General features: G+C 68.2%; 54 protein-coding genes and 1 tRNA gene (2 of these 55 running past the window's edge). 23 read left to right on the top strand and 32 right to left on the bottom strand.

The genetic code is table 11. The annotated features are described in order from the left end of the window. Both VMT65_RS02870 and VMT65_RS02865 read left to right on the top strand, forming a co-directional pair. Positions 1-772, top strand: partial view of a putative PEP-binding protein gene (locus tag VMT65_RS02870; RefSeq protein ID WP_326306331.1) — the 3' end only. Its footprint begins 914 nt before the window's first position; only the last 772 of its 1,686 coding nucleotides appear in the window; the start codon falls outside the window, past its left edge; it ends in the stop codon at positions 770-772. An 86-nt stretch (positions 773-858) separates the two neighbouring features. Continuing rightward, on the top strand, positions 859-1,197 hold the full coding sequence (locus tag VMT65_RS02865; RefSeq protein WP_326306330.1) for a DUF1330 domain-containing protein: 339 nt from the start codon (positions 859-861) through the stop codon (positions 1,195-1,197). 93 nt (positions 1,198-1,290) lie between these two features. Here VMT65_RS02865 and VMT65_RS02860 read toward each other — a convergent pair whose 3' ends face one another. From VMT65_RS02860 to VMT65_RS02845, 4 genes are all read right to left on the bottom strand, one after another. Then, positions 1,291-2,154 (bottom strand): Bax inhibitor-1/YccA family protein, encoded by an 864-nt coding sequence (locus tag VMT65_RS02860; protein WP_326306329.1) that lies wholly within the window; start codon positions 2,152-2,154, stop codon positions 1,291-1,293. 158 nt (positions 2,155-2,312) lie between these two features. After that, on the bottom strand, positions 2,313-3,248 hold the full coding sequence (locus tag VMT65_RS02855) for an LLM class F420-dependent oxidoreductase (RefSeq protein ID WP_326306328.1): 936 nt from the start codon (positions 3,246-3,248) through the stop codon (positions 2,313-2,315). Between the two features lie 5 nt (positions 3,249-3,253). Then, positions 3,254-4,402 (bottom strand): class I SAM-dependent methyltransferase, encoded by a 1,149-nt coding sequence (locus VMT65_RS02850; protein ID WP_326306327.1) that lies wholly within the window; start codon positions 4,400-4,402, stop codon positions 3,254-3,256. Between the two features lie 17 nt (positions 4,403-4,419). Continuing rightward, a complete protein-coding gene (locus VMT65_RS02845; protein ID WP_326306326.1) occupies positions 4,420-5,883 on the bottom strand; it encodes an MDR family MFS transporter in 1,464 nt (487 codons plus the stop codon). Positions 5,884-6,153: 270 nt separating this feature from the next. Between VMT65_RS02845 and VMT65_RS02840 the strand changes: the two genes are divergently transcribed. From VMT65_RS02840 to VMT65_RS02830, 3 genes are all read left to right on the top strand, one after another. Then, complete coding sequence (locus tag VMT65_RS02840; RefSeq protein WP_326306325.1) at positions 6,154-6,918, top strand: GNAT family N-acetyltransferase; 765 nt, start codon at positions 6,154-6,156, stop codon at positions 6,916-6,918. Continuing rightward, a complete protein-coding gene (gene infA, locus VMT65_RS02835) occupies positions 6,915-7,139 on the top strand; it encodes a translation initiation factor IF-1 (protein ID WP_326306324.1) in 225 nt (74 codons plus the stop codon). Before VMT65_RS02840 ends, infA begins: the two co-directional genes overlap by 4 nt. A 95-nt stretch (positions 7,140-7,234) precedes the next feature. After that, positions 7,235-8,041, top strand: a complete 807-nt coding sequence (locus VMT65_RS02830; RefSeq protein WP_326306323.1) for an LLM class flavin-dependent oxidoreductase — start codon at positions 7,235-7,237, stop codon at positions 8,039-8,041. Positions 8,042-8,056: 15 nt separating this feature from the next. Here VMT65_RS02830 and VMT65_RS02825 read toward each other — a convergent pair whose 3' ends face one another. Then, positions 8,057-9,052, bottom strand: a complete 996-nt coding sequence (locus VMT65_RS02825) for a hypothetical protein (protein ID WP_326306322.1) — start codon at positions 9,050-9,052, stop codon at positions 8,057-8,059. Positions 9,053-9,267: 215 nt separating this feature from the next. Between VMT65_RS02825 and VMT65_RS02820 the strand changes: the two genes are divergently transcribed. Next, entirely contained in the window at positions 9,268-9,585 is a 318-nt protein-coding gene (locus VMT65_RS02820; protein WP_326306321.1) for a DUF222 domain-containing protein, read from the top strand. Positions 9,586-9,597: 12 nt separating this feature from the next. Here VMT65_RS02820 and VMT65_RS02815 read toward each other — a convergent pair whose 3' ends face one another. Both VMT65_RS02815 and VMT65_RS02810 read right to left on the bottom strand, forming a co-directional pair. After that, the gene (locus VMT65_RS02815; RefSeq protein WP_326306320.1) at positions 9,598-11,274 is read right to left on the bottom strand and encodes a DUF885 domain-containing protein; all 1,677 of its coding nucleotides are present in this window, start codon (positions 11,272-11,274) and stop codon (positions 9,598-9,600) included. 40 nt (positions 11,275-11,314) lie between these two features. After that, complete coding sequence (locus VMT65_RS02810) at positions 11,315-12,232, bottom strand: ribonuclease Z (RefSeq protein WP_326306319.1); 918 nt, start codon at positions 12,230-12,232, stop codon at positions 11,315-11,317. Between the two features lie 120 nt (positions 12,233-12,352). On the opposite strand from VMT65_RS02810, the gene VMT65_RS02805 reads away from it, so the two are divergent. Then, a complete protein-coding gene (locus tag VMT65_RS02805) occupies positions 12,353-12,772 on the top strand; it encodes a DUF6153 family protein (protein ID WP_326306318.1) in 420 nt (139 codons plus the stop codon). Positions 12,773-12,819: 47 nt separating this feature from the next. Continuing rightward, positions 12,820-13,470 (top strand): DUF305 domain-containing protein, encoded by a 651-nt coding sequence (locus tag VMT65_RS02800; RefSeq protein ID WP_326306317.1) that lies wholly within the window; start codon positions 12,820-12,822, stop codon positions 13,468-13,470. Between the two features lie 99 nt (positions 13,471-13,569). Here the strand turns inward: VMT65_RS02800 and VMT65_RS02795 are convergent, their stop codons facing one another. Both VMT65_RS02795 and VMT65_RS02790 read right to left on the bottom strand, forming a co-directional pair. Beyond that, the gene (locus VMT65_RS02795) at positions 13,570-13,857 is read right to left on the bottom strand and encodes a hypothetical protein (protein WP_187703184.1); all 288 of its coding nucleotides are present in this window, start codon (positions 13,855-13,857) and stop codon (positions 13,570-13,572) included. Between the two features lie 168 nt (positions 13,858-14,025). Next, the gene (locus tag VMT65_RS02790) at positions 14,026-15,534 is read right to left on the bottom strand and encodes an amino acid permease (protein ID WP_326306316.1); all 1,509 of its coding nucleotides are present in this window, start codon (positions 15,532-15,534) and stop codon (positions 14,026-14,028) included. A 284-nt stretch (positions 15,535-15,818) separates the two neighbouring features. On the opposite strand from VMT65_RS02790, the gene VMT65_RS02785 reads away from it, so the two are divergent. After that, the gene (locus VMT65_RS02785; protein ID WP_326306315.1) at positions 15,819-16,691 is read left to right on the top strand and encodes a hypothetical protein; all 873 of its coding nucleotides are present in this window, start codon (positions 15,819-15,821) and stop codon (positions 16,689-16,691) included. Positions 16,692-16,716: 25 nt separating this feature from the next. Here the strand turns inward: VMT65_RS02785 and VMT65_RS02780 are convergent, their stop codons facing one another. Both VMT65_RS02780 and VMT65_RS02775 read right to left on the bottom strand, forming a co-directional pair. After that, positions 16,717-17,445, bottom strand: a complete 729-nt coding sequence (locus VMT65_RS02780; protein ID WP_326306314.1) for a hypothetical protein — start codon at positions 17,443-17,445, stop codon at positions 16,717-16,719. Positions 17,446-17,506: 61 nt separating this feature from the next. Next, positions 17,507-18,547: an NAD(P)-dependent alcohol dehydrogenase gene (locus tag VMT65_RS02775; RefSeq protein WP_326306313.1), complete on the bottom strand. Its 1,041-nt coding sequence runs from the start codon at positions 18,545-18,547 to the stop codon at positions 17,507-17,509. 172 nt (positions 18,548-18,719) lie between these two features. On the opposite strand from VMT65_RS02775, the gene VMT65_RS02770 reads away from it, so the two are divergent. Next, positions 18,720-20,183, top strand: a complete 1,464-nt coding sequence (locus VMT65_RS02770) for a flavin-containing monooxygenase (RefSeq protein WP_326306312.1) — start codon at positions 18,720-18,722, stop codon at positions 20,181-20,183. 28 nt (positions 20,184-20,211) lie between these two features. On the opposite strand, the gene VMT65_RS02765 is transcribed toward VMT65_RS02770, so the two are convergent. The 7 genes from VMT65_RS02765 to VMT65_RS02735 form a co-directional block, all read right to left on the bottom strand. Beyond that, positions 20,212-20,781 carry a TetR/AcrR family transcriptional regulator gene (locus tag VMT65_RS02765; protein ID WP_326306311.1) on the bottom strand — a complete coding sequence of 190 codons (570 nt, stop codon included), beginning with the start codon at positions 20,779-20,781 and terminating at the stop codon, positions 20,212-20,214. 51 nt (positions 20,782-20,832) lie between these two features. After that, on the bottom strand, positions 20,833-22,068 hold the full coding sequence (locus VMT65_RS02760) for a cytochrome P450 (RefSeq protein ID WP_326306310.1): 1,236 nt from the start codon (positions 22,066-22,068) through the stop codon (positions 20,833-20,835). 42 nt (positions 22,069-22,110) lie between these two features. Beyond that, positions 22,111-24,705 carry an alkaline phosphatase family protein gene (locus tag VMT65_RS02755; protein ID WP_326306309.1) on the bottom strand — a complete coding sequence of 865 codons (2,595 nt, stop codon included), beginning with the start codon at positions 24,703-24,705 and terminating at the stop codon, positions 22,111-22,113. Positions 24,706-24,853: 148 nt separating this feature from the next. Beyond that, on the bottom strand, positions 24,854-25,993 hold the full coding sequence (locus VMT65_RS02750; protein ID WP_326306308.1) for a BTAD domain-containing putative transcriptional regulator: 1,140 nt from the start codon (positions 25,991-25,993) through the stop codon (positions 24,854-24,856). Between the two features lie 135 nt (positions 25,994-26,128). Further along, positions 26,129-28,327, bottom strand: coding sequence for an ArnT family glycosyltransferase (locus VMT65_RS02745; protein WP_326306307.1), 2,199 nt, complete (start codon positions 28,325-28,327; stop codon positions 26,129-26,131). Positions 28,328-28,538: 211 nt separating this feature from the next. Continuing rightward, positions 28,539-29,843, bottom strand: a complete 1,305-nt coding sequence (locus VMT65_RS02740) for an MFS transporter (RefSeq protein WP_326306306.1) — start codon at positions 29,841-29,843, stop codon at positions 28,539-28,541. Between the two features lie 88 nt (positions 29,844-29,931). Next, positions 29,932-30,798: a hypothetical protein gene (locus tag VMT65_RS02735; RefSeq protein ID WP_326306305.1), complete on the bottom strand. Its 867-nt coding sequence runs from the start codon at positions 30,796-30,798 to the stop codon at positions 29,932-29,934. Positions 30,799-30,968: 170 nt separating this feature from the next. Here VMT65_RS02735 and VMT65_RS02730 point away from each other — a divergent pair, with 170 nt between their 5' ends. Next, positions 30,969-31,940 carry an LLM class flavin-dependent oxidoreductase gene (locus tag VMT65_RS02730; RefSeq protein WP_326306304.1) on the top strand — a complete coding sequence of 324 codons (972 nt, stop codon included), beginning with the start codon at positions 30,969-30,971 and terminating at the stop codon, positions 31,938-31,940. After that, positions 31,937-33,253: an NtaA/DmoA family FMN-dependent monooxygenase gene (locus tag VMT65_RS02725; RefSeq protein WP_326306303.1), complete on the top strand. Its 1,317-nt coding sequence runs from the start codon at positions 31,937-31,939 to the stop codon at positions 33,251-33,253. The genes VMT65_RS02730 and VMT65_RS02725 overlap by 4 nt, the downstream gene beginning before the upstream one ends. Positions 33,254-33,284: 31 nt before the next feature. Here VMT65_RS02725 and VMT65_RS02720 read toward each other — a convergent pair whose 3' ends face one another. Beyond that, positions 33,285-33,626 carry a hypothetical protein gene (locus VMT65_RS02720; RefSeq protein WP_326306302.1) on the bottom strand — a complete coding sequence of 114 codons (342 nt, stop codon included), beginning with the start codon at positions 33,624-33,626 and terminating at the stop codon, positions 33,285-33,287. Between the two features lie 179 nt (positions 33,627-33,805). On the opposite strand from VMT65_RS02720, the gene VMT65_RS02715 reads away from it, so the two are divergent. Together VMT65_RS02715 and VMT65_RS02710 are read left to right on the top strand one after the other, a co-directional pair. Further along, positions 33,806-35,053 (top strand): hypothetical protein, encoded by a 1,248-nt coding sequence (locus VMT65_RS02715; protein ID WP_326306301.1) that lies wholly within the window; start codon positions 33,806-33,808, stop codon positions 35,051-35,053. Continuing rightward, positions 35,050-35,556 carry a hypothetical protein gene (locus VMT65_RS02710; RefSeq protein ID WP_326306300.1) on the top strand — a complete coding sequence of 169 codons (507 nt, stop codon included), beginning with the start codon at positions 35,050-35,052 and terminating at the stop codon, positions 35,554-35,556. The genes VMT65_RS02715 and VMT65_RS02710 overlap by 4 nt, the downstream gene beginning before the upstream one ends. A 130-nt stretch (positions 35,557-35,686) precedes the next feature. Here the strand turns inward: VMT65_RS02710 and VMT65_RS02705 are convergent, their stop codons facing one another. After that, positions 35,687-36,724, bottom strand: a complete 1,038-nt coding sequence (locus VMT65_RS02705) for an RNA-guided endonuclease TnpB family protein (protein ID WP_326307421.1) — start codon at positions 36,722-36,724, stop codon at positions 35,687-35,689. Continuing rightward, complete coding sequence (locus VMT65_RS02700) at positions 36,619-37,104, bottom strand: helix-turn-helix domain-containing protein (protein WP_326306299.1); 486 nt, start codon at positions 37,102-37,104, stop codon at positions 36,619-36,621. Before VMT65_RS02700 ends, VMT65_RS02705 begins: the two co-directional genes overlap by 106 nt. Positions 37,105-37,357: 253 nt before the next feature. Between VMT65_RS02700 and VMT65_RS02695 the strand changes: the two genes are divergently transcribed. The 3 genes from VMT65_RS02695 (at position 37,358) to VMT65_RS02685 (ending at position 40,017) form a co-directional block, all read left to right on the top strand. After that, positions 37,358-38,203, top strand: coding sequence for a universal stress protein (locus VMT65_RS02695; protein WP_326306298.1), 846 nt, complete (start codon positions 37,358-37,360; stop codon positions 38,201-38,203). 57 nt (positions 38,204-38,260) lie between these two features. After that, positions 38,261-38,334: transfer RNA gene (locus tag VMT65_RS02690), tRNA-Leu, on the top strand. 228 nt (positions 38,335-38,562) lie between these two features. Continuing rightward, positions 38,563-40,017 (top strand): aminotransferase class I/II-fold pyridoxal phosphate-dependent enzyme, encoded by a 1,455-nt coding sequence (locus VMT65_RS02685; protein ID WP_326307420.1) that lies wholly within the window; start codon positions 38,563-38,565, stop codon positions 40,015-40,017. A gap of 29 nt (positions 40,018-40,046) precedes the next feature. Here the strand turns inward: VMT65_RS02685 and VMT65_RS02680 are convergent, their stop codons facing one another. Beyond that, entirely contained in the window at positions 40,047-40,217 is a 171-nt protein-coding gene (locus VMT65_RS02680; RefSeq protein ID WP_326306297.1) for a hypothetical protein, read from the bottom strand. 192 nt (positions 40,218-40,409) lie between these two features. Here VMT65_RS02680 and VMT65_RS02675 point away from each other — a divergent pair, with 192 nt between their 5' ends. Both VMT65_RS02675 and VMT65_RS02670 read left to right on the top strand, forming a co-directional pair. Next, positions 40,410-40,838: a hypothetical protein gene (locus VMT65_RS02675; protein WP_326306296.1), complete on the top strand. Its 429-nt coding sequence runs from the start codon at positions 40,410-40,412 to the stop codon at positions 40,836-40,838. 105 nt (positions 40,839-40,943) lie between these two features. After that, positions 40,944-41,816, top strand: a complete 873-nt coding sequence (locus tag VMT65_RS02670; RefSeq protein ID WP_326306295.1) for an NAD-dependent epimerase/dehydratase family protein — start codon at positions 40,944-40,946, stop codon at positions 41,814-41,816. A 7-nt stretch (positions 41,817-41,823) separates the two neighbouring features. Here the strand turns inward: VMT65_RS02670 and VMT65_RS02665 are convergent, their stop codons facing one another. Further along, entirely contained in the window at positions 41,824-42,240 is a 417-nt protein-coding gene (locus VMT65_RS02665) for a nuclear transport factor 2 family protein (RefSeq protein WP_326306294.1), read from the bottom strand. A gap of 161 nt (positions 42,241-42,401) precedes the next feature. Here VMT65_RS02665 and VMT65_RS02660 point away from each other — a divergent pair, with 161 nt between their 5' ends. Beyond that, complete coding sequence (locus VMT65_RS02660; RefSeq protein WP_326306293.1) at positions 42,402-43,157, top strand: sulfite exporter TauE/SafE family protein; 756 nt, start codon at positions 42,402-42,404, stop codon at positions 43,155-43,157. A 70-nt stretch (positions 43,158-43,227) separates the two neighbouring features. Here VMT65_RS02660 and VMT65_RS02655 read toward each other — a convergent pair whose 3' ends face one another. After that, the gene (locus VMT65_RS02655) at positions 43,228-44,751 is read right to left on the bottom strand and encodes an MDR family MFS transporter (RefSeq protein WP_326306292.1); all 1,524 of its coding nucleotides are present in this window, start codon (positions 44,749-44,751) and stop codon (positions 43,228-43,230) included. Between the two features lie 292 nt (positions 44,752-45,043). Here VMT65_RS02655 and VMT65_RS02650 point away from each other — a divergent pair, with 292 nt between their 5' ends. Then, positions 45,044-47,971, top strand: a complete 2,928-nt coding sequence (locus VMT65_RS02650) for a helix-turn-helix transcriptional regulator (RefSeq protein WP_326306291.1) — start codon at positions 45,044-45,046, stop codon at positions 47,969-47,971. 3 nt (positions 47,972-47,974) lie between these two features. Here the strand turns inward: VMT65_RS02650 and VMT65_RS02645 are convergent, their stop codons facing one another. Both VMT65_RS02645 and VMT65_RS02640 read right to left on the bottom strand, forming a co-directional pair. Continuing rightward, on the bottom strand, positions 47,975-48,793 hold the full coding sequence (locus tag VMT65_RS02645) for an alpha/beta fold hydrolase (protein ID WP_326306290.1): 819 nt from the start codon (positions 48,791-48,793) through the stop codon (positions 47,975-47,977). 40 nt (positions 48,794-48,833) lie between these two features. After that, entirely contained in the window at positions 48,834-49,202 is a 369-nt protein-coding gene (locus tag VMT65_RS02640) for a nuclear transport factor 2 family protein (protein WP_326306289.1), read from the bottom strand. Positions 49,203-49,372: 170 nt separating this feature from the next. Here VMT65_RS02640 and VMT65_RS02635 point away from each other — a divergent pair, with 170 nt between their 5' ends. After that, on the top strand, positions 49,373-49,684 hold the full coding sequence (locus VMT65_RS02635; protein WP_326306288.1) for a hypothetical protein: 312 nt from the start codon (positions 49,373-49,375) through the stop codon (positions 49,682-49,684). A 7-nt stretch (positions 49,685-49,691) separates the two neighbouring features. Here the strand turns inward: VMT65_RS02635 and VMT65_RS02630 are convergent, their stop codons facing one another. From VMT65_RS02630 to VMT65_RS02605, 6 genes are all read right to left on the bottom strand, one after another. Further along, positions 49,692-51,158, bottom strand: a complete 1,467-nt coding sequence (locus VMT65_RS02630) for a peptide MFS transporter (protein ID WP_326306287.1) — start codon at positions 51,156-51,158, stop codon at positions 49,692-49,694. Between the two features lie 133 nt (positions 51,159-51,291). After that, positions 51,292-52,302 carry a Ppx/GppA phosphatase family protein gene (locus tag VMT65_RS02625; RefSeq protein ID WP_326306286.1) on the bottom strand — a complete coding sequence of 337 codons (1,011 nt, stop codon included), beginning with the start codon at positions 52,300-52,302 and terminating at the stop codon, positions 51,292-51,294. 48 nt (positions 52,303-52,350) lie between these two features. Continuing rightward, positions 52,351-52,890 (bottom strand): DUF501 domain-containing protein, encoded by a 540-nt coding sequence (locus tag VMT65_RS02620; RefSeq protein ID WP_326306285.1) that lies wholly within the window; start codon positions 52,888-52,890, stop codon positions 52,351-52,353. Then, positions 52,887-53,534, bottom strand: a complete 648-nt coding sequence (locus VMT65_RS02615; protein WP_326306284.1) for an FtsB family cell division protein — start codon at positions 53,532-53,534, stop codon at positions 52,887-52,889. Before VMT65_RS02615 ends, VMT65_RS02620 begins: the two co-directional genes overlap by 4 nt. Positions 53,535-53,592: 58 nt before the next feature. Next, on the bottom strand, positions 53,593-54,879 hold the full coding sequence (gene eno, locus VMT65_RS02610) for a phosphopyruvate hydratase (protein WP_326306283.1): 1,287 nt from the start codon (positions 54,877-54,879) through the stop codon (positions 53,593-53,595). 165 nt (positions 54,880-55,044) lie between these two features. Then, a complete protein-coding gene (locus VMT65_RS02605; protein WP_326306282.1) occupies positions 55,045-55,776 on the bottom strand; it encodes a lytic transglycosylase domain-containing protein in 732 nt (243 codons plus the stop codon). Between the two features lie 244 nt (positions 55,777-56,020). On the opposite strand from VMT65_RS02605, the gene VMT65_RS02600 reads away from it, so the two are divergent. After that, positions 56,021-56,636, top strand: partial view of a TauD/TfdA family dioxygenase gene (locus tag VMT65_RS02600; RefSeq protein WP_326306281.1) — the 5' portion only. It continues 482 nt past the right edge of the window; the window shows 616 of its 1,098 coding nt (coding positions 1-616); its start codon is at positions 56,021-56,023; the stop codon falls past the right edge of the window.

Here is a 56,636-nt window from a genome sequence, read left to right as displayed (position 1 = left end):
CCGCGAATCCGAGCCGACGATCGCCGAGCAGGCCGCCGTCTACGGCGCGGTCCTGGACGCCTTCCCGGCGGACAAGGTCGTCATCCGCACCCTCGACGCCGGTTCCGACAAGCCGCTGCGTTTCGCGCCGCACGACGACGAGCCCAATCCCGCGCTGGGTGTGCGCGGCATCAGGATCACCGAGCAGGACAGCGGAATCCTGGACCGCCAGCTCGACGCGATCGTGGCGGCGGCGCAGGGCCGCGGCTACACACCGTGGGTGATGGCACCCATGATTTCCACTGTGGCGGAGGCGAAGTCGTTCGCGACCCGGGTTCGCGCCCGCGGGCTGATCCCCGGCGTCATGATCGAGGTCCCGGCCGCGGCCCTATTGGCCGAGGCGATTCTCGAACACGTCGACTTCGTCTCGATCGGCACCAATGATCTGGCGCAGTACACCATGGCCGCCGACCGGATGTCCCCGCGTCTGGCGGCCCTCACCGATCCCTGGCAGCCCGCGGTGCTGCGCCTGGTGGCCGCGACCGCCGCGGCCGGACAGCGGCTCGGCAAGCCGGTGGGCGTGTGCGGCGAGGCCGCCGCCGATCCGCTGTTGGCCTGTGCGCTGGCCGGTTTCGGGATCACCTCCGTCTCGGCGGCCGCCTCGGCGGTGCGCGCCGTGGGTGCGCGACTGGCCAGCGTCACCATGGCCGATTGTCGACGTGCCGCCACGGCCGTGCTGGATACCACGGATCCGCGCTCCGCCCGTCGGGCCGCCTCGGAGATCCTCGGCTGACGGCTTTACCCGGCAGGTAATCGCTTTCGTTCCCCAGACCGGGAAATATCAAGGGCACCAAAGAAACACAAGGTCTGGAGCCCGAAATGCCTGCCTACGCCACCGCCATCCTGTGGAACGTGGACGTCAATGCCGAGATCGTCGAATACCTCGAGCGCATCGATGGCACCCTCGCGCCCTTCGGCGGCAAGTTCATCGTCCACGGCGGCGCGCAGCACGTATTCGAGGGGCCGAAGGACGCGAACATCATCGTCATCGAATTCCCGGACTACGCCGCGGCTTCGGACTGGTACCACTCCCCGGCCTACCAGGAAATCGTGCATCTGCGCACCGACAATGCCTCCGGCATCGGCATTCTCGCCCCGCATTGCGGCGAGAACCACATCGCTACGGACGTCCTGAAGGAGGTGGTGATCAACGACTGAGTGCTCTCAGGCTGGCTACAAAAAGTGGGGGTCCGGGGGGGGACCCCCCCCCCCCCCCCACCCCCTTAGGGGCTAAGCCCCCGGACTCCCTTATTACCTGTCCTGGAAGTAGCTCAGCAGGCGCAGGATCTCGAGGTACAGCCAGACCAGGGTGACGGTCAGACCGAAGGCCACACCCCAGGCCGCCCGCTCCGGAGCCTGGGCCCGGATGAGCTGATCGGCGGCGTCGAAGTCCAGCAGGAAGCTGAAGGCCGCGACACCGATCACGACGAGGCTGAAGATGATCGATAGCGTGCCGCCGTCACGCAGGCCGAAACCGCCCGGGGTGAAGAACGCGGCGATCAGGTTGCCGAACATGAGCACCATGACGCCGATCAGCGCACCCACCACCATGCGGGTCAGGCGCGGCGTGACCCGGATCGCACCGGTCTTGTAGACCACGAGCATGCCGAAGAACACGCCGAAGGTGCCGAGCACCGCCTGAGCGATCAGGCCGGAACCGCCCACTCCGCCGATCGCCACATTGGTGAACAGGAACGAGAACGAGCCCAGCAGCAGACCTTCGAACGCGGCGTAGGCGAGCACCAGGGCCGGTTTGTAGTTGCCGCTGAAGGACAGGTACAGGCCCAGACCCAGGCCGCCGAGCAGTCCGACGATCAGGAACAGCGGCGCCATACCGTGATTGGCCGCGGTCAACGCGTAGGACACGACGGCCGCGAGGCTGACCACACCGAGGGTGATGCCGGTCTTCTGCACGACATCGTCGATGGTCATCGGGCGGGTCGTGGGTACGGCGGGCTGCTGATAGGGCTGCTGGTAGCCGCCCGGGTACTGCATCGGCTGCTGGCCGTACGGATTGTTCGCGTACTGTCCGGCTCCAGGTGCCTGGCCGAAGCCCGCGTAGCCACCCTGCTGCGGCTGCAAGTTCCGGAAAACCGGGTTGGATGTGGAGCGCACTGTGCGTCCCTTTCTGGAGTCGCGGCTCACGGAGGTCGTGGCCTGTGAAGCTACTCGTCCAACGCGCTACGGGGGCTCGAAGTTCCCGAACCCCCATAGATCGGACCATCTGGACTTTACCTGAGCTTTACTGAACGCGCCGCCCGGTTCCGGGCGCGTCAGCCCAGCTGACTCATCACCCGATGCGCGATCAGTTCCAGGTGGTCCAGGTCGCCCAGGTCCAGAACCTGCAGATAAATACGGCTCGTACCGGCGGTTTCCGCGTACCGACCGATCTTGTCGACCACCTCGTCCGGGCTGCCCGCCAGACCGTTGGCCTTCAACTCGTCCACCTCGCGACCGATGGCCGCCGCCCGCGCGGCCACCTCGGCATCGGTGGCTCCGACACACGCGACGAGCGCATTGGAGAAGGTGATGTCGCTCGGATCGCGTCCAGCGTCCTTGGCGGCCCGGCGCACCCGCTCGAACTGCTCGGCGCTGGCCTCGGCCGACTGGAACGGCGCATTGAACTCGGTGGCGTACTTGGCGGCCAGGCGCGGGGTGCGCTTGGCGCCCATGCCGCCGATGATGACCGGCATCCGCTCCTGCGCGGGCTTGGGCAGCGCCGGGGAATCCTTCAGGGTGTAGTGCTCGCCGTCGAAGCAGAAGGTCTCGCCGACCGGCGTCCGCCACAGGCCGGTGACGATGGCCAGCTGCTCCTCGAAGCGCGGGAACTTCTCGGCCGGGAACGGGATGCCGTAGGCGGCGTGCTCGGCCTCGAACCAGCCCGCGCCGAAACCGAATTCGACCCGGCCGCCGGACATGGCGTCGACCTGGGCGACCTCGATGGCCAGCACGCCGGGGTGCCGGAAGGTGGCCGAGGTGACCAGGGTGCCCAGGCGAATGCGGCGGGTCTCGCGCGCCAGACCGGCCAGGGTGATCCAGGCGTCGGTGGGGCCGGGCAGGCCGTCGGCGTCGCCCATCTTCAGATAGTGGTCGGAGCGGAAGAAGGCGTCGTAGCCGAGGTCCTCGGCGGTCTTGGCGACGGTGCGCAGGGTGTCGTAGGACGCGCCCTGCTGGGGTTCGGTGAAGATTCGAAGATCGATTCGTCCCATGCGCCCTATTGTTCGGCGTCGTGCAGACCGCGGACCGAGCGGGTCACCGTGAACTTGCGATTGCGGCCCATTACATCGGTTTTGCCGACCATGCGCTCCATCACCCCCCGGTAGTTGAGATGCGTGTTGTAGACGGTCCACAGTTCGCCGCCGGGCCGCAGCACGCGGCCGGTCTGCTGGAACATCTTGATGGCCGAACCGGTGTGCACGGCCGCGCCGACATGGAAGGGCGGATTGCACACCACCAGGTCGGCGCTGTTGTCGGGCACGGTGGACATGGCGTCGTCCTGGAGCACGGTAATGCGGTCGGCGACGCCATTGGCCGCGGCGGTGGCGCGGGTGGAGGCCACGGCGGCGGCGGACTGGTCGGTCGCTGTGACGCGCAGGCCGGGGCGCGCCTTGGCCAGCGCCACCGCGAGAATGCCGGTGCCGCAACCCAGATCGATGGCGTCGCGGGCATCGGGCTTCATGCGCTTCACATAGTCGAGCAGGAAGCGGGTGCCGATATCCAGGCGCGGGCCGGAGAAGGCGGCACCGTGGGCGACCACCTCGAGATCGCGGTCGTCGAGCCGGTTGCGCACCGGAAAGCGGGGCTCACCAACGGGTTTCGGCTCGGAGGCGAGCAGGATGCGGGACTTCTGGCGGCCGCGGCTGGCGCGCACCGAGCCGAAGGATTCGGCGAGGACCTCGTTCATGGCGGGGGTCAGGTATTTGTCGCGGCCGCCCGCGAACACCTCGACCTCGGGATCGGCGTAGCGGGCGATGGCCTCGGCGGTCTCGGCCAGACCGGACAGGGCGCGCGGGAGTCGCCACAACACCACGCGGACATTGTGGAGGAGGGCGGGGCCCAATTCGTGGGTCCGATAACGGTCGGACAGTCCGACAATTCGGGCATTGTTGGCGAGGGCCAATTCCCCGGTGAGCAAATCCTGATGCACGCGCACGTCGCGTAAATCGTGAATGGCGATCGCGCCGAGGGTGAGCGCGCCGTAGCCGTCATCGATGATGGCCACCCGGCCATTCCCGGCGGCTGCCAGCGAATCCGCAGCGACATCCAGCATGAGCCGGTCCGCGGCGTCCACCGCGAACAGGTTCACCGCTTCGACATCCGGATATCGCCGCAGTCGGCGCAATACGTCCTCGACCTCAACCACACCTATAGTGTGCTAGATCATTGCCGTACTATTCCATTCGGCTCGGCCGAGGGATTCTCTACCGAATTTTCCGAGTTGCCGTCGCTTCGCCGAGGCATGACCGCGGCCGCGCCGACGAGCACCACCGCCATGGCCGCGACGCCGACGAACACCAGGTGCACGGCCGGCGCCAACGCGGCGGCGGCCGGATGCTCGACCTTGCCGAGGCGGGCATTGACCAGTGCGCCGAACACGGCGACGCCGACCGCGCTGCCCAGGGAGCGCGCGAACATATTGGTGGCGGTCACCACCCCGCGTTCGGACCATTCGGCGCTGGCCTGGGCGGCGATCAGGGTGGGGCTGGCGACCAGGCCCATTCCCATGCCGATGACGAAGCAGCCGATCGCCAGGCACAGCAGGCTCGAATGCGCGTCCACCAGCAGCAGCGAGGCCGCGCCCGCGACGGCGAGGACCGCGCCGATCACGCCGGTGGCGCGAAAACCTATGCGCAGGTACACCTTTCCGGCCTGAGAGGCGGACACCGGCCAGCCCAGGGTGAGCGCGCCGACCGTCAGGCCCGCTATCAAGGCCCCGCTGCCCAGCACGCCCTGGGCGAAGGTCGGGACGTAAGAGGTCAGGCCGAGCAGGATCGCGCCGACCAGCAGGGAGGCCAGGCTGCTCGCCACGACAATGCGGCGGGTGAAAACCCACAGCGGCAGAATTGGATTCGCGGCGCGGCGCTCCACCAGGGCGAAGGCGGCCAGCACCACCGTGCCGCCGACGAACAGTGCCAGGCTGGCAGGTGCGGTCCAGGCCCACGCCTGACCGCCCTCGAGCAGCGCGAGAATCAGCGCGCCCGCGCCCAGCGTGAGCAGTCCGGCCCCGGCGTAGTCGATCCGATGGCTTTGCCGCGGTGTGCATTCGGTGAACTTGCGCAGGATCATCCACGCGGCCACCGCGGCCAGCGGCAGATTGATCAGGAAGATCCAACGCCAGCTGACGTATTCGGAGAACACCCCGCCCAGCAGCGGCCCCAGCACCGAGGAGGCCGCCCACACGCTGGCCAGGTACGCCTGCACCTTGGCGCGCTCCCGCACGGTGTAGATGTCCCCCGCGATGGTCATCGACATCGGGCTGACCGCGCCCGCGCCGATGCCCTGCACCGCCCGGAACACGATCAAGCCGATCATGCTGGTGGCCAGTCCGCACAGCAGCGAACCCAGGGCGAACACCCCGATGCCGAACAGCATCACCGGCTTCCGGCCGAGCATGTCGGCCAGTTTCCCGTAGATCGGCACCGTCACCGCCTGCGCGAGCAGATAGATGCTGAACAGCCAAGGGAACTGCGCGAATCCGCCGAGCTGATCGGTGATGGAGAGCACGGCGGTCGCGATGATGGTGGAGTCCAGGGCGATCAGTGAGGTGGAGAGCATGATGGCCACCAGAATCGGGCCGCGCTCCGACCGCAGTCCGATCGACGACGTCTCATCCGTAGCCGTCACCGGCGACCCCTCTCCTCGACCCAACTCGTCCACCAGAGTCGAACACACCGCCCGCGGCACAATTCCCGCACCCCACCCGGCCCGAAAATGATTGGCCGCGTTCCGTCGGGCCTGTTAACGTGCTGCCTACCGTGACTTCGAGCGAGGAGGTGAGACCCGTGAACGCTGTATCGATATGGGGGCTCCCTCTCCAGTCGTCACGGATGGGCTGACGTCGTAGTCGTCGCCGGGAGCGCCTGATGCACAAGGCATCCCGAAAGGTGACGACCAATGAATTCTCTAGCTATCACCCGGGTCGCATTGACCCAATGGCAGGCCATGGACGACGACCAACTGGTCGGACGTGGCGACATCTCACCGCGGCCCGACGGGCGGCTGTTCGTCAGCATCGACGCCTGGCACGACGCGGTCTTCGATCGGCTGGCGGCGGCAATGCTCGCCAAGACCCGCAGGCCACTGCACACCGTCGTCGACGAATGCGATACCGAGCTGCTGTCCCGTTGGGGCCGAGCCGGTTTCACGACGCGACGACGCGAGTGGGAGTACCTCGTGCCCACCGATCCCCGGGCCACCGGGCTGGGGTCGGCACCGATTCCGACGGGCATCACCGTCGTACCGGTGGGCCGGGCGCAGGCCGAACCGCTGCGCGTCGTGGACCGGCTGATTCGCGACGAGGTGGAGGCGACGGTCGGCTGGCAGGAGATGCCCGCCGAGATCCTGTCCGGCGTCGACGGTGACACGATCGTGGATCCCTCGAAATACGCCGCGGCGCAACGGGCCGACGAGTATCTGGGTCTGCTTCGGCTGGTCCAGGTGACCCGCCTGCCCCGGATCGGACTGATCGCCGTTCGAGCCGATCAACGCCGACGAGGCATTGCCCGTGCGATGCTCGCCCAGACCTTGGGCGCGCTGCACGAGCTCGGAACAACCACGGCCACAGCCGAAGTGAACGAATCGAATCGAGCGGCCACGGCCCTGTTCGAGGGCATCGGGTCCCGCCGCGTGAACAGCAATGTGGAGTTGGTGCTGCGATGACCAAGACCAGCAAAGGAATCGAGATCGAAGGCATTGTCGTGGACTGCCTGCGCAATGCCACCTTCACCGTCGAGCTCCCCAACGGCCATCAGGTCCTCGCCCACATCAGCGGCAAGATCAGAAAGAACTACATCAAGATCATGCCGCAGGACCGGGTGCTGGTAGAGCTCAGCCCGTACGACCTCGGCCGCGGTCGAATACTGTTCCGGTATCGGACATAGCGGCGCGCGTGGCACACGATCTCGGCCGGACCGATGAATTTCGGGCGGAGCCCTCGTCAACGCTTGCGAAGCTGCCGACAGACAGGAGCGCAGGCATGACGAGGCCCTTTCGATTCGGGGTCGTCGCCCCGGTCATGACCGATATGGCGACGTGGCGAGATCGTGTGCACCGCATTGCCGACAGCGGCTACTCGACGCTGCTGGTGCCGGACTTTCCGCTGACGCAGCCCGCGCCCGGCCCGCTGCTGGCCACCGTCGCGGCCACGACGGAGTTGCGGGTGGGGACGTGGGTGTACGCGTCGCCGTTTCGGCCGGCCTGGCTGACGGCGTGGGAGGCGCATTCGCTGTCGCTGCTGACCGACGGGCGCTTCGAGATGGGGATCGGCACGGGTCGGCCGGGAATCGAGGACGAGTTGCGGGACAAGGGCGTAGCCGAGGTGCCGCGGCCGCCCGAGCGGCTGGCGCAGATCCGTGAGACCGTCGAGCGGCTGCGGGATCTCGACGGCCCCGGCCGTCACACGCCGGTGGCGATGGCCGTCTACGGTCCGAAGGCGCGGGCGTTGGCGGCCGAGGTCGCCGATACCGTCACCTTCGTGCTCGGGGATCAGCCGCGGGCCGAAGTCGCCCGGATGGCCGGTGATTTCCGGGCTGTCGCGGATGTGGAACTCGCGATGCACGTGTCGGTGATCGGTGAGTACGTCGCGCCGCATATGGCGGGGCCGGGCATCGATATCGCCGCACTGTACGCGGCGGACGCGATGATCGTGCTTCCCGATGATCCGACGGCCGCCATCGACGAGATCCAGCGGCGACGGGAGGAGATGGGGTTCTCGTACTTCGTGTACGGGGCCGACTACGCCGAGCGGTTCGCGCCGGTGGTGGCCGCACTCGCCGGGAAGTGATCGCGGCGGGCGGATTCAGGACCGGTGAATCGATTCGGCGACAGCGAGTTCGGCGGCGCGGGTGACGAGCAGATCGGCGACATCCCGGGTGCGGCTGCCGAGTCCACAGGCGCTGGCGACGCCGTCGAGGCGGCGTCCCAGCGCGTCCTCGATCATCCCCAACGTTTCGATTTGCTCTGCGGCACTGGGTGTTTCATGGACGAACCCGGCATAGAATCGGGTGCCTTCGTCCAGGGCCAGCCCGGCCAGCGGCGCGTAGAACGCGGGGTCGCGGGGCGGCGGGATGTCACCGGCCGCGATCGGGCCGTGCACGTAATCCAGGATCCGACCCTCGGGCCAGTGCCGCACAACGGAATTGGCGAGATAGACCAGGGGCTTCGCGGTGTCCATGGTGGCACCGGCCTTGTTGTTCATGCCGCCCAGACACAGGTGCACACCGAAACGGGTGCCCTCCGGGGACGCCGCGGCCAGCGCGCCCATGCCCCGCCCGAATCGCAAGGCGCGGTCGACGAATCGGTGCCAGTGCCAGGTCTTGGTGGTGAGGATGAGTTCGGCCGGTGCTTCCAGTTGGATCACGACATCATCGCCCGCCAGCTCTCGGATCGCGGCGATCTCGCGGTGCATGGTCGCGGCGAAGGCCTTGCGATGCCGCCGCCGGGCGCGGGCGGCCAAAGCGACCGTGGTGAAGGTGAAATCGGTGGCCATCCCGATTTGCAGCCGCAGCCCGGGCAACCCGTGCTCGGCGCGCGCCCGCCGGAAGGTTGCCAGCGCCTCGGCCGCCTCCCCGGCATACCCCAACTCGATCCGCCTGCGCCGCAGGCGAACTCCGGGCGCAACCCGATACAACGGCCGCGCCGGGCTCAAACTCCACCGCGGCTCCGGACGCTCGACCAGAAGGCCTTGCCGCACAAGATCTTCGATGATCGGCAGGATGTACCGATCGTGACGCCGGGTCTCACCGGTGGGCAGCGTGCGTAGCAACGGTCCAGCCCCCGCGAGCATCGCAGTCATGGCATCCCCGGTGCTCACCGCGGGAAAGCTCCCGACCATATGCACCACTCGCCCGCCAGCACCCCGCATCGTCGGAAGGCAACCTTTCGCGCTCGTCACCGTGCACCGCAGGTGATCGTAATGCCCACAAACCTTACGTACCGGTAGTTCGCCGCACCTCACGAGAACAGCCGATTATCGAACATATGTTCTACACCTGAGGTACGCTGCCTTCCGTGACCACACATTCGACCGCGCTGGCGCCGAATGCCCCAGCCCGTGGATGGCCGGACCTGCCCGATGTCGACCTGCTGCGCGTTCTCGTCGAAACCGAACGCCGCCGAAAGCAACTGGACGCCGCCATGCGCGCGGCGGTCGCCGAAGCCGAGCGCCGCGGCCTGGCCGCGGACACCGGCTACCCGGACACCGTAGAGCTCCTGACCGACCTCCTCCGGATCAGTACCCACGAGGCCCGCCGACGAATCGAATGTGCGGCCCCGCAACCGCGCCCGCGCTCCAGAAAAGTATGGCGGGTGCTGGCGGCGGCGAGCTGACCGACATCCCGGTCAGAGGGTGGCGGCCAGGGCTCGGAGGACCGGGAGGGAGACCGAGCCGGAGCCGAGGATCCGGTCGTGAAACGCCTTGATGTCGAAGGCGGATCCGAGGCGGGTGGTGACCTCGGCGCGCTGGCGGCGGATCTCGAGTTGGCCGACCTTGTAGGCGACGGCTTGGCCCGGCATCGCGATGTAGCGGTCGATTTCGACTCGGATTTCCTCGAGGCCGACCGGGGCATTGGCGGCCATGAAGTCGATGGCCTGCTGGCGGGTCCAGCCCTTGGCGTGCAGGCCGGTGTCGACCACCAGGCGGCAGGAGCGCCAGGAGTCGGCGGCGAGCATGCCGATGCGGGCGAGATCATCGGGGTAGAGCCCCATTTCGTCGGCAAGTCGTTCGGTGTAGAGCGCCCAGCCTTCGACGAAAGCGGTGTTGGAGAACGACATTCGCTGGAAACGCGGCAGGTGGTCGAGCTCGTTGGCGATGGTGAGCTGCAGGTGGTGGCCGGGGATGGCCTCGTGATAGGCGACCGAGGCCGTCTCGAAACGGTTGCGGCCCTTGGGGTCGTGCTGGTTCACGAAGTACGCGCCGGGGCGGGAGCCGTCGGCGGCGGGCGGGAAGTAGTAGGCGGCGGGGGCGTCCGCGGCCAGGAAATCCGGCACCGGGAGGATGTCGCAGGATTGGCGGGGCAGGCGGCCGAACCAGTTGCCCATCTCCGCCTGGGCGGCGGCGAGGTAGGTGCGGGCGTCGGCCATGATCTCCTCGCCGTCGCGGTAGCGCAGCGCGGCATCCTCGCGCAGGCGCGCGAACACGGCGGCCTGGTCGGTCAGGCCGAACAGGCGGCCGCCGACCTCGGCGTATTCCGCACGCAGACCGGCCAATTCGTCCAACCCGAGCTGATGGATCTCCTCCGCGCCCAGATCGGGCAGGGTGGTGTGATGGCGCAGCAGGCGGCGGTAGATGTCCGCGCCGTCGTCGCCGAGCCAGCACAGGCCGGGCCGCTCGTCGGGGCGGGCGGCGGGCATGAGCTCGGTGGCCAGCGCCTCGCGATAGGCGGCGAAGGCGGGGCGGATGATCTCGCGGGCGACCTCGGACAGCTCCGCGCGCCAAGCGGTTTCACCATCCCACTCCGCCGGACCGGGGAAGGTGGCGAAGGGATCGCCGGCCGGATCGGAGGCCAGGTAGCCGTCGATCTGGTTGAGTGAGCGCTCCAGGGTGATGCGCGCGGGGGTGCGGCCGGCGGCGAGACCGGCGCGGAAGCGCTCCACGGCCTGATTCATGAGCACCCCGAACTGGCGGTAGCGCTGCACCAGTTTCCGTGCGTTCTCCGGTTCGGGCGCGTTCACCTGCGGAGCCAGGGTCAGCATGCCCGCGTGCACGCCGGTCATCTGGTCCGAGGCCATCTCGACCGGCCGCCACTCCAAATGCGAGACGGCGGAGGCCAATTCGGTGCGGAGCAGGCTGTGGGTGGTCTTGTCCTCGGCGGTGAGCCGCTCCGGATCGAGCGCGTCCACCTCGGCGAGCAGCCCGCGCCAGGTGCCCAGCAGCCGCTGCTCCGCCTCGATCGACAGATCCTCGATCCGATCGTCGAATCGCCTGTCCCCCAACAGCGTCGCCTCGCTCGGCGCGGACTCCAGCATGGCGTCCCAGTACCGGTCGGCGAGGGTGATGAGTTCCTGATGCGCGTCCATGCCGACCATCATGCCGAGGGCGCGAGCGCCGCGCCGGGAATCACCGGCGTGGCGGGAGGGGAATGCGCATGAGGTCCTCGGCGACGACGATATGGCCGTCGAAGTGGGCGCGGGCGTCGGCGAGGTGTTGGTCCAGGGTGCGGTAGCGCTGGGAGTAGTGGGTCAGGACCAGGGTGCGGGCGCCGGACTTGGCGGCGACGCGGGCGGCCTGACCGGCGGTGAGGTGGCCGTATTCGATGGCGAGCTTTTCGTCGGCGTCGATGAAGGTGGCCTCGATGACCAGCATGTCGACATCGTGGGCGAGGTCGTAGACGCCGTCGCACAGCCGGGTGTCCATGATGAAGGCGAAGCTCTGGCCGGGGCGGGCCTCGCTCACCTCGTCGAGAGTGATGACGCGGCCGCCGATCTCGACCTCGCCACGCCGCTGCAAATCACCCACGACCGGGCCGGACAGGCCGAGTTCCCGCAGGCGTTCCGGAATGAAGCGGCGGCCCTCGGGCTCGTCCAGGCGATAGCCGAAGGCCTCCACCGGATGCGACAGCCGCGCGGCCCGCAGGGTGAAATCGGCTCCCGGCGGCGGCAATTCACCGGATTCGACAATCGGGTGCGGCTGCAGTTCGACCTGGCGATTGTGGGCCGAGGAGTCGATGAGCCGCTCGTAGTAGACCTCCCCCGAGGCCGGGAAGTACACATCCACCGGATGCAGCGCACCGTCGAGGCTGATGCGGCCGAGCACCCCCGGCAGCCCGAAGCAGTGGTCCCCGTGGAAGTGCGTGACGCAGATGCGAGTGATCCCGCTGGCGGCCACGCCCGCGAAGCTCATTTGTCGCTGGGTGCCCTCCCCCGGGTCGAACAGCAGCCCCTCCCGATCCCAGCGCAGCAGGTAGCCATTGTGATTGCGCTGCTTGGTCGGTACTTGGCTGGCCGTTCCCAGGATGACCAGTTCGCGCTGTGACACGGCCGCCAGGCTACCGTCCGGCCCGCCGATCCTCGCGGTGGTGAATCGGGCGCGTCCCGGGGGCGACGCGAGGCACGCCGCGTGGTGATACCGCGAGGGGGTATCCGGGGAGTGGGTAGGATGGCCCTCGTGGTCGAACAGCAGTCGCGAGGCGTCCGGTACATCCGGGCGTTCGGGCTGCTCGCACTCATGGCCGGAATCGTGGCCATGCACGCGCTCGTGCTGGGCATGAGCCACGACGCTGACGCGCACCACCGCATGGATCCCCCGATTGCCATGGTGTCGATGACCGATCAGAGCCACGGCATGTCCATGCCCGGCTGCGGCGGCGACTGCGATCAGGGCCACGCCGGAATGCACGGCTGCCTGTTCGTGCTCACCGGGCTGCTCTTCCTGATCGGGCTGGCGGTGCTGGCCTGGGTCGGCCTCGGCCGCCGCAGCACGGCCGCCCGCAAGGTGCGCCGCACGCCCGCGAATCACGCTCGTCCCCCGCCGTGGACGGTGCTCTCCTTGGCCGAACTGGCGATTCTGCGGATCTGATGGGCCGCCGCCCTCACGACCACCGACAATCCCCAAGGAGTTCAACCATGTTCAGCACCCGCACCAAGCTCGCCCTGATCGCCGTCACCTCCGCCGCCGCCCTGCTGGCCGCGGGCTGTAGCGGCAATGGCAACGACACATCGAAGGCCGCAACCTCTTCCACGACGACGGCCATGGATCACGGCAGCATGCCGGGCATGGATCACGGCACGACCGGCACTTCGGCTCAGGCCGACACGCGCACCGATTTCAATGACGCGGACGTGACCTTCCTGGACATGATGTACCCGCATCACGCCCAGGCGGTCGAGATGGCGAAACTGGTCCCCAGCCGCTCACAGAACCAGCAGCTGATCACCCTGGCCCAGGCCGTGGAGCAGGCGCAGTCGCCGGAGATGCAGCAGATCACCACGCTGCTCCAGAGTTTCGGCAAGCCCGCTCCGGCGGCGGAGATGAACCACGACATGCCCGGCATCATGTCGAAGGATCAGATGACCAAGCTGGAATCCCTGTCCGGCCCGGACTTCGACAAGCTGTGGATGCAGATGATGATCGACCACCACAAGGGCGCGATCGACATGGCCAACACCGAACTGGCCCAGGGCACCAACGCCGAGTCCAAGGCCCTGGCGCAGTCCATCGTGACCGCCCAGCAGAAGGAGATCGACCAGATGAACGGCATGCTCGGCCAGAGCTAGCCGCGAGACGCGAACGGGTGCGCCGGTTTCCGGCGCACCCGTCCCCAGCCCCCGGGGGTTCGGGGGCGAAGCCCCTGAGAGCTACGAGAGTTGTCTATCTCAGCTGCCGATGACGGCGTTCATGATCGTTCCGGCGCTGGTGGCGGTGGCCCCGCCGATCATGGCCCCGGCCACCATCTTCGGCGACTCGAGGCCGCCGCCGCTCCACTTCTCCCACGCGAATCGGCCACCACCGTAGGTGATCGCGGTGACGCCCGACAGCATGGTGAACCAGGTGAAGTAGCGGACCAGCTTCATCAGCTTGTCCGCCACCGGCGGCGTCTCCGGGGTCGGGTTGCCGATCTGCGCGACAACCGTGTTGTAAGCGTCATGCACGGCGAGGAGCATGCTCACGATCGGTTCCTCTCGGGATGCTGAAGCGATGCTGATGGGCGGAACTTGTGGCACAACTCTCACTATTCAGAGCAATTGAACCGCATTCCACGGGGTGTCATCGCGACGACACACCACCGGCATCGAACTCGAGCAGCCGATCAGCTACCGATTTCGGTCGCGCTACCGCCTTGTGTTCATCAGCGAGTGCCGACGCCCGTAGGCGAAGTACACGACCATGCCGATCGCCATCCAGATGACGAATCGCAGCCAGGTCTCCACCGACAGGTTGAACATCAGCCACGCGCAGGCGATCACCGACAGGATCGGAATGACCGGCACCAGCGGAACCTTGAACCCGCGCGGCAGATCCGGGCGGGTGCGCCGCAGCACGACCACGCCGATCGACACCAGCACGAACGCGAACAGCGTGCCGATATTGACCATCTCCTCCAGGGTCCCGAAGTCCACGAACCCGGCCAGCAGCGCGCAGATCACGCCGACGATCGCCGTGATTCGCACCGGGGTGCCCTTGCGGCCGGTGTGCGCGAGCTGACGCGGCATGAGCCCGTCGCGGGACATGGCGAACAGCACGCGGGTCTGGCCCAGGAACAGCACCATGACGACCGTGGTCAGGCCCGCCAGCGCGCCGATGGAGATGATGTTCTTGGCCCAGGTGACGCCGTGCAGCGCGAAAGCCGTTGCGAGCGTGGCATCGTCGCCCTGCAGATCCTTGTAGGACACCATGCCGGTGAGCACCAGCGACACCGCCACGTACAGCACGGTCACGATGGCCAGCGAGCCCAGGATGCCGCGCGGCACATTGCGCTGCGGGTCCTTGGTCTCCTCGGCGGCGGTGGCGACCACGTCGAAACCGATGAAGGCGAAGAACACGATGGAGGCCGCGGCCAGCAGGCCGTACCAGCCGAAGTGGCTGTTGCCGCCGCCGGTGACCAGCTGGAACAGGGTCTGCTGCAGGGTGTGCTCACCACTGCCGCCGGCATTGGGCACCGACTCGGGGACGAACGGCTTCAGGTTCGAGGCCTTGAAGTAGGTCGCGCCGACCACGACCACCAGCGCGATGACGGCCAGCTTGATGGCGACCGCCACGGCCGAGACGCGCGAGGACAGCTTGGTGCCCATGGCCAGCAGCACGCCCAGGATGGCGATGAGCAGCACCGCGCCCCAGTCGAATTTCACCGAGCCGAAGTGCCAGATGGGCTGATGCCCGCCCATGACCGTGCCCAGGTACTGCGACCAGCCCTTGGCGACCACCGAAGTGCCGAGCGCGAATTCGAGGATGAGGTCCCAGCCGATGATCCAGGCGACGATCTCACCGAAGGTGGCGTAGGAGAAGGTGTACGCGCTGCCCGCGACCGGCACGGTCGAGGCGAATTCGGCGTAGCAGAGGGCGGCCAGGCCGCAGGCCACGGCGGCGAACACGAACGCCAGCGAGACCGCGGGTCCGGCCATGTTGCCCGCGGTACGCGCGGTGAGGGTGAAGATACCCGCGCCGACCACGACCGCGACACCGAAGACCGTGAGGTCCCAGGAGGTCAGGTCCTTGCGGAGCTTGGCATCGGGATCGTCGGTGTCCCGAATGGACTGTTCGACGGACTTGGTGCGGAACAGTCCGGTGGTGCGGGCGGTAGCGGGACCTGCAGCGCCCCGCGGTGAGTCCGATATCGCCACTGTCTCTCCTATATCTGGCTTCTCGGCAACAATGCAGTTCTCACCGTTCAGCCACGATCCAGCTCCCGGTCGGTGCGCTTTCACTAGTGGCCTGCAGACAGACTCACTGGTTCCAGCCCTGTCACTGCGATCGGTCCCCGATGGGGGTCCGAGTTATCGGCGTCACACGGAACCGTATCACCAGGTGGTACGTACCAGTTCAGCAACCATCCGGACAACACGGGCGATCCGCGTGCCGGATCGACGCCACGCCGAGGACCGGCGGGTCGGATTAATGTTTCGGTATGGGTTTCGGGGGCGAGTCCACGGGTGGCGACCGGGACGCGCTGGATCGGGTGCTGGCGGCTGCCCGGGGCGTTCGGGTCCGGGAGATGCCGGGCGACTCGGCGACCCTGCTGGTGGAGCGGGACCCGGTTGCCGTGCGGGCGCTGCGCGAGGCGCTACGCATCGCGGACCTGCCCGGTTTCGTGTGCATGTGCTGGGGCGATGTCGCCCTGGACTTCTTCGACGCCGCCGAGCGCGCCCTCACGACCGTGACCCTGCACCATGGCTATTCGGTCCGCTGGAACGGCTGGCCGCAGGACGCGCTGCTGGCCGACGGCGTCCGCTCGCTGGAATGGCTGGCAGTGCGCGGCGTCTCCGTACCGCTGCGCGAATACCGCGCGGCCGAGCAGCGCCAGGCCGAGGCCGACCGCACGGCCCGCCGCTGGGTGGCCGAAATACCCGATCCCCTCACGCCCTATGCCAGCCTCTTCCTCGATACGTCCAGTACCGGCGGCGGTCTCACCAATCCCCAGATCGCCGAGGTCCGCGCGCTCCTGGTGACGGCATACCCGAATCCAGTGGATCGAATACTGCGACTGTGCGCTTGGAATGCCGCGGGCACCGGCGCGTACTCCGGCTACCCGACCCACGAACGCATTCCGTCCCAATTCCTGGACCTGGAACAGCGTTTCGACTTCGCGCATGCCGTGGAGCTGGCCGACCCTCGCGCCACCGCCGGGGCCGTCCGCTACCTACTCAGCTGGGACACCCGAAAACGCCTGGCCCCCTTGCTCTCCGCCCTCTCCCCCACCGCCCGCCGCAAGCTCCTCGCCCACACCCGAGACCCCGAATCGCACCGCTGGCTGCAACGCCGCATCGCGGGGTTGCAGTGAAGCCGCCTCGCGGGATCGCGCCAGGTCAGTGCACGGGCTCGGCGCGGGTGTACTTCTCGGCGCAGAACTTCTGGGCCACCTCGTCGTCGGTCATTCCCGAATTCTGGTGGTTCCCTTCATCATTGGCCTTGCAGGTGGAGCTGCCGTCCGCCGTGTAGGTCTGGATGATCCCGGCGACGCCCACCAGCTTCGCCCCGTCGAATCGCCAGAAGTCGATGTATTTGTCGGCGGGACCGCTCTTGGACGAGCCCACGACGTAGCCGTTGGTCGAGCGGTTGACCCCGAACAATCCGCCGATCTCCCCCGCGCGCACGAAGTCCGGGTCGGCATCGGTCGCGCGATAGACGGCCAGGGTCGCGTTCCCATTGGCACCAATCCAGAGCGGAACCACCAGCTGATCGCGATTGTCGTCGGCGAGGTTCGCCAACTGGGGTTCACCGAAGGTCTGGGTGCCCGACTCGGAAAGCGTTTGCCGCACAGCGCCATCGCGTCCGGTCACCTCGATCGTGACGTCGGCCTTCTGGGTGTACGCCCCCGAGGTGGGCGTCGGGACTCGATGTCGCACCACGAAGGTGAGCCCGGCATGGTCGCGGGACACCAGGCGACAGTCCGGGGGTGCGCCGCTGTCGGTGTGCACGTCGGCGCACAGCGGCAGGGCCGTCGTCGCATCACCGTCGGCCTTGTCGCTGTGTCCACAGGCGGCCGTGATCAGTACGCCGGCCACCAGGGCGACTGTCGGCCAAAACCGGCTCATGCCGCGGAGATTAGCGCGGTGCCCGTTCGCCGCGGCGGAGGCCGATGTCGGCGCGGCCGTGTCAGGGGACGAGGACCGCGCGGCCGCGGATCTGGCCCGCGTCCAGGCGGCGGAAAGCCTCGGGGCCGTCGGCGAGGTCGAAGCGTTCGACCTCCATGTGGAGTTTGCCCGCTTGGGCGAGAGCGACGCAGGCGTGCAGGTCGCTGCGGGTGCCGCCGAGGGACTTTCGGACGGTCGCGCCCCAGGGCCACCCCGGCCCACCGGCCGGTCCGGCGGTGATTTCCGGTGCGCCGCCACCGAGTCCGACCATGCGGTAGGCGCCGTTGGGTGCCACGGTCTCGCAGGCCAGCTTGGCGGTGGCGTCGACGCCGACGAAGTCGAAGACGGCGTCCGCGCCGCGGCCGTCGGTGAGATCGAGGATCTGCTTGGCGGTGTCCTCGCCGGAGCGGATGCCCAGTTCCGCGCCGCAGTCGGCGGCCAGGTCCAGCTTTTCCTGGGCCTGATCGACCGCGATCACCCGCACGCCGGAGATGGCGTGCAGGATCTGCACGGCCACGTGCCCGAGCCCGCCGATGCCGATGGCGACCGCGGTTCCGCCGGGGCGCAAGGCCTCTCGCGCTCCGCGAATGGCGTGGTAGGCGGTGAGCGCGGCGTCGGCGGCGGGTGCGGCCTGGAGGAAGTCCAGATCGCCGATGGGCACGAACGCACTCGCCGGAATCCGCACGTATTCCGACATCCCGCCCTCGAGGGTGAGCCCCGGACACGGCGGCATGGCGACGCGGCCCGCGGCGAGGCAGACATTCTCGTTGCCGCTCACGCATTCTCGGCAGACGCCGCAGGTCCAGAAGAGATAGACGACCCCGCGCTCGCCTATCTCGCGGCCGTTCACGTCCGAGCCGATGGCCTCGATGGTTCCGGCGATCTCGTGACCCAGGGTGAGCGGGTCCTCGCGCAGCTGGATGGGGAAGTTCACCAGGGTCAGGTCGGAGTGGCAGACGCCCGCGGCACCCACCTTGACGAGCAGATCGGTGGGCCCGATCTCCGGCACCGGAATGTCGTTGATCTGCACCTTTTCCGGACCGGTCCACTGGAGTGCGCGCATCGTGCTTCCCTACTTCGTCTTTGCGGCGGTGGGCCTCATTACTGCCGCGAGCTTGTGATCTGGCGCACACCGTAGCACTCGCTTTACACTGCGTCTATCGAATGACGGAATGTCTACCGATTTCCACGAAACCCCTCCATTCGCGAAAGACACGTGTCTAGGCTGCCGTCCCATGAACACACCGCGGATCGCCATCGTGGGTGCCGGAATCTCCGGGATCTGTATGGGTGTCACCCTGCAGCAGGCGGGATTCACCGAGTTCACCATCTTCGAGAAGGCCGACGAGTACGGCGGCACCTGGCGCGACAACAGCTATCCGGGGCTGGTGTGCGATGTGCCCTCGCGGTACTACCAATTCCGGTTCGCCATGAATCCCGAATGGACGCGGCTGTATTCGGCCGGACCGGAGATCAAGGAGTATCTGGTCGGGGTGGCGCGCGAGCACGGGCTGCGCGAGCGCACTCGCTTCGGCACCGAGGTGACGAGTGCGGAATTCGACGGCACGGCCTGGCAGGTCGGCACCTCTGACGGGACGAGCGAGCGCTTCGACTTCGTGCTGTGCGCAACGGGTTTCCTGCATCACCCGAATTGGCCCGATATCGCCGGGCTCGACGACTTCGGCGGGACCGTCATGCATTCGGCGCGGTGGCGGCACGATATCGAGCTGGCCGGTAAGCGGGTGGGTGTGATCGGCACCGGCTCGACCGGGACGCAGCTGGTGAGCGCGCTGGCGGGTGCGGTGCCCGAAGTCGTGCTGTTCCAACGGACTCCGCAGTGGATCCTGCCGACCGTCAACCGCTCCTACAGCCCGGTGTCGAAGGCGCTGTACCGGGCGGTGCCCGCGCTGGGCGTGGTGCCGTATTGGTTCAATCGCGCGGCCTTCGCGGTGTTCTCCCAAGGGCTCGTGCATCCCGGCCGGGTGCGGCGGTTCATCCAGTGGGTGGTGGAGCGAAATCTGCGCTCCGTCGCGGATCCTGAGCTGCGGCGCAAGCTGACGCCGGACTATCAGGCCATGTGCAAGCGGTTGGTGGTGTCGGATCGCTTCTACAAGGCGGTGCAGCGGCCCGATGTGCGACTGGTGACCGAGGGCATCGACAAGATCGAGAAGCGCGGGGTGGTGACCTCGGACGGGAGCCTGCACGAGCTCGACATCCTGGTGCTGGCAACGGGATTCGACTCGCACGCCTTCATGCGGCCGATGGCCGTCACCGGGCTCGACGGCCGCACCCTGGAGCAGGCGTGGGCCGAGGGCCCCCGGGCCTTCGAGGGCGTCATGATGCCGGACTTCCCCAACCTGTTCATGCTGGTCGGCCCGCACAGCCCGTTCGCCAACCATCCGCTGACCGCCGTCGCCGAGGCCCAGTCGGCCCGCATTGTCGGCTGGCTGAAGCGCTGGCAGGCAGGCGAATTCGCGACCATCGCCCCGACCCACGCCGCCACCGACCGCTACAACGCGCGCATGCGGGCCGCCGCGCCGAGCACGGTGTGGACAACCGGCTGCCAGAGCTGGTATCTCGGCAAGGACGGATTGCCGGAACTGTGGCCGTGGACCCCGGGCGCATACGAGCGGCTGATCCGCAGCACCCCGAACCCCGTTGACTACGAACTGCGTCAGCGCGTGGACAGCCGGAAGTGATGTACCTGGGCGCTGTCCGCTGACCGAGTCAGGCGAAGGCGCGGCTGACCACGGGGGCGACGAATTCGTCGAGCATGGCGCGCTCCTCGTCGGCGTCGCGGCCGGGGGCGGCGAGGAACGAGACGATGATGCGGGTCAGCCACCGGGCCAGGCGGCTGCGCTCCGGATCGGTGAGGGCGGTGGGCGTGAACAGGCCCGCCGCAATGGATTCGATGACGTCGGAGTCCTGGCTGATGCGTCCGGCCGCACCGGACTCGCCGGGCCGGAACCAGGCGATGAGCATGGGGTCGGCGCGGACGGCCGCGATCGCGCCGAGCATGGCGGTGACGATGCGTTCGGCCGGGTCCTCGATCGCACCGACCCGCGCGAAGACCTCCGCGGCGATGCGGCGGGTGGCGCGGTGTACGAACGCCAGCCGCACCGCCTGCCGATTCTCGAAGTACCGGTAGAGGGTGGCGCGGGAACACCCGGCGGCCTTGGCGATATCGCCCATGCCGACGGCGGCGACCCCGCGCTCGGCGAACAGTCGCGCGGCGGCATCGAGGATCCGCTCGGCGGCCAGGTCGGCGCGGTCCTCGGCCAGCCAGTCTCGGCTCATGCGATATCCCTTCCGTAGTCGTGAGTCCGCCGACGGCACCCCGGCGCGTCGTCAGGCCTCCGCGCGGAAGGGTACCGAGACCGGCCAGCGGACGTAATTGCCGTGGGACCAGGTGACATTGTCGAGGTCGACCGTGAAATTCGGGCAGCGGGACAGGAGTTCCTCGAGCGCCACCCGGGCCTGCATGCGGGCGGCGGCCGCGCCGAGGCAGTGATGGTGACCGTGGCTGAAGGTCATGATGCGCTTGGGGTTGCGGCGCACGTCGAGTTCGCCCGCGGTGGGGCCGAATTCGCGCTCGTCGCGGTTGGCCGAACCGTAGAGGAGCAGCACCTTGCGTCCGGCGGGGATGGTGACCCCGTGCAGCTCGACATCGCGGGTGGTGCAGCGGGCCAGGCCCTGCACCGGGGAGGTCATGCGCAGGAATTCCTCGATGGCGTCCGAGATGAGGGCCGGATTCTCCACCAGGATGCGGCGCTGGTCCGGATTGGCGGTGAGCAATTGCACCGCGCCGCCGAGGTTTCCGGTGGTGGTGTCGTTGCCGCCGGTGATCATGGTGAAGGCGAAGCCGAGGATCGCGACAATGCCCTCGTTGTCGCCGTCCGCGCCGAGACCGGAGGCGAGCAGGTGGGAGATGGTGTCGTCACCGGGTTCGACGCGCCGCCGTTCGATGAGTTCGGCGAAGTAGGCGGCCAGCTCACCGACCGCCGTGAAGCCGTCCTGCCCGCCCGCGGCCAGCCCGGCACCCTCGACCGCACCGCCGACAATGCGCTCGGTCCAGTCGTCGAAGCGGCCCCAATCCTGTTCCGGCACACCGAGGTAGTGGGCGACAACCATGGTGGGCAGGGGCTTGAACAGGTCCTTGACGATGTCACCCGTGCCCGCCGCACGCAGCCGCTCGATGCGCTCCACGATGAACTTGCGTACCGCGGGCTCCACCGAATTCACCTGGCGCGGTGTGAATCCCGGGGATACCCGGCGGCGGAAGTCAGTGTGTTCGGGCGGATCCATGAAGACGAAGGGCTTGACCGGTCCGAGGATCGAGGACACCAGGTCCGCGTAGTCGACGGTCAGGCCGGAGGCCGAGGAGAAGGTTTCGGGGTCTCGGGCGGCCGCGTACACGTCGGCGTGGCGGGAGAGCACATAGAAGTCGTCGGATTCGCGACCCTCGGGTACCGCCCGGTGGACCGGATCGTGGTCGCGCAGTTGGGAATACATGGGGTAGGGATCGCGCCAGGTCGCGCCGGACCGCAGCTCGAATCGCACCGCATGAGACGCCGTTGAACTCATGAAGTGACGGTAAGACAAATAGGCAATTCTGTCTAGAACCTGTTACAAAACCCGGAATCGTACCGGTCTGGCCAGCACGCGCCCCGTGTCGTCGAGGTGCCGCAGCACGTAGGTTCCGCTGGTCAGACCGTCCGCGGGAAAGACCACCTCGTCGCGCATCACCCCGTCACCCAGGACCTGGGTGCGCACCGGGGCGGGCGTGGTCGCGACGGTCCGGATGTGCCCGCCGGGATCCTCCGCCTGGACCTCGAGCCGATGCCCGGCCACCGCGGCGGCCAGGGCGTAGCTGACGACCAGGTCCCGGCCGGGCTCGTACATGGACCGATCCAGGAGCAGGCGATCGAACGGGGCGGCATCGTCGGCGGTCAGGCCCGGCGCGCCAGTCTCCACGAATCCGCGTGTGCGGCAGAGGAATCCGGCGTCGGCATCGGCCGTTACGGTGAAGTCGTACCAGCCGCCGCCCTCGGCGTCGCTGTCGCAGGACAGGTCGCGTCGCTCGGTCTTGCCCGCGCCGATGTCGATGGTCCAGGGGCCGTCGGCGCGGTAGGCGTTCGACACCACCGACACCGAAATCGGCTGCTTTCCAGCGTTTTCGAAGGTCCACGCGAGTGTGCGCTTGCCCGAGGTCGCGGCCTTCACGTCGACTCGCAGGGCACCACAGGGGCCTTGGAGATCACCCGCGAAACGGCGCTGGAAGCCGTCGGGCCCGTACAGGGTGTAGTCGTAGCGCCCGTTCACGCCCGGAAGATCCTGTGCGACGGTGCCACCGCCCGGTATGTCGAACCGGATCGGCGTGTAGTCCTTGACGAAGGCATTCGGATGCACCGCACAGTGCACGGCTCCGGTCCCGCCATTGTCGATGGTGAGCGTGATCCCACCGCTCCCGTTCGGCACCCACCGCGCCTGTAGCCGATACGGCAGCGGCACCCGGGCTCGCCGTCCACTCTCCTGCTTGGGCATCCGCTGCACGAACGGAAGCGGTTGCGCGACACCGGACATCGGCTGATCGGCGCGCGGAGCGGCGGAGGGCAGGAAGAGGGTGCGCTTCGCGCCGAAGTCGAACAGCGAGGACAGATCACCGCACATCTGCCGCCGCCACGGACTGATATTCGGTTCCGCCACACCGGTCACCCGCTCCAGGAACTTCAAAACCGACGTGTGGTCGAACAATTCGGAGCACACGGCCTGTTTGCTCCACGGCGACACGATGATCGCCGGTGTGCGCGCGCCCAGCCCGACATTGTGGCGGCCGAAGTACTCGCCGGGTGTGCCCGGCGGCGGGGTCGGGGCCGGAATGTGGTCGAAATACCCGTCGTTCTCGTCGTAATTCAGGATGAAGACGGTCTTGTTCCACACGTCCGGATGTTCGGCCAGCGCCTCGAGGACACCGTGCACCAGCGCCTGCCCGTTGCGCGGCCCCATGACCGGATGCTCGCAATCGACATAGGGCGCGACGATCCACGACACCGCGGGCAATCTGCCCATCGCCACATCGGTGCGGAACGATTCCACCAGCGTGCCCGCCCGCGCCCGCAGCAGGCCCTTCTCCACCAGCGCCCGCTGCCCCGGCGCGAGCTCGTCCATCCCCCGCTTCAGCAGCGCGGCATAGGTCGGCTCGAGGCTCGGATTCCGTTCCAGGTCACTGTAATAGCGAAAGAAGTTCTCGAAGGCGAGCCCGCCGCCGCCATTGGTGTACTTCAATGCCGAGCGCGCGGCCTCGCGGAACGGCAGGAAGAAGTCCAGCGCGTTGTCGGTGTAGTTGTCCCACTCCTGATAGACCCGCCAGCCGATGCCGCGCTGCTCGAGCCGTTCCGCGTAGGTGGTCCAGGGCAGGCCGAAGATCACATCGTTGACATAGCGCCCGGCGTCGGCGCTCAACAGCGCGTCGTAGAGGAACAGATTGCCGGTGCGCGGGGTGACCAGCCCGGCCAGCGCCTGCGCGACCGATTGCGGCAGCGCACCCGTCATGCCGTGCACCATGCCCAGCACCGCGTCCACGATCTCGGAGACCGGCAGGCCGCGCATCCACCGCAGCTTCAGATCGTCGGCGAACAGCGAGGTCTGCAGCGACTCCGCGTAATTGTCCAGGGCCAGCGGATTCTGGACGGTGCCGGTGAACAGGTACATGCGATTGGGGTCGGTGGGCCCGTTGACCGAGCAGTGGTAGCCGTCGCACAGGGTGAACGCCTCGGCCAGCTGGTAATAGAAGCCGAGGCAGTCGCGGTCGTAGCCGACCATGGTGCCGTCGCCCTTGGCCGGGATCCAGCGGTCGTGGCGGCCGTCGGCGAAAGCGTCATGGCCGGTGCGGGTTCCGTGATCGGTGCCGTCGATGTTCTGCAGCGTGGTGAGGTAGGGCAGCACGGTGCGGCCGCCGTCGGGCTGGTGGAAGACCGAGCGTCCGGTGGACAGTTGTAGCGCATTGAGATCGGCGTAGCCGCGCACGCCGGGCATGCCGCCGAAGTAGTGGTCGAAGGACCGGTTCTCCTGCATGAGGATCACCACGTGCTCGATGCTGTCCCACCCGCCGCGCGGGGCCGGTTCCGCCCACGCCTGAACCAGGCTCGGCGGGAGCATCGACATGGCTCCGGCCGCGCCACCCAGCTGCGCGGCGTGTTTCAGAAAGCGCCTCCGATCCATGATCTCCCCTGTGAGCATAGGAACGGCTATCTCCGAGGATCGCCGACCGAGCTTGGGGATTCGTGGCGGTGAGGGGGCTCACCAATGAAGTGTCAGTTAATCATTGGCTCCGGAAGTCGCGGACCGGACACGTGGGGTTCACTCCTGTTCAGCGGGTGTTGTCGTCATCGGTGCGTACCAGCACGAATACCAGTTCCGTATCGCCGATGCGGAGCAGCGCGCCGTCGGAGAGCAGACCGCTGTCGAGAACCCGCTGACCATTGATGAAAACGCCGTTGGAGGACTGGAGATCCTTGACCACCCAGGTGTGGCCATTGTCGATGATGAGCGCGTGGTGGCGGCTGACCCGGCCGTCGGGCAGCGCGATGTCGTTATCGGACAGGCGGCCGATGCGGGTGGTGGAGCCGACCACCGGGTAGACGTGGCCGAAACGGTCGCGCAGCAGGGCCTGCGGTTCGTGCCAGCTGCGGTCCACGATGGTGGTGGCGCGGGTGGCCGAGGCCGCCGCGACCGCGCGCACGCTCAATGGATCCTGGCGCAGGATGCGCGATTCCAGTTCCCGAATGCGATGGCCGGGATCGATGCCGAGCTCGTCGGCGAGGATGGTGCGCAGGCGGCGGGCCGCCTCGAGGGCGTCGGATTGGCGGCCGGTCATGTAGAGCGCGGTGATCAGCTGCTCCCAGAGGGATTCGCGCAGGGGATGATCGCGCACGAGCAGGTTCAGTTCGGGGACCACGTGCTCGGCGCGCCCCTGGGCGATATCGGCCTCGGCGCGCGCCTCGATGACGCCGATGCGCTCGTCGTCGAGGGCCACGGCGTAGGCGTCGGCGAAACCGAGTCCGCGCAGATCCGACAGCACCGGACCGCGCCACTGGGCCAGGGCGTCGGAGAGCGCGGCGGTGGCCGCCGCGAACTTTCCGTCCGCCAGGGCACGCAGACCGTTCTCGCGGCGGGCCCGGAAGCGGAAGACGTCGCAGGCCGTGTCGTCGACGACGATGCGGTAGCCGGTACCCATGTGCTGGAGCATGGCGCGCGCGTCGATGCCGCCGTCGCGCAGGGGTTTTCGCAGGTTGGAGACGATGGCGTGCAGGCTGACCCGGACGTCGGGCGGCGGATTGTCCTCCCAGACGGCGCTGGCCAGCGCCTCGACCGAGACCGGCCGGTTGGCATTGATGGCTAGATAGGCCAGCACCGCACGCTGTTTGGGCCCGCCGAGCTGCTGCTCCACCCCGTCGATGGCCAGCTGCACCGGCCCGAGCACCCCCAGATTCGCTCGCACCTCACCCATCGCCGACCTCCCGCCGGGCTTCGGCATTCGTCCGTCACTGTAGCTTTCCACGGACGCCGCGCCCATCGCATCCAAGTTTCCTCACCGAACTGGTCGGTCCCGGACGCCATTTCGTTCCATACGGCGCGGATGCCGCTACGGGTTCAGGTTGTAGACCTCCACGTTGCCGATCATGGTGGCGGGGTAGTTGGCCTTGACCCACGCCGCGATCTGGGCGGAGGAGGAGGCGGGGTCGGAGTTGCCCCAGCCGCCGTAGCCCTGGCCGCCGCCCTGGCCCTCATTGCCGCCCTGCCCCTGCGAATTGCCCGGCTGGGAGTTGTTGCCGCCCTGGCCTTGCTGGTCACGGCCATTGCGGGGCGTGTGGCCGGGCTGCGGGGTCGGCTGTGCGGACTGGGGGTTGTTCGGTTGTCCGGGCTGATTGTCGTTCTGGCGCTGGCGGATCAGGTAGTAGCCGATCTGGTGGTCGGCGACGTACCGCTGGAACTGGGCCAGGGACGGGGAGTCGTCGTGGCCGCTGAAACCGCCGACCGCGAGAAGGGCCTTGCCGGTGGTCAATTCGAGGGTGCTGACGTCCTGTGCGCCCTGCGCGGCGGCGGCCCAGCGGGCGGTGCTGCCGTCGATCAGGTCGACAAGGGCCGGGTCGGCGACGCCGCCGCGTTGGCCGCCGGGGCCGCCATCGCGACCCGCGCGGCCCGGACCGGCGATGGGGCTACCGCCGCTGTGCACCTGCGCCACGGTCTCGAGGGTGTAGGCGGTGGGGCCGAGCAGCCCGGCGAGCAACGCGAAAACGCCTATCGCGAGGGCGAATCGGGGCAGTTTGGGGGTGAGTAGCAGGGCGGTAGCCGCGATCACGGCCAGCGCCACCAGGGTCCAGCGCAGCCACGGGAGCCAGTCGGGCGTGCGGTCGAGCAGTACGAACGCCCAGACGCCGGTCGCCAGGGACATGGCCGCGAGGGTGAGGCGGGCCGCGAAATGCCCACGATGCCGCCACAATTGGGTCGCGCCGAGGCCGATGAGCGCGGCCATCGCCGGAGCCAATTCCAGGGAGTAGTACGAGTGGAAGCTGCGGCTCATGGAACTGAGCACGGCCGCGGTGACCAGCAGCCAGCCGCCCCACAGGAGGTAACCGGCGCGCAGGCGGTCGGTGCGCGGGAGCTTGCGGGTCAGCCACAGGCCCGCGACCAATGCGATCAGGGCGGCGGGCAGCAGCCAGGAGAACTCGGTGGCGAGCTCACCGGTGAAGAGCCTGGTGAGGCCGGGCTGCGAGCCGAAACCGCCGAAGCCGCCGCGCATTTGGCTCGGATCGGCGTGCTGGACGGCGTCCGCCGCGGGTGTCGGCGGGGGCGGGGTGGCTCGATGGCCGCCGCCGTTGTGATTGCCAAGGATGCGGCCGAGGCCGTTGTAATCGACGGCCAACTCCCACAGGCTGTTGGAGCTGGAACCGCCGATGTAGGGCCGGGATTGGGCGGGCCACAGTTCGACCAAGGCCACATACCACCCGGCCGACACCGCCAGTGCCACACCCGCGGACACCAATCGCGCTGTGCGCGTGAGCCATCCGCCCGCACCGGCCACCAGCACCGCCAGGGCCAGGCCCGGCAGCACCAGGAACGCCTGACCCATCTTGGCCAGGAAGCCGAAGCCCATGAGCACGCCCGCGCCGACCAGCCAACCGGTGCTCGCCGACCGGAAGCGTTCGCCGGGGGCGTCGATGCTGCGCACCGTGCAGTACGCGGCGGCCACCAGCAGCAGGAGCATCAGCGCGTCGGGGTTGTTGAAGCGGAACATCATGGCCGCCACCGGGGTGACCGCGAGACCGAGGCCCGCGATCAATCCCGCCGCCGGTCCGGCCCAGCGCCGCACCGCGGCGAGCAGCAGCCACACCGCGGCCACACCCATGAGGGCCTGCGGCGCGAACATCGACCACGAGTTGAATCCGAAGATTCTGCCGGACAACCCCATGACCCACATGGCGGCGGGCGGCTTGTCCACCGTGATCGAATTCTGCGGATCCAACGACGCGAACAGCAGCGCCTTCCAGCTCTGCGTCCCGGACTGCACGGCGGCGGCGTAATAGCCGTTGCCCCAGCCCGCCCCGCCGAGACCCCACAGATAGACGACGGCCGTCGCGAGCAGCAGCGCGAGCGTTGCCGGGCGCTCCCACCGTCCCCGGCCGGGCGGCGCGAGCAGTGTCCGCCATCGCGCGGACCCGCCGCCCGGTCCGGGCGCGGCCGCTTGCTGGTCCGTCGACGCTTCCATGGCCTTGCCGACGACCACCACAGCGCTGTCGCCCATTGGCACGGAGTCACCCTCGACGCCGGTGATGGCCGTCATGCCACCCGCCTTCCTTGGTTCCCGACCCAATTCCCACTGACCTGCGGAGCCTATGGCGCGGGATTTGAACCGAGCTTCAGGTCGGCTGCGAGTTCGCTGTGAGCGGGTAGGCGAGCCGGATGAGCTGGACAAACGACAAAATCGGCACCCGAACCCGGGTGCCGATTTTGGTTGGTCGCCGGTACTGGCCGACCGTGCTCGTGTCGGTGTTTCAGTGGTGGTGTGTCAGGTGGATCGGCTCGCTCTCGAAGGGGTCGGGGGCGATGATCCGGTCCAGGCGGAGCGAGACGAGGGTCAGTGCCAGGCCCGCCGTGGCAATGAGGCCGCCGACCCAGTTCACCGAGGTGACGCCGAGGCCGCCGTCGATGGCCGCGCCGCCGAGCCAGATGCCCAGGGCCGAACCGAGGGTCAAGGCGGAGATATTGGCGGCCGAGGCGATATCCGGTGCGTCCCCGGCCTGCTGCATGACTCGCAGTTGCAGGGGAGCCACCACCGAGAAGGCGGCCACACCGTAGGCGAGCAGGCCCAGGGCCGCGGTGATCGGATTGTGGATGAGCAGGGTCAGCGCGAAGAGGGTCACGGCCAGCGCGCCGATCGAAACCACCGGGGCCAGGCGCAGATTCCGGTCCGCCAGCTTGCCGCCGAGCTGATTTCCGGCGAACAGTCCGATGCCGAACAGCAGGAACATCGGTGTCACCCACTGCTTTCCGAGCCCGGTGGCCTCGGTCAGCTGCGGTGCGAGATACACGTAGCTGGTGAACACCCCGCCGTAGCCCAACAGCGTGGTCGACAACCCGATCCACACCGCGGGCCGCCGCAACGCCCGCAGCTGATCCCGCAACGGCGCACCGCCATTGGCGGCCATGTGCATCCGGGCGTGCGCATCGAGCTCCGCGCCGTCCGCCTCCTCGCCATGGGCGTGGCCATGGGCGTGGCCGACGGTCCGGGCGCGCTCACGGCCGATCGACTTGGGGATCAAGAGGATCAGGCCAACGGCGGCGAGGACGCCGAAGAGGACGAGGGTGCCGAAGGTGGCCCGCCAGCCGAGGGCCTTGCCGACGGCCGCGCCGATGGGTGCGCCGAGAATCGTCGCGGCGGTCGAGCCCGCGAAGACCGTGGCGATGGCTCGCCCTTGTTTCGCGGTGGGGACCAGTTCGGCGGCGAAGAGGGCCGCGATGCCGAAGAAGGCTCCGTGCGCCAGGGCGGCGATGAGGCGCCCGGCCAGGATGGTGTCGTAGGTGGGGCCGAGCAGGGACAGGGTGTTTCCGGCGAGGAAGACGCCGGTGGTGGCCAGCAGCATGAACCGGCGGCTGACGCGGCTGCCGATCGCGGTGAACAGGGGTGCGCCGATGGCGACGCCGAGAGCGTACGCGCTCTCGAATCGGCCTACGGCTCCGAGGGATACGTGTAGGGAGTTCGCCATCTCCGTCACCACGCCGGCGACGACGAATTCGTCGGCGCCCATGGCGAAAGCGGCGATGACCAGGGCCCAGACGGCCAGGGGCATGGTACGCATTGCTGAGACTTCTTTCGGGAAGGTCGGGTGGATCACGGCTGCGGTGACATCGACAGGCGCACATGGCTGTTCCGTTCGACGAGTGGGATCAGTGGGTGGTGGGCAGGGTGAACGCGGCGGTGCGGACCTTGTCGCCGTGCTTGAAGTCCAGGAACAGGCGGTAGGTGCCGCGGCCGGGAACCTCGGTGTGGAAGGTGATTTCGGGGCCGGGGGCGGTGACGCCGTCGCCGGGCGCGCCGTTCGGGTGCACGTGGACGTAGGCCAGGTCACCGGCGCGCAGGATCACCAGGTGCCCGTAGGCGGCCAGGTAGGGCTGCAGATCGGTGACGGGGTCGCCGTCCTTGCGCACGGTGAGGGTGAGCAGGCGGCCCTCGCCCGGCACCAGATCGCCGTCCAGGGTGACCTCGTAGCCGTCGACGGTGACGGTGCGCTCCGGCGCGGGGGCGACCTGCGGCCGGTAGTCGCCCGCGATGGCGAAATCCGCACCGAGAGTGATGGTTCGACCCAGCGCCTCGGGGTTGATGTCGGTGAACGCGCGGTACGCGCCCGCCTCGGGGAGGTTCAGGGTGACCGACCAGGTGCCGTCGGCGGCGCGCTCCGGGTGGACGTGCCAGAAGCCGGTCAGCTCGCGCCGCACGACGATCAGGTGCAGTTCCTTGTCGTGGATGGCGTCGAAGTCGGTGACCGCCCGGCCATCCGGGCCGAGGATGCGGAAGCGGAACTCGATTTCGCCTGCGGCGACGATCTTCTCGGCGAGCTCGAGGGTGTAGCCGTCCTGCGTGATCTGCAACCCGCCCGGCAGGCCGCCGCCGTGTGCGGCATGCCCGGCGTGTGCGTCGTGGCCAGCGTGCGGATCGTGAGCGGCATGGCCAGCATGCGCGGCGTGATCGGCATGGGCGGTGTGGTCACCGTGAGCAGCGTGGTTGTGATGTTCGGTGTGCGCCTGGGTGGTCATTTCTGGTTCCTCTCAACTGCTTTCGGTGCCTTACGGAAGATCAAATTAATACCCCCTAGGGGTATATGCAAGGTGCCGTCCTGTGAACTGGCTCACCGCCCGCGGCGGGGTTCGGATCACGCTGATGGCAACCATGTCCCACCTCGCACAGTTCGACGATCGTCAAACCCATGGCGAGTGAGAGCGCATACCGAACGGGCCTGTTCGCGTTGGGAATCGAACTCGACGGGGCCGGCCACCCCGCCGACTGGCAGGCGCGCGTGCACGCGGCCGAGAACGCGGGATTCACCTTCGCGACCATCGGCGACTCCCTCGACCCGCCCGCGGGTCCCTCGGACATCCGGCTCGATGCCGGCGTACGAGCCGGTTTCGTGGCCGCCACCACCAGCACCCTCGGCCTGGTCCCGGCCCTCGCGCCCACCTACGCCGAACCGTTCCACCTCTCGTCACAGCTGGCGACCCTGGACTACGCCTCGCGCGGGCGGGCCGGATGGCTCGCCATCGACGATCCGGGCACGGCGCGGACCTGGGGCGCGACACCGCGCGTGACCGAGTCCGAGATCAGGCGCGAGCGCGTCGATGCCATCGAAGTCGCACGGCGGCTGTGGGATTCGTGGGAGGACGACGCGGTCGTGCGCGACTACGCAGCCGGGAAATTCCTGAATCGCGACAAACTGCACCACATCGACTTCATCGGCGAGACCTTCTCGGTGAAGGGACCCGCGATCGTGCCGCGACCGCCGCAGGGCCAGGTCGTCGTCTTCGGTTACGGCACAACCGAAGACGAAGGCATCGACGTGGCATTGGTGGGTGGCGCGACACCGTCCGAGATCCGGGAGGCGGTCGAAAGCGCCCGCGCGGCCGGGATTCCGCGCGTGCTCGCCGATCTCGAGATCGCCCTGGACGGCCCCGGGGCGGCCGCCGACCTGGTCGCCCGGCTCACCGAGCTTTCGACGATCACCGACGGTGCCCGGCTGCGTCCGGCCGCCGTCGATGCCGAGCTCCCGTTCCTCGCGCGCTACGTCCTGCCCGCCCTGCTGCGCGCGGGTCTCGCCCATCGCCCGGTCCCCGGTTCGACGCTGCGCGCGAACCTGGGCCTGCCCCGCCCCGCCAACCGCTACGCCAAGGAGCTCGCCCGATGACCGAGGCCCCCTTCCCCGACGCCCAGGTGCATTTCGGGATTTTCTTCCAGGGCGTCAATCACAGCACGATCTGGTCGGATCCCAGCAGCGGTTCGCAGATCGACTTCGAGAGCTTCCGCCGCGTCGCCACCACCGCCGAACGCGGGCTGTTCGACGCGTTCTTCCTCGGCGAGGGCCTGCGCCTGCGCGAACAGGACGGGCAGCTGCTGGACACCGATATCGCCGGGCGGCCCGACGCCATCACGCAATTGGCCGCGCTGGCGGGACTCACCCGTCGTATCGGGTTGGTGGCCACGCAGAACGCCACCTACAACGAGCCCGCCGATCTGGCGCGGCGGCTGGCGAGCCTGGATGCGCTCTCCGGCGGGCGCGCCGGTTGGAACGTGGTGACCACCGACAATGCCTGGACCGGTGAGAATTTCCGCAAGGGGGGCTTCCTGGATCACGCGCTGCGCTATGAACGGGCGGCCGAATTCCTCAGCCTCGCACGGGAAATATGGGATGGCTGGTCCGACACCGAGATTCGCACTGTCGAACGCGACAGCGCGCACTTCCGGGTGGCGATCACACCGACCGTGCCGCGCAGCGCCCAGGGGCATCCGGTGATCTTCCAGGCCGGGGTCTCCCCCGCCGGACGCGATTTCGCGGCCGCGCAGGCGGAGGTCATCTTCTCCCCCTTCGGAACTCATTTCGACCCGGCCCTCGAATTCGCCAACGATATCCGCGCTCGATTGGTGGCGGCGGGCCGTCCGGCCGATGACATTCGCATTCTGCCGGGCACGCAGATCGTGTTGGCCGACAATGCCGCCGAGGTCGAGGACAAGCGGCGCTGGGTACTCGAACAACAGATCACCGGCGCGACCGCGCTCTCCCTGGCCGGGCAGGTCTGGGGACGCGACCTCTCGCATCTGGATCCGGACGGCCCACTGCCCGCGGAAGATCCGGAGCCATCGGTGATCTCGTCCACCCGTGGCGCACAGCGCGACGGACAGGATCGCGGCGTCGTCGTGGCGCAGTGGCGCGCGCTGGCCGACTCGAAGCGACTGACGCTGCGGCAGGTCGCCATCGAGACCACTGCCCGTTTCGGCTTCGCGGGCACCCCGAGCCAGGTCGCCGACGAACTCACCCGCTGGGTCCGTCACGGCGCGAGCCACGGCTTCAACATCACCCCGTACAAGGTCCCGACTGGTCTCGACGAGATCGTCGATCTCCTCGTTCCCGAACTCCAGGACCGCGGTTCGTATCGGACGAGCTATACCGGGACAACCCTCCGCGAACATCTCGGTCTTCGCCCGCCGCTTACTCGTCGCTGACCAGTCCGCGGTTTTTCGCCGCCGCCGCCCGCTACGCCTGGAACCGCTCCGGTAGATTTCCGGCCGCGTAGCGGGCGTAGGTGTTCTCCGGGAACACCGTGATGATGTCGGTGACGGCCACCAATTCGGGCGGGACGCAACCTCCTTCGAAATGATCGACGCTGGGCACGATCACGGCCTCCAGGTCGAGCCGGGAGACGAGCATGCGTAGGCGGTGGACCGGTCGGTCGGTCCAAGGGCCGAACACCACCGTCTTGCGCAGGTCGTAGCCGAGGCGGTGGGCCAAACCGCGTATTCGGGCCTCATCCCATTCCCGCCGATCGCCGGATATGTCGCTCCGCAACCATCCGATGGCGCTGGGTTCCGATGTCATGGCTATCCCTTTGGGCTGTGCGCTGCCGCCGACTGTGCCGACTTCAACGTTGGTCCGCGCGACCGGATTGATCCATTGCGTGCAATGGGGAAAGTACGGGGCAAATCGGGGTCATGGCGGCACGGCAAATCTTCGGAAGACCTATTCTCGGGAGAGGTCCACCAGAGAGGCCGCATGCCGTGACCGGACGGAACGAGCTGCTCATCGAGGCTCGGCTGCGCATGGAATCACCCGGAGCGCCGGGACAATCGATGACTCGCCGGGAGTTGGCGGACGCCGTCAACGACCAGGTCTTCCGGGCCACCAGCAAGCGGGGGGCCGTCGACGAACGACACGTCGGCAAGTGGGAGCGAGGCGAAACGACATGGCCCAGAAAGCATTACCGAGCCGCCCTGCGAGCGGTCCTGAATGTGGCGACCGATGCCGAACTCGGCTTCCGCACGCCGCATCGCGCGGTGGATGACGAGAGCGTGAACCGCAAGCAGTTTCTTTCCAGCGCGCTGGTGGTGACCACCAACGTGGTGCTGTCGAATTCCGCGCCAACCGAATCCGAGCTCATCGAGACCATGGCCGGACCGACCGCCAACTATCGGCGCATGGAGTCCTCGGTGCCCTCGGATCGGCTGGCGCCGGTGGTGGACGCGCATCTGAATCTGGTGGCGGGCGTGGTGCGGGATCGACTGCGCACCTCCGGGGGATTTCGCGCGCTATCCGAAATCGCCGGGCTGGCAGCGTGGTTGGCGGCCGATCGCGGGGACGACGCGGCGGCGCGGCGGCGCTACGTGGAGGCGATTCGGCACGCGGAGCGGACGCATCATCCGCTGCTGGTGTCGTACATGACCGCCAGCCTCGGGCACTACGCGGTCGAAATGGGTGACGCGCGAGCGGGTTTGACCTTGTTGCGGACCGCGTCCGCACAGCTGGGGCGCGAGGCTCCCGACAGCGCCGGGGCGTGGATGTCGTCGCTGCTGGCCGTCGCCTACGCCGCGACCGGTGATCGCGCGGGGGCGCTGGGCGCGCTGCGGCGGGCCGAGCGGCTGGTGGATCGGCAACGCGGAGAACCGCAGTGGCCGTGGGTGTTCGTCTTCGACGGGCCCAAGGCGGCCCGCTATCAGGCCAGCGCGCTCACCCGGCTGGGCGATCATCGCGCCGCGCACATCGCCTTCGAGAACGCCGACGCCGCGCTCACCGCCGAGAAGCCGCGCGCCCTGGCCCAGGTCGAGCACGCGCGGGTGCTGGCGCGCTCGGGCGACATCGAGGGCGGGTGCGCGCTCGCGGCCGAGGCGCTGCTGGTCGGGCTCACCTATCACAGTGAGCGAATCACCCGACTGGCCAGGGCATTCCGCGCCGATCTGCCCGCGCGTACCGTCGAGGCGAGGGCGCTCGACGAGGCCCTCGCGACCCTCTACGGACGAGACGATCAATGACGAGCGTCGCGATTACCGGGCATCGCGGGCTGCCCGCGGGCACGCTCGCGCTGGTGGACCGGGCGCTGCGGCTGGAGGTGGCGCTGCGGGTCGAGGCGGCGCTGCGGGTGCGGCCCGGACCGGCCGATCTGGTCGGGGTGAGCTGTTTCGCGGACGGGCCGGATTCGCTGTTCGCACAGGCGATTCTGGATATCGGCGGGCGACTGGTGGCGGTGGTTCCGGCGCGGCGGTATCGGGCCAGCCTGCCCGAATTCCACCACGGGGTGTACGACCGGCTGCTGACCGAGGCGGATCGGGTGATCGAATTGGACCGGGAGGAGTCCGATCCGCGCGCGCATCACGCGGGCAGCCTGCGCATGCTCGACGAGTCCGAGGAACTGCTCGCGGTCTGGGACGGGCTGCCCGCCCGCGGATACGGGGGCACCGCCGATGTGGTGGCCACCGCGCGCGAGCGGGGCATGCCGGTGACGGTGCTCTGGCCGGACGGGGCCGTGCGGCCTTGACGCATGTCCTCGCCGTGCCGAGAGGTCGCACCACCCCCCGATCACCCCTGACCTGTCTCCTCTACCAACAACCTGGAGAGCAGCTCCTTTTGCACCGGGAGCAAGCAAGTCGCCGAGTCCCGTACACCGTTCACAAGAGGTTCCCTCCGTGACCTGCCCGATTACTCGGACAGGGTTGGCCCGCAACCGCAGTTTCGGGTCTTCCCGTGGCGATACCACTTCCCAGCAAGCCGGGACTTACGCGGTTTCCATCAGGCATGTTTACCGTCCCACCGCAACTCTGCGTGGACGCCAACTTCTCTAGATTTCTGGCGGCGTTGATATCACGATCGAGTACAAGACCGCACTGATCGCAGACGAACATCCGCTCGGACAGGGCCAGTTTGGTTTTCACGAACCCACACAACGAGCAGGTTTTAGAACTGGGGTAGAACCGATCCACAACCACTAACGTGCCACCGTGGCGGCGGGTCTTGTAGCCGAGTTGGCGGCGCAGTTCACCGAAGCCGACGTCGGCGATGTGCTTGGCCAGCCGCCGATTCTTCAACATCCCGGCCACATTGAGGTCTTCTACAACAATGGTGCCGCAGCGGGTTGCCAGCGCGGTAGTGAGTTTGTGCAAGCCGTCGCGGCGCATCGCCGCGACCCGCCCTTCGAGCCGGGCGGCCTTGATGTTGGCCCTCCGCCACCGTTTCGACGGCGCCGCCCCATGGCGGGGATCGGGTCCACAGCGGCGGGCGCAGACGCGTGCCAGACGACGCCGACGCCGTTGCGCCACGAGATAGTGGCGCGGATTCGCCACCCGGCCTTCGTTATCAGTGATGCCGGGCACCGATTGTGAGACCACCGCGAGGTACTTGACCCCCACGTCCACCCCGATCCGGGCCTCAGGGTGCGCCGCTTGTGTGTCGTGACGCACCACATGCACTGTGAATGACGCCCACCAGCGACCCTCGGCCTGCGATATGGTCATCGATCCCAGGCGCGCAGCCCCACTCGCCAGCAACCGTCCCAGCTTCCGGGTCGATTCACCGGTACGCACCGCCCCAACGCGCGGAATCGTCACTCTACGGCTTCCTTCGCCGAGACCGTACGAACCGGTGGTAACGGTAAAAGATTGCCGCGCATGCTTTTCTTCCGACGCGGCACACTCATCCGCGGCCCGGATCGGGCCCCGCGCTTGGACTTCGTGTAGTTGGCGAACGCTTCTGCCAATTGCGCCAGTCCAGATGCGTAGGCTTCCTTACTGTTCTCGCGCCACCAAGGCGCGATACGGTCCTTCTCCTGGTTCCACACCTTGCGCAGGCCATAAGCGGACGGACTGATCCATGGAGTCAATTCGTCGTCAGCGAGGCCGTACGACGCCTCTGCGATGCGTTGGTCCCAGTTGGCCAGAATCTTGCGACGGCCCCAGTTGTAGACAAACCGCGCCGCACCACAATGTGACTGCAATGCAACTTCTTGGTCGAATGTTGGTTCTAAGGCGAATCGATATGCCTGCACCGTCGCCCCGCTGGACGGCACGAACGCGGAGGTGGATTCGCTCACGCGTTCGATACTATGCAAACCAGTTGCGACACGACAGCCCGAATAGCCGACACACCAACGAGATCCACCAAACTCGTCAACGGAACGGCGATCGAAGGATGGAGGCGACCCTCACAACGGGTAGGCCTCGCAAACCCTCGGCACGGCCGCAGATGCTTTTGGTGAGTAGGGCGTAGGGTCGTTAGCGACTAGTCAGCTATCTCGTAGGCGCTGCCCCCGAGCCGTAGCGCGCGATGGTGGGAGAGGACACAGCATGTCGACCGGCGAAACCGTCATCGTGGCCGTGGACGAATCGGCCGGTTCCGCGGTGGCCTGGGCCGCCCGCACCGCCGCCCTGCACCACGCGCCCCTGCACCTGCTGCGCGTCCTCGAGATCACACCCGACCAAGGGCTCGGGCTCGGCACCACCCTCACCACCGAGGACTACACCCGGCTCGAGGAACACGGCAACTGGCTGCTCGAGACCGCCGCCGCGGAGGCCGCCAAGGCCGCACCCGACATCACCGTCACCACCGAACTCGCCTCCGGCACAGTGGTCCCCACGCTTCTGGAGCGCACCCACTCCGCGCGCATGCTGGTCGCGGGCGCGCGCGGCGGCGGCACCCTGCGCCGCGCCCTGCTCGGCTCGGTCAGCTCGGTGCTGGCCCGCCGCTCGCACTGCCCGTTCGTTGTGGTCCGCGACGGCGTCCCGCTGCCCCCCGACCTGCCGACCCGCCCCATCCTCGTCGGCGTGGACGGCACCAAGGTCAGCGAACCCGCCATCGAGGCGGCCCTCGAGGAGGCATCCGTACGCGGCGTCGCCGTCATCGCCCTGCACGCCGAAGGCTCCTCCGACGACCCCGAAATGGACGCCCTCGACGACTACGTCCTGGCCGAGAGCCTCGCCGGCTGGCAGGAGCGCTACCCCAACGTCCGCATCGACCGCGAAACCGCCCACGACCGCCCCGAACGCTCCCTCCTCGAAATGTCCACCGCCACCCAACTCCTGGTGGTAGGCACCCGAGGCCGAGGCGGCTTCGCCGCCAAAGTCTTCGGCTCCACCAGCCAATCCCTGCTGCTCTCCGTCCAAACCCCCATCATGATCGCCCCCACCCCCTAACCCCACCCGAATACCTGCTACCAGCACGACCGTACGGCTCGGTAGTCTGACCCAGACGCCCCCGTAGCCCAATTGGCAGAGGCAGCGGACTTAAAATCCGCCCAGTGACGGTTCGAGCCCGTCCGGGGGCACAACTCGAGACGTCGATGGCCAACCCCGGAGCTATCAACCACTCTCGCACGAACACTCGCGGGCCCCTCATCTGTGTGGTGGGTCAGCGTGGGCGTCCATCTACATCCAGCCGAGATCGCATCCATCCTCGCCCGCCTTCAACTGCCGAGCCCCCGCTGAGGTCCGCAGTTCGTCCGCGGGTGGTTGAGGGCGGTTCGATTGGTTATGTCAGTTATGTGATGGCAACGATGGATCAGTCGGGGGCTCCGGTTCTCGAGGCGCTTGCCGAGTATCGGCGGCTTGGGCGGTATGGGTTTACGCCGCCTGGGCATCGGCAGGGGCGGGGGGCGGATTCTCGGGTTGTCGAGGTGCTCGGGGATGCGCTGGGGGCCGATGTGCTGGCGGCGGGGGGATTGGATGATCGGTTGGCTCGAGGGCGGTATCTGGAGCGGGCCGAGGAGTTGATGGCCGATGCGGTGGGGGCGGAGTTCGCGTTTTTCTCCACCTGTGGGAGTTCGTTGTCGGTGAAGGCCGCCATGCTCGCGGTGGCGGGCGGGGACGGTGGGCTCATTCTCGGGCGGGACAGTCATAAATCCATCGTCGCCGGGTTGATTTTCTCGGGGGTGCGGCCGTATTGGATTGCGCCCAGATGGGATGCGGCACGGCACCTTTCGCATCCGCCGTCGCCGGAGCAGGTGGAGGAGGCGTGGCAGCGGCATCCGCGGGCCGCGGCGGCGCTCATCGTCAGCCCAAGCCCTTACGGCACGTGTGCCGATATCGCCGCGATCGCCGAGATCTGCCACCGGCACGGCAAACCGCTGATCGTGGACGAGGCGTGGGGCGCGCATCTGCCCTTCCATCCCGAATTGCCCACCTGGGCAATGGATGCCGGGGCCGACGTCTGCGTGGTGAGCGTGCACAAGATGGGCGCGGGATTCGAACAGGGTTCGGTATTCCACGTGCAGGGCGACCTCGTCGACTGCGCCCACCTGCGGGAGTGCGCGGATCTGCTCATGACCACCAGCCCCAATGTGCTGCTGTACGCGGCGATGGACGGCTGGCGACGCCAGATGGTCGAGAATGGCCGCGAATTGCTCGGTGCCGCATTGGAAACCGCCGATCGCGCCCGCGACGAGCTGGCCCGCATCCCCGGAATCTCCGTCATGCGGGAAGAACTGCTGGGCGCGGAGGCCTCGCACGATCTCGACCGACTGCAGGTGCTCATGGATGTCTCCGACACGGGCGCGAGCGGATACGAGATCGCGGATTGGCTGCGCGAGAACCGGCGCATCGACCTGGGGCTCAGCGATCACCGCCGCATATTGGCCACGCTGTCCATGGCCGACGACAAGACCACCGTCGACACCCTCGTCGACGCGCTCACCGCGTGGCGAACCCAGCCGAAGAACCCTGTCTCACAAGAAATTCGGCTGCCGTCGCCCCGCGATCTGCAACTCGAGTCGGTGCTGCTGCCACGCGACGCCTTCTTCGGCCGCTACGAGACAGTGCCCATCGAAAGCGCACCCGGTCGCATTGCCGCCGAACAGGTCACGCCCTATCCGCCGGGCATTCCGGTGATCGTGCCCGGGGAGCTGATCGATACCGCGGTCGTCGACTACCTGCGCACCGGTGTCGCGGCCGGGATGAACGTTCCCGATCCCGCCGATCCCGAGCTGCGCACCTTGCGTGTCGTCGCCCGGTGAGCCCTACGGCGTCCGTCGATCCGGGAGAACTACCAGCGGTACCAACGCCCGCGTGCGCCAGCGGAATCGGTGGCGCGGAACACGAACCCGAGCACCCAGATGATCAACACGATGATCGCCACCCACCACAGGACCTTCACCAGGAAACCCAGCCCGGCGAATAGCAGGGCGAGCAGCAGTACCAGCAGCAATACGGCCATGACCATGTACCTCCAGTCGTTCGCCAGCGGCGATGACTTCCGGCTACCCGGACCGCCCGATCACAAACGACGCCCGCGCCGACCCGGCGGGAAGATCACACAATTGCTTCGATTCGGGCAAACGTCCCAAAAATTCGGTGCGGTTGGTTTGCTTGTTGCGGTAGTGGATCCGTCCGACAGCAAGGACTCATCGTGCACGCCCGCAAGCTCGTCACCGGTCTCGGCGCACTCGCCGCCGCTGCGACCCTCGCCGTCGGCACCGCGCAGGCCGACGCGCCCCTGACCATCAATACCGCCGCGGCGTCCAATGGTGATGCGGTGGTGAATATTTCGTATCAGTGTGCGCCCGGGTTGGGCGCGGAGTTGTCGGTCACTCTCCTGGCGACACCCTATGTCGCGCCCGGCGTCAACGGCCCCGGCGTCAATGGCACCGCACTCGCACCCGCCGTCTGCACCGGAGGGCCCCAACAGGCCACCGTCACCGTGAATCCGGTTCAAATCTTCGGCGAGCCAGCCGAATTCCAATCGGGCTCGCCGACCGATATCACCGTCACGGTTTTGGCCCTCACCCCCAATTCCCCCGTCACCACCATCCGAAAGCACATCCCCCACCTCGGCTGAACCGCGATCGGGCCATAAGTGCTCTTTATCGTTGTGCTGCGGAATAGCGCATTGCTCGAGGTGATTGTCTTCGATTGACTGTGGATCCGGATATCAGGAGGGATCATGCGAGTATTCGTGGCCGGTGCGACCGGCGCTATCGGACGTTTCCTTGTCGAGCAACTGATCGGTGACGGACACCAGGTGGTCGGGACCTCCCGGCGGCCGGAAGGGGTCGAGCGGCTGCGCGCCGCCGGAGCCGAGGGGGTGGTGCTCGACGTCTTCGATGCCAAGGCCGTCGCCGATGCGGTCGCGGCCGCCGCACCCGATGCGGTGATTCACCAGTTGACCTCGTTGAGCGGAGGGACTTCCGCCGACAACGGGAGGATTCGACGGGAAGGCACCCGGCATTTGGTGGATGCCGCCAAGCGCGCGGGGGTCGAGCGGATCGTGGCGCAATCGGTGGCCTGGGTTTACGAGCCGGGAGACGAACCGGCCGATGAGTCGGTGCCGTTGGATCTCGGAGCGGACGAACCGCGCCTCACCACGGTGAATGGGATTGTGGCGCTGGAGGATACGGTCGCCGAGCTCGATCACCACGTGGTGCTGCGGTACGGGCAGCTCTATGGGCCGGGGACCTGGTACCGGCGGGGCGGCGTCGCCGACGCTGTGCTGCACGGGGATTCGAGTGATCCCGCCGCGAAGTTCCTGGGCGGATTGCCCGCCAACGCCGCGGTCGCCTCGTTCGTGCATGTCGCCGATGCCGCGCGCGCCGCCGTGGCCGCACTGGAATGGCCCGACGGCGTGGTGAATATCGTCGATGACGAGCCCGCGGCGGCCCGGGACTGGGTTCCGGTGCTGGCCGCCGCCGTCGGCGCGCCAGCGCCCGAGCCGTCGAGCGGCCGGGCGGGCTGGGAGCGCGGGGCGACGAACACCTTGGCCCGGTCGCTGGGGTGGGATCCGCGATTCCCGACGTGGCGAACGGGATTCGGGGCCTGAACGGAATTCAGTTGGCGGCGAACAGGAGTCGGTGGGCGTAGTCGGTGTCGAAGTACTCGCGAGCTTCGACGATGCGTCCGTCCTCGACGCGGAAGGCGATCACCACGTCGTTGACGTACTGCTCCCCCGCCGCGGTGGTCGCGCGGGTGGTCCATTCGGCGACCGCGCGATCGCCGTCGGCGATGACGGCGCGGACCTCCTGGCTCATGGGCCGGGTGGTGTCGAAGCGGGCGAGCATGGCGGGGAGGAAGCCCTCGAAGATGCCGTCGGGGCCGACCCAGGTGCCCGAGGTCGGGAGGTCGCCGGCCAGGGTCCAGGTGGCGTCCTCGGTGAAGAATTCGCGGCGGCGGGCGACGGCCTCGCCGGTCTGCAGGGCGCGGATGTAGTTCTCGATGACGGTGCGGGTTTCGGCTGTGTTGCTCATGAGATCAGTTCACTGGAAAACAGCGACCGGACCAATGCGCAGCTCACGCTCGTAGCCATAAGGAACGCTTATCGCCCGGGGTCGGTGGGCCCGCCGCGACCCGCCGAGCCGGATTCGTAGGATGTTCGGGTGCGCGCGGATTTCCCACCCGGTGAGCGGCGGTGACCGCCCTCGAGGCGACCGAACTGATCGGTGTCGGCTTCGCGGCCGGGCTGGTCAGCGTGCTCGTCAGCCTGGCCTCGCTGGTGTCGTATCCGGCATTGCTCGGGATGGGGCTGATGCCGGTGGCCGCCAATGTCACCAATACCGTGGCGCTCATCTTCACCGGGGTCGGCGCGGCCGCGGGTTCGCGACAGGAGTTGGCGGGAACGCGGCGGACCGTGGTGGGGCTCGGGGTGGTCGCGGCGATAGGCGGGGCGCTGGGCGCGGTGCTGCTGCTGGTCGCGCCCGCGTCGACCTTTCAGGTCGTGGTGCCGTTCCTGATCGGCGGGGCCTCGGTGTTCCTGCTGGCCCAGCCGACATTGGCCAAACGGTGGCGGAATTCCAGCGACGCCGGAAAGGCTTGGCGGAACGCCCTACTGGGGCTGCTGCTGTTCGCGTCCGCCGTCTACGCCGGGTATTTCGGTGCGGCGGGCGGGATTCTGATTCTCGCGATCCTCTCGGCCAGGTACCCCGAGTGGTCGCCGCAGCGCGCGAATGCGGTCAAGAGCCTCACCTCGATGTGCGCCAACGGCGCGGCCGCCATCGGATTCGCGTTCTACGGCCCGGTGCACTGGGCCTTCGTCGTGCCGCTGGCCCTGGGCTTCCTGCTGGGCGGTCGGGTCGGCCCGGTGGTGGCGCGGCGGCTGCCGCACAACAGTCTGCGGGTCATCGCCGCCGGATGCGGAATCGCGCTCGCGGTGAAATTCGCGGTGTAGATACGCGGCGACGTAGCAAAGACGAAGGCACCCACGGCCCGAGAGCCATGGGTGCCTTCGTGTTCGAGCATCAATCCTTGATCAGTTCCACGGTGCTCAGCTCGGCCTCCACCACGGTCAGCTCGGCCTCGTCGACCGCGTCCAGCGTGATCGCGTCCACCTCGGCGACCGCCGCACCGTGCGCCGGTGCGTCGGACCGGTTGGGCAGCAGCACCGCCATGACGATCACGATGATCGACAGCGCCGCCGACACCAGGAACGCCAACCGCATACCGGACAGCGCGGAGTCCAGCGGGTTGTGGCCCGACTCGGCCAGGTGGGTCGCCCGGGAGGTCATGACGGTCACCACGAGTGCGGTACCGAACGCGGCCGCCACCTGCTGCAGGGTCGCGAGCATGGAGGAACCGTGCGAGTACAGGTGCATCGGCAGCGCGCCCAGACCCAGCGTGAACACCGGGGTGAAGGCCGCGGCCAGCGACACCATGAGCAGCACGTGCAGCGCCACCAGCAGCGCGTACGGCGAGGTCAGCGACAGCTGGGTGAACCCGGCGAGCGCGATGGTGATGCCGATCGCGCCCGGAATCACCAGGACGCGGGCACCGAACCGGTCGAAGATCTTGCCGACCGTGGGGCCGAGCAGACCCATGGCCAGACCGCCCGGCATGACCAGCAGACCGGTCTCCAGCGGGCTCAGCCCGCGTAGGTTCTGCAGGTACAGCGGCAGCAGGATCATCGAGCCCATCATGGCCAGGAACGCGACCGCCATCAGCAGCAGCGCCTTGGCGTAGGTCGGGGCCAGCAGCACCCGCAGATCCAGCAGCGGAGTTCCCTTGCGCTGCAGCGAGATCTGACGGACCGCGAAGATGGCGATCAGCGCCACGCCACCGGCCACGATCAGCGACGGCGTGACGGCACTGCCCACGCCGAACTTGCTCAGGCCATATACCAGCCCGCCGAAACCGAAGGCCGCGAACACGACGCTGAGCCAGTCGATCGAACCGGTCTGCGGCTCACCGACATTCTCGAGCTTGCGCAGACCCAGCGCGGTCACCGCACCGGCGATCGGCAGCACCAGCACGAACAGCCAACGCCAGGACGCGATCTGCAGCACCAGGCCGGAGATGACCGGACCCATGGCCGGGGCCACCGAGATGGCCAGGGTGACATTGCCCATGACCCGGCCGCGGTCGTTCTCGTGCACGACCGTCATCAGCGTGGTCATCAGCAGCGGCATCATGACCGCGGTGCCGCCCGCCTGGATCACGCGGCCGACCAGCAGGACGCCGAACGAGGGCGCGATGGCGGCCAGCGCGGTGCCGACGAGGAAGGTGCCCATGGCCAGGGCGTAGGCATTGCGGGTGGTGACCCGCTGCAGGAACCAACCGGTGACCGGAATGACCGCGGCCATGGTCAGCATGAACGCCGTGGAGACCCACTGCGCGGAACGCTCGCTCACATGCAGATCGGTCATGAGCCGCGGAATCGCGTTGATCATGATCGTCTCGTTGAGGATCACCGTGAAGGTCGCGAGCACCAGCAACCGGATGACGGTCGGCGTCCGCTGCTTGGTCGAGCTAGCGGATATATCGGGCATCGGAATGACCTCCGGTGTTCGTATTCGAGGGGTTTGCGCGTGGATCCGATTCCGAGTCGGCGACTGTGCTGCACCGGAGCCACACCGGTACAGACGGGGACAAGACGCTCAACTCATCGGTCGCGCTTCAGTATTCCGGCGGGGTCCGACAAATTTCATCCGATTAATCGGCCTACGACGGCCGGTAAGAGAGGCGAAAATAGGCATCTACCAGCACTGATCACCAAATACAAGATCGCCCAGTGAGCCAGGTCACGCGCAGGTTTTCGCCAACCGGCCATGATGGTTGGCGATGGATACGAGAACGACCGTGGCCGACCGGATTCCGCCGCTGCGCGGACGCGAGCGCGAGCAGGAAGCGCTCGACAACCTGATCGAGGGCGCACGCACGGGCCACAGCGCGGCGCTGGTGCTGCGCGGCGAGGCCGGGATCGGCAAGACCGCACTGCTCGACTACGCCGCCGCGCAGGCGAGCGGGCTTCCGCTGCTGCGCGGCACCGGCATCGAGGTCGAGGCCGAATTGCCGTTCGCCGGACTGCAATTGCTGCTGCGCCCCGCTCTCGGCGGACTCGCGGACCTGCCGGAACCGCAGCGCGCGGCACTCTCGGGCGCGCTCGGGCTCGGATCCGGGGGCGGCGAGCCCATGCTGACCGGTCTGGCGGTGTTGTCCCTGCTCACCGATCATGCCGGGGGCAAGGGACTGCTCGTCGTCGTCGACGACGCGCACTGGCTGGACCGCGCCTCCCAGGACGCCTTGCTGTTCGCGGCCCGCCGACTGCACGCCGAGGGCATCGTCATGCTGTTCGGCGTCCGCGAGGGCGAGGGCTCGTTCGAGGCGACCGGCCTGCCCGAACAGCGGCTGACCGGCTTGTCGGCCGAGGCGTCGGCCGCACTGCTCGACGAGCATCCGCTCACCCCGGCCGTGCGCTACCGACTCCTGGCCGAGGCGCGCGGCAATCCCCTGGCCCTGCGCGAACTGCCCCTCGCCATGGCGGCCGAACCCGCCGCCGATCTCGCCGCGGGCGCGCTGCCCCTCACCGACCGCCTGCGCCTGGCCTTCCACGGCCGCATCAGCCGCCTACCCGAGCGCACGAGAGTGGCCCTGACGATCATGGCCATCGACGAAAGCTGTGAGCTGCCGGTCATCCTGCGCGCCGCGGCGGCCCTCGGCACCGGCCTGGACGACCTCGCGCCCGCCGAGGCGGCGGGTCTGGTACAGCGCGTACCGGGAGGCGATACCCGAATCACCTTCCGCCACCCACTGATTCGAGCCGCGGTCTACCAGCGCACCCCGATGGGTCAGCGCTTGGCGGTGCACCGCGCCCTGGCAGACGCCTTGGACGCGCCGGACCAGGCCGATCGTCGGGCCTGGCACCGGGCGGCCGCCACCATCGGACCGGATGCCGAGGTCGCGGAAGCCCTGGAACGCAACGCCGTTCGCGCCCGCGAACGCGGCGGCTACAAGGCCGCGGCCGCCGCCTACGACCGCGCGGCGCGCCTCAGCAACCGCCCGGCCGACCGCACCCGCCGCCAGGCCCTCGCCGCCCAGGCCGCCCTGGAATCGGGCGATGTGGCCAAGGCCGAAGACCTGGCCCGCCGCACGGCCCGCGAGCTCGACCTCGCCGCGCGCGAAGCCGACGGCGCCGCAACGGGCGTAGAGCATCCCGGACACGAAATCCACAGCGCTGGGCGGGACACCGGTGACGCTGAGCGGGAGAGCGGTGCGGCTGGGCGGGAGGGCGGTATCGCTCGGCGGGACGGCGGAGGTGCTCGGCGGGGTATCGAATCGGATCTGCTGCGCGCCAGACTGTCTCAGGTGCAGGCGCTGGCCAGGTTCTGGCAGGGCGAGTTTCCGCGGGCGCACCAAGTGCTGGTCGATGCGGCCATGAGCATTGCCGATGCCGAACCGGAGCAGGCGGCGGCAATGCTGGTGCAGGCCCTGCATACCGGCTGGTATTTGGGGGAGCCGGAGTTGACCGAGGTTCTGAAACATCTTCGCGGGCTGCGGCTATCCGATGATCTGGCCGTCACGCCGGTCGTGCGGTACGTGAGCCGCCTGTTCGATCGGGGTCCGGGAACTCCGCTCGCACTCACCGATGCATTGCGCGAGATCCGTTCTCGTGGTGGAGTTTCCGAGCAGATCGAGTTGATCGTCTGCGGTATCGCGCTGGCGCGCGGCCAGGACGACCAGGCCTTCGACCTGGCCCGCGCCATCGAGACCCGACAGCGTGCCTCGGGCGCGGCCGGGCGATTGCCGACCACCCTGTTCTTCGTGGCCGAGACCGAGATATTCACCGGCCGACTCCGCGACGCGCGGACGACCGTCGTCGAGGCCCGAGATCTGGCGCGCGACACCGGACAACAGCAGTGGGTGCGTCAACTCAGCAGTGCGCTGGCTCATCTCGACGCTCTTCACGGCTCCGAGGACGAGTGTCGAGCACACGCCGACATCGGGCTCGGCGGTGATACTCCCGGCGCGATCGCGCCCGGCGCGCCCTGGGCCCACTGGTCGCTGGGACTGCTCGAACTCGGCGCGGGCCGTGCCGAATCCGCGCTCTCGCGGTTCGAACGCCTGAGCCGACCCCCGATGAACCATCACATCTGCGCGACGCGCGCCATCCCCGACTTGGTGGAGGCCGCGGTGCGCATCGGCGCTCCCGAACGTGCCGCGCGGCCGTTCGCGGACTTCTCGGGCTGGGCCGAATCCATCCGCCAGCCCTGGGCCGACGCCCTCACGCTGCGCTGCCGCGCCCTGCTCGACGACGACAACGCCGAGGACCACTACACGAGCGCCCTCCGAATCCACGACCGCGAGGCCCGCCCCACCGAATTCGCCCGTACCGCCCTGCTCTACGGCGAATGGCTGCGTCGTGCCCGCCGAAAAGCCGAGGCCCGCAGCCATTTACAGGAGGCCCTCGAAATCTTCGAACGCCTCGACCTGCTCCCCTGGGCGCAGCGCGCCCGCCACGAACTCGCCGCCGCCGGAGCCGCCCACACCCCCGAAACCACACCCGAGCGAACCCGAAGCGCGGCCACCGGACTCACTCCGCAGGAGCTGCAGATCGTCCGGCTGGCCGCCCAGGGTCTGTCCAATCGCGATATCGCCGCCCAGCTGTTCCTCAGTCACCGCACCGTCGGCTACCACCTGTACAAGGCCTACCCGAAACTCGGTGTCGGCTCCCGAGGTGAACTGAAAGACCTTGCCGCCCAACTCGGCTGAGCGTCACGCCTTCAGGAACTCCAGCAGATCGGCATTGAGCCGCTCGGCGTGGGTGACGTAGAGGCCGTGACCGGCCGCCGGGTATTCGCGGTAGTCGGCGTAGGGCATCAGTTCGGCGGTGCGCCGACCGGTGATGTCGATCGGAGCCGAGAAGTCCGCGTCGCCGTGCACGATGAGCGCCGGAACGGTGATGCCGCGCAAGGCTTCCCGATTGTCGCAGTGGAACACCGCCTCCTGGATCTTCAGGATGGCCCACGGCGAGGTCGACAGGCACTGCCGATAGGTGAGGTCCGACATCTCCGGCGACACCTCGTTGCCGAACTGCTCGGCGAAGTACAGCTGCGACTGCCGCGACAGCCACTTCGGCCGATCGGCGCGGATCCGCCGCAGCATCTCCTCGAGCATGGCCTCCGGAACCCCTACCGGATTGTCATCGGTCAGCTTCAGGAACGGCAGGATCGCCGCCACGAAAGCCACTCGCGCCACCCGGGATTCGCCGTGCCGGGCCAGATAGCGGGCGATCTCCGCGCCGCCGGTGGAATGCCCGACCAGGGTCACCTCGGTCAGGTCCAGGTGCTCGAGCAGCGCCGCCAGATCATCGGCGGTGGTGTCGATGTCGTAGCCGCCGCGCGGCCGGTCCGAGCGGCCGTGACCGCGCCGGTCCAGGGCGATGCAGCGATAGCCGCGCTCGACGAAGAAGGGAATCTGGTACTCCCACATATCGGTATTGAGCATGGCACCGGCGACGAACACGATGACCGGGCCGTCGCCGTAGTCCTCGTAGGCGAGGGTGGTGCCGTCGGTGGGTGTGGTGAAGAACATTGGAAATCCCTGTGTGCGAGAAGGTTTCAGGGGGAAGGTGTCAGAGTCCGGCGGGGACCTGGTCCAGGAATCCGTAGACGCGCTCGATGCGCCCGTCCGCGCCGACCGCCGCCACGTCGAAGCCGATGACCAGCGGCTCCGCGCCGGGAGCGCCCAGGTGCCAGGTGAAACGCGCGATGTGGTGGTTGCTGTCGACCGGCGCGCCCAGGCTGAATTCCAGGCCCGCGAACTGTCCCTGGACCGCGGCGATGGTGGCGTCGAGTCCGGCGTGCCCGCTGACCGACACCAGCGGGTCGGTGTACTCGGCGTCCTCGGTGAAGAGCTCGGCCACCAGGGCCGCCCGGGCGCTCGCGTCGGTGGTGTTCCAGGCGGTCAGGTAGCGCTCGACCAGCTCGTTCATGTCGCTCATGGTGTTCTCCTCGGTGTTGGGAAGGTGATGAGAAGAACGGTATTGAGATCGCGACGACGCGGAATCTGTCGTACTTAAGTACTGATGACCGGTCCCCGAACCGACCTCACCCAGTCATGGACGGGCATACCATTGGCAAACCATTCGGGGAAGATAGTGAGGAGTTCCCCATGACCAAATTCCTGGTGCTCTACAAGTCCGGGCAGTCCGCCCAAGAGCAAATGGCCCAGTCCACACCCGAACAGCAAGCCGCGGGCATGCAGGCCTGGATGGACTGGGCGGCACGCGTCGGGTCCGCGATCGTCGATCTGGGCTCCCCCTTGGGCCCTGCATCCGCCGACGCCGACGGCGGCATCGGCGGATTCTCGATCCTGCAGGCCGATTCCGCCGAAGCCCTTCGGGACGCCCTGAAGGGCCACCCGCACACGGACTTCGGCGGAACCATCGACATCTACGAATTCCTCGCGATGCCCGGCATGTAGATCGCGGTCAGTGCACGCCCTCCATGTGGCGGCTGATCCACGGGGCGATGGCCCACACGACCGCGCCGACCACCATGGTCACCAGACCGGTGATGCCGAAGTAGGCGAGCTCGTGCGAGGGGTCGTAGAACTTCGACAGCACACCCGACATCGAGGTACCGATACCGACGGAGAAGAAGTACAGCGCCATCATCTGCGAGCGGAAGACCCTGGGGGCCAGCTTCGTCGTGACCGACAGTCCGATCGGCGAGAGCATGAGCTCCGAGACCGCGAACGCGCCCAGGATGAAGAACACGATCACGAACGACACCGACTTGCCGTGGCTGCCCGCGAACAGGGTGAACAGCAGGAACGCCGCACCCATGCCGACCACGCCGAGCGCGAACTTGCGCGGGGTGCTCGGGGCGCGCTTGCCCAGCCGGGTCCACATGATGGCGAACAGCGGCGAGAGCGCGATGATCCACACCGGCTCCATCGAACCGATCCAGTTCGAGGGCGCGGTCCAACCGAAGATGGACCAGTTCATGCGCTCATCGGAGTACACCGCGAGCACGGTGAAGATCTGCTGGAACAGCGACCAGAACACCGCGTTGGCGATGAACAGCGGCATGTACGCGCGCACCCGGGTGCGCTCGATCGGGGTGACCTTCTCGCTGGTCAGCATGATCGCGAAGTAGGCGATGGAGGCCGCCACGATCACCACGGTGGTGGCGTCGGGCAGATTCGACAGGGTCACCAGCTTGGTCGCCCACGCGATGGCGACCACCACGAGAATCGCCGCGAACGCCGCCACGACCTTCGGAATCGCGGTGCGCGGCAACGGGTTCGGGACATCGCGGCCGTGCTGGCCGAGGTTGCGGCGGAAGATGACGTACTGGGTCAGACCGATGGCCATACCGATGGCCGCCGCGCCGAAGCCGTAGTGGAAGCCGACGTGATCCTGCAGCAGACCGGTGATCAGCGGACCGGCGAAGGCGCCCAGGTTGATGCCCAGATAGAACAGCGTGAAGCCGCCGTCCGCGCGCGGATCGTCCTTGTCGTAGAGGGTGCCCAGCAGCGAGGAGGCATTGGCCTTCAACCCGCCCGAACCCAGCGCGACCAGCACCAGACCGACGCCGACACCGGTCAGTCCGGGCAGCACGGCCAGCGCGATGTGACCGGCCATGACCACGACGCCGCCGTAGAAGACGGTGCGCTCCGAACCCAGGATCCGGTCCGCGATCCACGCGCCCAGCACGGTCGAGAGGTAGACCAGACCGCCGTACGCGCCGACGATGCCGGTGGCGGTCGCCTTGGACAGGCCGAGCCCGCCGTCGGCGGCCGTGTAGTACAGGTAGTAGCCGAGAATCGTGAGCATGCCGTAGAACGAGAACCGTTCCCACAACTCGACGCCGAACAGATTCGCGATACCGATGGGGTGGCCGAACAAGGTGCGTTCAGTGGCCGGTTTCGCTTGGTGTGCTACTCCTGACATACCGGAGACCTTCCCATATGGGGCAATCTGACAGCAACCTCAGGAGTTAACCTACGTCACAATTGCTCAGGGAAAGCTCAGGTTGAGCGGGATACGGGACAAATGCCCTCAATCCGCGCGACCAGCGGCCTTGTCAGGCAATGGAGAGCGCGATGCCGTCCAGGATGTCATGTTCGCTGACGATCAGTTCGGTGATCCCGGCCCGGCGGGCCAGCTCATCGGCCAGCACTTCGGCAATCACCGCGCCACCGCCGATCACGTCGACCCGACCCGGGTGCATGGGCCCCAGCGCGGCACGTTCGTCGTGATTCATGCCGATCAGCCGATCGCAGACCGCGCGCAGTTCGTCGAGCGGCAGCCGGGTGAGATGCACCTTCTCCGAATCGTATTCGGGCAGATCCAGCGAGACCGCCGCGATGGTGGTCATGGTTCCGGCCACACCCACCCAGGTGTGTGCCCGCTCCACCGGCACCACGCCGAAGGCCTGCGCCAGCCGCTCCGAGGCGAAGAACCGCGCCGAGGCGACCTCCTCGCGGGTGGGCGGGTTGCCGTGCAGGCAGCGTTCGGTGATGCGCACACAACCGATGTCGGCCGAATAGGCGGACTGCACCCCGGAGGCGTCGCCCAGCACCACCTCAGTGGAACCGCCACCCAGATCGACGACCACGAAAGGCCCTGCGGCACTGGACAGTTCACCGACCGCGCCGGCGAACGACAGCCGCGCCTCCTCGTCACCGGTAATGACCTCGGCCTGCGATCCGGCAACCACGCGACCCAGCTCGACACCGGTCATGGTGAAGAAGTCCTCGCGGTTCGACGCGTCCCGCGTCGCCGAGGTGGCAACCATCCGCACCCGCGAAACCCCGTGCTTCAGCATGAGATCCACGTAATCGTGCAACGCCACCCGGGTGCGTTCGATCGCCTCGGGATTCAGCGCCCCGGTGGCATCCACGCCCTGCCCCAACCGCACGATCCGCATCTCCCGATGCACATCGGTCAGCTTCGGCCGACCCGAATCATCGTGCGCGACATCGGCGATCAGCAGGCGAATCGAGTTCGTCCCGCAGTCGACCGCCGCGATCCGCTGGTGCCCCTCGGCCGGGGCGGTGGCCGCCGAACCCTGCGCGAACTCTGCCTTGCTCATCGCTGACCCCTGAATTCCTTTGCTGCTGAACGTATCGGCCGAACGCTCTTACGAGCTCGATTCGGTGCGGTACTGCGAGGACTTGGGCCAGTCTGCCGGAATGGCCGTGCCGCGCAAGCCGTGATCGGCGGCGAGGGCGACGGCCTCGTCACCGAGGAGGTTGAGGCCCGGGCCCTTGGCGAGGGAATGGGCGATCAGAACGTGCAGGCATTTGACGCGGTCGGGCATGCCGCCGCCCGCGAAATCGGTGCCGAGGTCCTCGATGGCATTGCGCTCGGCCAGGTAGCTCTCGTAGGCCGCGCGGTAGGAGGCGGCCAGTTCCCGGTCCCGCGTGAGGCGTTCGGTCATCTCGCGCATCAGGCCCGTGGTCTCCAGGCGGCTCGCCTCGGCGGTCAGGCGCGGGTCCGTCAGGTAGTACAGGGTCGGGAAGGGGGTGCCGTCGGGCAGTTTGGGTGCGGTCTTCACGACCGCGGGCAGGCCGTCCGGGGTGTGGTAGGCAATGGCCAGCACGCCGCGCGGAGTCCGGCCCAGTTGTTCGGCGACGATCGCGAGATCGCGCTCGCTGGGTTCGTTCTCGGCTGCGGTCACCTCGGTTGTCCTTCCATGGTGGGTAGGGGGAGCGGCGGGGGCGGCGGGGCGGGCGGGCCCGGCTGCGGCGACGAAATGCTGTGCCACACCTGGGTGTACCAGGGGTCGGGGGCCTTGGGCTTGGCGGCCTGGGTGGGGATGGCCGGTTGCTCCATGTCCGGAATCTGCACGATGTAGGGCGTATCGCCCGGCATCACCAGGCGCAGCCGGTCCCGGGCCTCGGCCTTGATGTAGTTCGGATCCTGTTGCTGGGCACGGCGATCGCGCAGGTTCGCGACCTCCTCCTCCAGCTGGCGATGCTGGAGAGCCAGCTCCTGGGCGTCGGAGCGCTGGGTGAAGTAGGTGCGCAGCGGCACCGCCAGCGTGAGCGCCAGGCCGCACAGCACCGCGGCCAGCAGGACCGCGCGGCCGGTGGACAGGCCGAGGATCTTGCGTTCGTGCCGTTCGGATTTCGCGGCGGCCGGGCGACGCTTGGCCGCCCGCTGACCCGATCCCGACGCCGACCGCGCCGACTTGGTGGTCTTCTGCTTCGCGGCGGCGGACGGTTTCCCACCGCTCGCCGCGCTCTTGGAGCGAGACGAGCGCGACGGGCGGCGATCCCCTCGTCCCGCAGGACTGGAACCGCGCGCCCGTCGCTCTGTCATCTCACACCTCGAATTTCGGCCGATTGCCCCAACTCTCGGGACTCAGCCTTCGACTATGTCAGCCTTCGAACGCGAAACGCGGGAACGCCACGTCACCGGCGTAGCGAGCCGAGTCACCCAGGGCGTCCTCGATGCGCAGCAGCTGGTTGTACTTGGCGACGCGCTCCGAACGGGCCGGGGCGCCGGTCTTGATCTGACCGGAGCCGACGGCCACGGCCAGGTCGGCGATGGTGGTGTCCTCGGTCTCGCCGGACCGGTGCGACATCATCGTCTTGTAGCCGTTGCGGTGGGCCAGGTCGACCGCGTCCAGGGTCTCGGTCAGGGTGCCGATCTGGTTGACCTTCACCAGGAGTGCGTTGGCCGCGCCCTTGGCGATGCCCTCCTCCAGGCGCTCCGGGTTGGTGACGAACAGGTCGTCGCCGACCAGCTGCACCTTGTCGCCGATCTGGTCGGTCAGCGCGACCCAGCCGTCCCAGTCGTCCTCGGACAGCGGGTCCTCGATCGAGACGATCGGGTAGGCGGTGAGCAGGCCCGCGTAGAACTCGCTCATCTGGGCCGCGGTCTGCAGCTGGCCCTCGAACTTGTAACCCTCACCGGTGGTGTAGAACTCGGTGGCGGCCACGTCCAGCGCCAGGGCGATCTCGCTGCCCAGCTTGAAACCGGCCTTCTCGATCGCCGAGGCGATCAGGTCCAGCGCGGCACGGGTATTGGCGACCGACGGCGCGAAACCGCCCTCGTCGCCCAGACCGGTGGACAGGCCCTGGGCCTTGAGCACCGACTTCAGCGTGTGGTAGACCTCCGCGCCCCAGCGCAGCGACTCCTTGAAGGTCGGCGCGCCGATGGGGGCGATCATGAACTCCTGGACGTCGACGCCGGAGTCGGCGTGCGCGCCACCGTTGAGGATGTTCATCATCGGGACCGGCAGGACGTGGGCGTTCGGGCCGCCGACGTAGCGGAACAGCTCCAGGCCCGAGGACTCGGCGGCGGCGCGGGCCACGGCCAGCGAGACACCCAGCAGGGCGTTCGCGCCCAGACGCGACTTGTCGGGGGTGCCGTCCAGATCCAGCAGGGTCTGATCGACGGTGCGCTGTTCGACGGCGTCGAGACCGATCACGGCCGGGGCGATCTCGTCGAGGACGCCCTCGACGGCCTTCTGCACGCCCTTGCCCTGGTAGCGATCGCCACCGTCACGCAGCTCGACGGCCTCGTGCTCACCGGTGGACGCGCCGGAGGGCACGGCCGCGCGGGTGAGGGTGCCGTCGTCGAGAGCGATCTCGACCTCGACGGTGGGGTTGCCACGCGAATCCAGGATCTCGCGAGCTCCGACCTGTTCGATGATGGCCACGAAACGACACTCCTTCGGCTGCTGACTCGGCAGGTCGCACGGCGAACCCGTGCGCTGACGAGCCTACTGTGCCGGGATCGCGCGGGCGCAGCCCCCCATCGGCGTGGCCGGAAGATATAAACCTGCCCCCGCGCAGGGACCCGGATCGGACCCGACGGCCGGTACTCAGACGCGGCGGCCGACGCTGTAGGCGGCGGCGCGGTAGCGGACCGTGTTCATATAACTGGTCGATTGGTTGTAGGTGAGCAGCGCCTGCTGCCAGCCGGGGGCGCCGGTGAGGTCGCCGCCCATGGCGCACAGGTAGCGGGCCGCGGTGAGCGCGGCGTCGTCGATGCTGTCGGGATCGATCTTGCCGTCGCCATTGGCGTCCACGCCCCAGCGCTGCCAGGTCTCGGGGATGAACTGGAACGGGCCCATGGCGCGCACGTAGATCGGATTCGCCTCGGTCGAACCGGTATCCAGCATTCGCGCCCGGCCCGGCGAACCATCCAGTGGCAGACCGCGAATCGGCGGGGTGACCGTGCCGTCGTCGTTCAGGTGCGAACCGCCGTGCGAACCATGATGGCTCTCCACGCTGGCGATGCCCGCGAGGGTGGTCCAACCGATGCCGCACTCCGGCTTGGAGCGCGCCATCACCGCGGCGGCGTAGCCGTACGCCTCGAGCGCCACCACCGGGATGCCGGTCGTCGCGTGCTGCTCCTCGGCCCAGGCCTGTAGCTGAATCGCGCTGCGCCCCGGCGCATCCAGATCGATGGCGGGGGTCGGCGCGCCGACCGGCGGCGGCATATCGTCGGGCACGGGCGTGAGATGTTCTGCGCCGCAACCCGTCAGCAGCACCAGGGCAGCCGCCGTGGCCACCAGGCCGGCGCGGGTCAACAGGGCCCGGACATCGGCCATTCGGTTTCGCACCCCTCTCATCATCCAGATGGATCGCGGATACGGCGAACACCGTGAACGTGGTTTGCCCGAGTCGCGTGGGTCGATCCGCTCGAGCTAATCTCGCCGCTACCGCCTGATACCCAATAGCTATCGTCTCAACACACCTTTAGGTAAGCCTTGCCAAAATTACGGGGGCCGAATAGGTTCGTTGCGAAGCAAGATCGCCCCGGTCACCACAGAGCCAGGAAGGCCCCCTCCCTTGGTGAAAAGCGTTCTCTCCGAACGTCAGACGCTTCACCCCTCGGACATCGAACGGCGCGACCTGCCGGAATCCGCCACCCGCGCGATTCGCCACCTCGCGGCTGAGATCGCGGTCACAGTCGGACCGAATCCGGAGACGGCCACCACGCTCGCCCACCCGGTCCTGCTGCGCCACATCGACGCCAAGTACGGGCGGCTGCCCGATGCCGTGCACGAGGCCATGCGCCCGCCCGCCACCGATTCGGGCGTCACGGTCATTCGGCCGCTGTCGATCGGCGACGAGGAACTCGGGCTCACCCCGCACGATTGGCGCCAGGCCGCGGCGCAGGCCGGGGATCGCGGACACCGGTCGGCGTCGTTCGAACTCGATATCGCCATGCTGCTGCTGGCCCGCTGTGCCGGTGAGCCTTTCGGCTGGGAGGGACAGCAGGGCGGGCGGCTGGTGAACAACATCGTGCCGACGCCCGGGCACGAGCACGAGCAGTCCGGGGCCAGCAGCACCACCCTGCTCAGCCCGCACACCGAGGACGCCTTCCACCCCGACCGCGCCAATCTGCTCATGCTGGGCTGCCTGCGCAATCCGGACCGGGTCGGGACCACGGTGGCCTCGGTGCGGC

Origin of the sequence: Nocardia sp. CDC153, from assembly GCF_035818515.1 — a bacterium.
GTDB lineage: Bacteria > Actinomycetota > Actinomycetes > Mycobacteriales > Mycobacteriaceae > Nocardia.
Note: the sequence above shows the minus strand (reverse complement) of the source record. Positions and strands in the feature narration are given on the sequence as shown.

Bases quoted from the DNA above. Each gene is read 5' to 3' on its own strand.
- VMT65_RS02730 (WP_326306304.1), top strand. From the start codon at position 30,969: ATGGCGAGTGAGAGCGCATACCGAACGGGCCTGTTCGCGTTGGGAATC.
- VMT65_RS02745 (WP_326306307.1), bottom strand. From the start codon at position 28,327: ATGACGGCCATCACCGGCGTCGAGGGTGACTCCGTGCCAATGGGCGAC.
- VMT65_RS02775 (WP_326306313.1), bottom strand. From the start codon at position 18,547: ATGCGCGCACTCCAGTGGACCGGTCCGGAAAAGGTGCAGATCAACGAC.
- VMT65_RS02640 (WP_326306289.1), bottom strand. From the start codon at position 49,202: ATGAGCGACATGAACGAGCTGGTCGAGCGCTACCTGACCGCCTGGAAC.
- VMT65_RS02765 (WP_326306311.1), bottom strand. From the start codon at position 20,781: ATGAGCCGAGACTGGCTGGCCGAGGACCGCGCCGACCTGGCCGCCGAG.
- VMT65_RS02625 (WP_326306286.1), bottom strand. From the start codon at position 52,302: ATGAGCAAGGCAGAGTTCGCGCAGGGTTCGGCGGCCACCGCCCCGGCC.
- VMT65_RS02855 (WP_326306328.1), bottom strand. From the start codon at position 3,248: ATGGGACGAATCGATCTTCGAATCTTCACCGAACCCCAGCAGGGCGCG.
- VMT65_RS02665 (WP_326306294.1), bottom strand. From the start codon at position 42,240: ATGAGCAACACAGCCGAAACCCGCACCGTCATCGAGAACTACATCCGC.
- VMT65_RS02750 (WP_326306308.1), bottom strand. From the start codon at position 25,993: ATGGGTGAGGTGCGAGCGAATCTGGGGGTGCTCGGGCCGGTGCAGCTG.
- VMT65_RS02825 (WP_326306322.1), bottom strand. From the start codon at position 9,052: ATGACTGCGATGCTCGCGGGGGCTGGACCGTTGCTACGCACGCTGCCC.
- VMT65_RS02785 (WP_326306315.1), top strand. From the start codon at position 15,819: ATGGGTTTCGGGGGCGAGTCCACGGGTGGCGACCGGGACGCGCTGGAT.
- VMT65_RS02645 (WP_326306290.1), bottom strand. From the start codon at position 48,793: ATGTTCTTCACCACACCCACCGACGGCACCACCCTCGCCTACGAGGAC.
- VMT65_RS02760 (WP_326306310.1), bottom strand. From the start codon at position 22,068: ATGAGTTCAACGGCGTCTCATGCGGTGCGATTCGAGCTGCGGTCCGGC.
- VMT65_RS02770 (WP_326306312.1), top strand. From the start codon at position 18,720: ATGAACACACCGCGGATCGCCATCGTGGGTGCCGGAATCTCCGGGATC.
- infA (WP_326306324.1), top strand. From the start codon at position 6,915: ATGACCAAGACCAGCAAAGGAATCGAGATCGAAGGCATTGTCGTGGAC.
- VMT65_RS02725 (WP_326306303.1), top strand. From the start codon at position 31,937: ATGACCGAGGCCCCCTTCCCCGACGCCCAGGTGCATTTCGGGATTTTC.
- VMT65_RS02635 (WP_326306288.1), top strand. From the start codon at position 49,373: ATGACCAAATTCCTGGTGCTCTACAAGTCCGGGCAGTCCGCCCAAGAG.
- VMT65_RS02605 (WP_326306282.1), bottom strand. From the start codon at position 55,776: ATGGCCGATGTCCGGGCCCTGTTGACCCGCGCCGGCCTGGTGGCCACG.
- VMT65_RS02670 (WP_326306295.1), top strand. From the start codon at position 40,944: ATGCGAGTATTCGTGGCCGGTGCGACCGGCGCTATCGGACGTTTCCTT.
- VMT65_RS02655 (WP_326306292.1), bottom strand. From the start codon at position 44,751: ATGCCCGATATATCCGCTAGCTCGACCAAGCAGCGGACGCCGACCGTC.
- VMT65_RS02815 (WP_326306320.1), bottom strand. From the start codon at position 11,274: ATGGACGCGCATCAGGAACTCATCACCCTCGCCGACCGGTACTGGGAC.
- VMT65_RS02685 (WP_326307420.1), top strand. From the start codon at position 38,563: ATGGATCAGTCGGGGGCTCCGGTTCTCGAGGCGCTTGCCGAGTATCGG.
- VMT65_RS02800 (WP_326306317.1), top strand. From the start codon at position 12,820: ATGTTCAGCACCCGCACCAAGCTCGCCCTGATCGCCGTCACCTCCGCC.
- VMT65_RS02615 (WP_326306284.1), bottom strand. From the start codon at position 53,534: ATGACAGAGCGACGGGCGCGCGGTTCCAGTCCTGCGGGACGAGGGGAT.
- VMT65_RS02735 (WP_326306305.1), bottom strand. From the start codon at position 30,798: ATGACCACCCAGGCGCACACCGAACATCACAACCACGCTGCTCACGGT.
- VMT65_RS02795 (WP_187703184.1), bottom strand. From the start codon at position 13,857: ATGCTCCTCGCCGTGCATGACGCTTACAACACGGTTGTCGCGCAGATC.
- VMT65_RS02720 (WP_326306302.1), bottom strand. From the start codon at position 33,626: ATGACATCGGAACCCAGCGCCATCGGATGGTTGCGGAGCGACATATCC.
- VMT65_RS02630 (WP_326306287.1), bottom strand. From the start codon at position 51,158: ATGTCAGGAGTAGCACACCAAGCGAAACCGGCCACTGAACGCACCTTG.
- VMT65_RS02695 (WP_326306298.1), top strand. From the start codon at position 37,358: ATGTCGACCGGCGAAACCGTCATCGTGGCCGTGGACGAATCGGCCGGT.
- VMT65_RS02865 (WP_326306330.1), top strand. From the start codon at position 859: ATGCCTGCCTACGCCACCGCCATCCTGTGGAACGTGGACGTCAATGCC.
- VMT65_RS02805 (WP_326306318.1), top strand. From the start codon at position 12,353: ATGGCCCTCGTGGTCGAACAGCAGTCGCGAGGCGTCCGGTACATCCGG.
- VMT65_RS02650 (WP_326306291.1), top strand. From the start codon at position 45,044: ATGGATACGAGAACGACCGTGGCCGACCGGATTCCGCCGCTGCGCGGA.
- VMT65_RS02740 (WP_326306306.1), bottom strand. From the start codon at position 29,843: ATGCGTACCATGCCCCTGGCCGTCTGGGCCCTGGTCATCGCCGCTTTC.
- VMT65_RS02755 (WP_326306309.1), bottom strand. From the start codon at position 24,705: ATGGATCGGAGGCGCTTTCTGAAACACGCCGCGCAGCTGGGTGGCGCG.
- VMT65_RS02780 (WP_326306314.1), bottom strand. From the start codon at position 17,445: ATGAGCCGGTTTTGGCCGACAGTCGCCCTGGTGGCCGGCGTACTGATC.
- VMT65_RS02840 (WP_326306325.1), top strand. From the start codon at position 6,154: ATGAATTCTCTAGCTATCACCCGGGTCGCATTGACCCAATGGCAGGCC.
- VMT65_RS02710 (WP_326306300.1), top strand. From the start codon at position 35,050: ATGACGAGCGTCGCGATTACCGGGCATCGCGGGCTGCCCGCGGGCACG.
- VMT65_RS02830 (WP_326306323.1), top strand. From the start codon at position 7,235: ATGACGAGGCCCTTTCGATTCGGGGTCGTCGCCCCGGTCATGACCGAT.
- VMT65_RS02680 (WP_326306297.1), bottom strand. From the start codon at position 40,217: ATGGCCGTATTGCTGCTGGTACTGCTGCTCGCCCTGCTATTCGCCGGG.